The sequence below is a fragment of the Streptomyces sp. R35 genome (assembly GCF_041053035.1).
Taxonomy (GTDB): Bacteria; Actinomycetota; Actinomycetes; order Streptomycetales; family Streptomycetaceae; genus Streptomyces; species Streptomyces lutosisoli.
The window spans coordinates 7,530,722-7,586,749 of the sequence record NZ_CP163440.1 but is presented as its reverse complement, the minus strand read 5'-3'; the positions used below and the strand labels follow the sequence as shown (position 1 = coordinate 7,586,749).

At 69.8% G+C, this 56,028-nt stretch carries 52 protein-coding genes (2 of these 52 only partly in view); 27 read left to right on the top strand and 25 right to left on the bottom strand.

What is annotated here, in order from left to right; translation table 11 throughout:
• A protein-coding gene (locus AB5J50_RS34480; RefSeq protein WP_369262305.1) for a tetratricopeptide repeat protein crosses the window boundary here: on the bottom strand, nt 1-2,215 show its 5' portion. 182 nt of this gene lie to the left of the window's left edge; the window shows 2,215 of its 2,397 coding nt (coding positions 1-2,215); it begins with the start codon at nt 2,213-2,215; the stop codon falls past the left edge of the window.
• Between the two features lie 108 nt (nt 2,216-2,323).
• Nucleotides 2,324-2,863 carry a hypothetical protein gene (locus tag AB5J50_RS34475; protein ID WP_369262303.1) on the bottom strand — a complete coding sequence of 180 codons (540 nt, stop codon included), beginning with the start codon at nt 2,861-2,863 and terminating at the stop codon, nt 2,324-2,326.
• A 65-nt stretch (nt 2,864-2,928) separates the two neighbouring features.
• Here AB5J50_RS34475 and AB5J50_RS34470 point away from each other — a divergent pair, with 65 nt between their 5' ends.
• Both AB5J50_RS34470 and AB5J50_RS34465 read left to right on the top strand, forming a co-directional pair.
• Nucleotides 2,929-3,837 carry a 5'-methylthioadenosine/S-adenosylhomocysteine nucleosidase gene (locus AB5J50_RS34470; RefSeq protein ID WP_369262301.1) on the top strand — a complete coding sequence of 303 codons (909 nt, stop codon included), beginning with the start codon at nt 2,929-2,931 and terminating at the stop codon, nt 3,835-3,837.
• A 163-nt stretch (nt 3,838-4,000) separates the two neighbouring features.
• Nucleotides 4,001-5,911 (top strand): tetratricopeptide repeat protein, encoded by a 1,911-nt coding sequence (locus tag AB5J50_RS34465; RefSeq protein ID WP_369265592.1) that lies wholly within the window; start codon nt 4,001-4,003, stop codon nt 5,909-5,911.
• Nucleotides 5,912-5,920: 9 nt separating this feature from the next.
• Here AB5J50_RS34465 and AB5J50_RS34460 read toward each other — a convergent pair whose 3' ends face one another.
• Nucleotides 5,921-6,421, bottom strand: coding sequence for an ATP-binding protein (locus AB5J50_RS34460; protein ID WP_369262299.1), 501 nt, complete (start codon nt 6,419-6,421; stop codon nt 5,921-5,923).
• A 274-nt stretch (nt 6,422-6,695) separates the two neighbouring features.
• Here AB5J50_RS34460 and AB5J50_RS34455 point away from each other — a divergent pair, with 274 nt between their 5' ends.
• Both AB5J50_RS34455 and AB5J50_RS34450 read left to right on the top strand, forming a co-directional pair.
• Nucleotides 6,696-7,547 (top strand): helix-turn-helix domain-containing protein, encoded by an 852-nt coding sequence (locus AB5J50_RS34455; RefSeq protein ID WP_369262297.1) that lies wholly within the window; start codon nt 6,696-6,698, stop codon nt 7,545-7,547.
• Nucleotides 7,548-7,555: 8 nt separating this feature from the next.
• A complete protein-coding gene (locus tag AB5J50_RS34450) occupies nt 7,556-7,750 on the top strand; it encodes a hypothetical protein (RefSeq protein WP_369262295.1) in 195 nt (64 codons plus the stop codon).
• Between the two features lie 33 nt (nt 7,751-7,783).
• Here AB5J50_RS34450 and AB5J50_RS34445 read toward each other — a convergent pair whose 3' ends face one another.
• The gene (locus AB5J50_RS34445) at nt 7,784-8,113 is read right to left on the bottom strand and encodes a hypothetical protein (RefSeq protein WP_369262293.1); all 330 of its coding nucleotides are present in this window, start codon (nt 8,111-8,113) and stop codon (nt 7,784-7,786) included.
• Nucleotides 8,114-8,441: 328 nt separating this feature from the next.
• Here AB5J50_RS34445 and AB5J50_RS34440 point away from each other — a divergent pair, with 328 nt between their 5' ends.
• From AB5J50_RS34440 to AB5J50_RS34425, 4 genes are read left to right on the top strand one after another with little or no spacing between them, the layout of a single operon-like run.
• A complete protein-coding gene (locus tag AB5J50_RS34440) occupies nt 8,442-9,812 on the top strand; it encodes an extracellular solute-binding protein (RefSeq protein WP_369262291.1) in 1,371 nt (456 codons plus the stop codon).
• A 47-nt stretch (nt 9,813-9,859) separates the two neighbouring features.
• Nucleotides 9,860-10,753, top strand: a complete 894-nt coding sequence (locus AB5J50_RS34435) for a carbohydrate ABC transporter permease (RefSeq protein WP_369265591.1) — start codon at nt 9,860-9,862, stop codon at nt 10,751-10,753.
• A gap of 1 nt (nt 10,754) precedes the next feature.
• Nucleotides 10,755-11,609 carry a carbohydrate ABC transporter permease gene (locus AB5J50_RS34430; RefSeq protein WP_369262289.1) on the top strand — a complete coding sequence of 285 codons (855 nt, stop codon included), beginning with the start codon at nt 10,755-10,757 and terminating at the stop codon, nt 11,607-11,609.
• A 24-nt stretch (nt 11,610-11,633) separates the two neighbouring features.
• Complete coding sequence (locus AB5J50_RS34425; protein ID WP_369262287.1) at nt 11,634-12,089, top strand: MarR family winged helix-turn-helix transcriptional regulator; 456 nt, start codon at nt 11,634-11,636, stop codon at nt 12,087-12,089.
• A 177-nt stretch (nt 12,090-12,266) separates the two neighbouring features.
• On the opposite strand, the gene AB5J50_RS34420 is transcribed toward AB5J50_RS34425, so the two are convergent.
• On the bottom strand, nt 12,267-13,898 hold the full coding sequence (locus AB5J50_RS34420; protein ID WP_369262285.1) for an IS200/IS605 family accessory protein TnpB-related protein: 1,632 nt from the start codon (nt 13,896-13,898) through the stop codon (nt 12,267-12,269).
• 326 nt (nt 13,899-14,224) lie between these two features.
• Between AB5J50_RS34420 and AB5J50_RS34415 the strand changes: the two genes are divergently transcribed.
• Complete coding sequence (locus AB5J50_RS34415; protein ID WP_369262283.1) at nt 14,225-14,938, top strand: XRE family transcriptional regulator; 714 nt, start codon at nt 14,225-14,227, stop codon at nt 14,936-14,938.
• A gap of 53 nt (nt 14,939-14,991) precedes the next feature.
• Here the strand turns inward: AB5J50_RS34415 and AB5J50_RS34410 are convergent, their stop codons facing one another.
• On the bottom strand, nt 14,992-16,017 hold the full coding sequence (locus AB5J50_RS34410; protein WP_369262282.1) for an ATP-dependent 6-phosphofructokinase: 1,026 nt from the start codon (nt 16,015-16,017) through the stop codon (nt 14,992-14,994).
• Nucleotides 16,018-16,294: 277 nt separating this feature from the next.
• Here AB5J50_RS34410 and pta point away from each other — a divergent pair, with 277 nt between their 5' ends.
• The 3 genes from pta to pyk all read left to right on the top strand — a co-directional run bounded on the left by pta (nt 16,295) and on the right by pyk (nt 21,173).
• Nucleotides 16,295-18,385 (top strand): phosphate acetyltransferase, encoded by a 2,091-nt coding sequence (gene pta, locus AB5J50_RS34405; RefSeq protein WP_369262280.1) that lies wholly within the window; start codon nt 16,295-16,297, stop codon nt 18,383-18,385.
• A complete protein-coding gene (locus AB5J50_RS34400) occupies nt 18,382-19,647 on the top strand; it encodes an acetate kinase (protein ID WP_369262278.1) in 1,266 nt (421 codons plus the stop codon). The genes pta and AB5J50_RS34400 overlap by 4 nt, the downstream gene beginning before the upstream one ends.
• A gap of 95 nt (nt 19,648-19,742) precedes the next feature.
• Nucleotides 19,743-21,173: a pyruvate kinase gene (gene pyk / locus AB5J50_RS34395; RefSeq protein ID WP_369262276.1), complete on the top strand. Its 1,431-nt coding sequence runs from the start codon at nt 19,743-19,745 to the stop codon at nt 21,171-21,173.
• A 124-nt stretch (nt 21,174-21,297) separates the two neighbouring features.
• On the opposite strand, the gene AB5J50_RS34390 is transcribed toward pyk, so the two are convergent.
• The 4 genes from AB5J50_RS34390 to AB5J50_RS34375 form a co-directional block, all read right to left on the bottom strand.
• Entirely contained in the window at nt 21,298-22,608 is a 1,311-nt protein-coding gene (locus tag AB5J50_RS34390) for a hypothetical protein (RefSeq protein WP_369262274.1), read from the bottom strand.
• Nucleotides 22,598-23,233, bottom strand: coding sequence for a DUF6114 domain-containing protein (locus tag AB5J50_RS34385; RefSeq protein ID WP_369262272.1), 636 nt, complete (start codon nt 23,231-23,233; stop codon nt 22,598-22,600). Before AB5J50_RS34385 ends, AB5J50_RS34390 begins: the two co-directional genes overlap by 11 nt.
• A gap of 120 nt (nt 23,234-23,353) precedes the next feature.
• A complete protein-coding gene (locus AB5J50_RS34380; RefSeq protein ID WP_369262270.1) occupies nt 23,354-23,986 on the bottom strand; it encodes a DUF6230 family protein in 633 nt (210 codons plus the stop codon).
• Between the two features lie 621 nt (nt 23,987-24,607).
• Nucleotides 24,608-25,585: a tetratricopeptide repeat protein gene (locus AB5J50_RS34375; protein WP_369262268.1), complete on the bottom strand. Its 978-nt coding sequence runs from the start codon at nt 25,583-25,585 to the stop codon at nt 24,608-24,610.
• Nucleotides 25,586-25,918: 333 nt separating this feature from the next.
• On the opposite strand from AB5J50_RS34375, the gene AB5J50_RS34370 reads away from it, so the two are divergent.
• Complete coding sequence (locus AB5J50_RS34370) at nt 25,919-26,545, top strand: TetR/AcrR family transcriptional regulator (protein WP_369262266.1); 627 nt, start codon at nt 25,919-25,921, stop codon at nt 26,543-26,545.
• Nucleotides 26,546-26,764: 219 nt separating this feature from the next.
• Here AB5J50_RS34370 and AB5J50_RS34365 read toward each other — a convergent pair whose 3' ends face one another.
• From AB5J50_RS34365 to AB5J50_RS34350, 4 genes are all read right to left on the bottom strand, one after another.
• Nucleotides 26,765-28,465 (bottom strand): methylmalonyl-CoA mutase, encoded by a 1,701-nt coding sequence (locus tag AB5J50_RS34365; RefSeq protein WP_369262264.1) that lies wholly within the window; start codon nt 28,463-28,465, stop codon nt 26,765-26,767.
• A gap of 74 nt (nt 28,466-28,539) precedes the next feature.
• Nucleotides 28,540-28,878, bottom strand: coding sequence for a DUF3817 domain-containing protein (locus AB5J50_RS34360; RefSeq protein WP_369262262.1), 339 nt, complete (start codon nt 28,876-28,878; stop codon nt 28,540-28,542).
• A 91-nt stretch (nt 28,879-28,969) separates the two neighbouring features.
• Nucleotides 28,970-29,479: a MarR family transcriptional regulator gene (locus tag AB5J50_RS34355; RefSeq protein WP_327431806.1), complete on the bottom strand. Its 510-nt coding sequence runs from the start codon at nt 29,477-29,479 to the stop codon at nt 28,970-28,972.
• A gap of 10 nt (nt 29,480-29,489) precedes the next feature.
• Nucleotides 29,490-30,767 carry an MFS transporter gene (locus AB5J50_RS34350; RefSeq protein WP_369262259.1) on the bottom strand — a complete coding sequence of 426 codons (1,278 nt, stop codon included), beginning with the start codon at nt 30,765-30,767 and terminating at the stop codon, nt 29,490-29,492.
• Nucleotides 30,768-30,886: 119 nt separating this feature from the next.
• Between AB5J50_RS34350 and AB5J50_RS34345 the strand changes: the two genes are divergently transcribed.
• The gene (locus AB5J50_RS34345; RefSeq protein ID WP_369262257.1) at nt 30,887-31,870 is read left to right on the top strand and encodes a DUF5937 family protein; all 984 of its coding nucleotides are present in this window, start codon (nt 30,887-30,889) and stop codon (nt 31,868-31,870) included.
• Between the two features lie 278 nt (nt 31,871-32,148).
• Here the strand turns inward: AB5J50_RS34345 and AB5J50_RS34340 are convergent, their stop codons facing one another.
• The 5 genes from AB5J50_RS34340 to AB5J50_RS34320 all read right to left on the bottom strand — a co-directional run bounded on the left by AB5J50_RS34340 (nt 32,149) and on the right by AB5J50_RS34320 (nt 35,045).
• Entirely contained in the window at nt 32,149-32,778 is a 630-nt protein-coding gene (locus AB5J50_RS34340; RefSeq protein ID WP_369262255.1) for a TetR/AcrR family transcriptional regulator, read from the bottom strand.
• Entirely contained in the window at nt 32,775-33,455 is a 681-nt protein-coding gene (locus AB5J50_RS34335; RefSeq protein WP_369262253.1) for a DUF4166 domain-containing protein, read from the bottom strand. The genes AB5J50_RS34340 and AB5J50_RS34335 overlap by 4 nt, the downstream gene beginning before the upstream one ends.
• On the bottom strand, nt 33,452-34,204 hold the full coding sequence (locus tag AB5J50_RS34330) for a hypothetical protein (RefSeq protein WP_369262251.1): 753 nt from the start codon (nt 34,202-34,204) through the stop codon (nt 33,452-33,454). The genes AB5J50_RS34335 and AB5J50_RS34330 overlap by 4 nt, the downstream gene beginning before the upstream one ends.
• A 203-nt stretch (nt 34,205-34,407) precedes the next feature.
• Nucleotides 34,408-34,701 carry an MTH1187 family thiamine-binding protein gene (locus AB5J50_RS34325; protein WP_327431800.1) on the bottom strand — a complete coding sequence of 98 codons (294 nt, stop codon included), beginning with the start codon at nt 34,699-34,701 and terminating at the stop codon, nt 34,408-34,410.
• Nucleotides 34,698-35,045 (bottom strand): DUF3817 domain-containing protein, encoded by a 348-nt coding sequence (locus tag AB5J50_RS34320; protein ID WP_327431799.1) that lies wholly within the window; start codon nt 35,043-35,045, stop codon nt 34,698-34,700. Before AB5J50_RS34320 ends, AB5J50_RS34325 begins: the two co-directional genes overlap by 4 nt.
• Nucleotides 35,046-35,204: 159 nt before the next feature.
• Between AB5J50_RS34320 and AB5J50_RS34315 the strand changes: the two genes are divergently transcribed.
• The 4 genes from AB5J50_RS34315 (at nt 35,205) to AB5J50_RS34300 (ending at nt 37,855) form a co-directional block, all read left to right on the top strand.
• A complete protein-coding gene (locus AB5J50_RS34315) occupies nt 35,205-35,837 on the top strand; it encodes an AIM24 family protein (protein ID WP_327435213.1) in 633 nt (210 codons plus the stop codon).
• Between the two features lies 1 nt (nt 35,838).
• Complete coding sequence (locus AB5J50_RS34310; protein ID WP_330307361.1) at nt 35,839-36,489, top strand: AIM24 family protein; 651 nt, start codon at nt 35,839-35,841, stop codon at nt 36,487-36,489.
• On the top strand, nt 36,486-37,286 hold the full coding sequence (locus tag AB5J50_RS34305; protein ID WP_369262248.1) for an AIM24 family protein: 801 nt from the start codon (nt 36,486-36,488) through the stop codon (nt 37,284-37,286). Before AB5J50_RS34310 ends, AB5J50_RS34305 begins: the two co-directional genes overlap by 4 nt.
• Nucleotides 37,287-37,378: 92 nt before the next feature.
• Nucleotides 37,379-37,855, top strand: a complete 477-nt coding sequence (locus AB5J50_RS34300) for a MarR family transcriptional regulator (protein ID WP_327431796.1) — start codon at nt 37,379-37,381, stop codon at nt 37,853-37,855.
• Between the two features lie 146 nt (nt 37,856-38,001).
• Here the strand turns inward: AB5J50_RS34300 and AB5J50_RS34295 are convergent, their stop codons facing one another.
• The 3 genes from AB5J50_RS34295 to AB5J50_RS34285 all read right to left on the bottom strand — a co-directional run bounded on the left by AB5J50_RS34295 (nt 38,002) and on the right by AB5J50_RS34285 (nt 41,910).
• Entirely contained in the window at nt 38,002-39,252 is a 1,251-nt protein-coding gene (locus AB5J50_RS34295) for an MFS transporter (RefSeq protein ID WP_369262246.1), read from the bottom strand.
• Between the two features lie 406 nt (nt 39,253-39,658).
• Complete coding sequence (meaB, locus tag AB5J50_RS34290) at nt 39,659-40,615, bottom strand: methylmalonyl Co-A mutase-associated GTPase MeaB (protein WP_369262244.1); 957 nt, start codon at nt 40,613-40,615, stop codon at nt 39,659-39,661.
• Nucleotides 40,616-40,707: 92 nt separating this feature from the next.
• Complete coding sequence (locus AB5J50_RS34285) at nt 40,708-41,910, bottom strand: acetyl-CoA C-acetyltransferase (RefSeq protein ID WP_369262242.1); 1,203 nt, start codon at nt 41,908-41,910, stop codon at nt 40,708-40,710.
• 146 nt (nt 41,911-42,056) lie between these two features.
• Between AB5J50_RS34285 and mce the strand changes: the two genes are divergently transcribed.
• The 5 genes from mce to AB5J50_RS34260 all read left to right on the top strand — a co-directional run bounded on the left by mce (nt 42,057) and on the right by AB5J50_RS34260 (nt 49,646).
• Nucleotides 42,057-42,497, top strand: coding sequence for a methylmalonyl-CoA epimerase (mce, locus tag AB5J50_RS34280; protein ID WP_266762866.1), 441 nt, complete (start codon nt 42,057-42,059; stop codon nt 42,495-42,497).
• Nucleotides 42,498-42,740: 243 nt separating this feature from the next.
• Nucleotides 42,741-46,589, top strand: a complete 3,849-nt coding sequence (scy, locus tag AB5J50_RS34275; RefSeq protein ID WP_369262239.1) for a polarized growth protein Scy — start codon at nt 42,741-42,743, stop codon at nt 46,587-46,589.
• 183 nt (nt 46,590-46,772) lie between these two features.
• Nucleotides 46,773-47,708, top strand: a complete 936-nt coding sequence (locus tag AB5J50_RS34270; RefSeq protein ID WP_369262237.1) for a cellulose-binding protein — start codon at nt 46,773-46,775, stop codon at nt 47,706-47,708.
• 181 nt (nt 47,709-47,889) lie between these two features.
• Nucleotides 47,890-48,873 carry an ABC transporter ATP-binding protein gene (locus tag AB5J50_RS34265; RefSeq protein WP_369262235.1) on the top strand — a complete coding sequence of 328 codons (984 nt, stop codon included), beginning with the start codon at nt 47,890-47,892 and terminating at the stop codon, nt 48,871-48,873.
• Between the two features lie 2 nt (nt 48,874-48,875).
• On the top strand, nt 48,876-49,646 hold the full coding sequence (locus AB5J50_RS34260; protein WP_369262233.1) for an ABC transporter permease: 771 nt from the start codon (nt 48,876-48,878) through the stop codon (nt 49,644-49,646).
• Between the two features lie 27 nt (nt 49,647-49,673).
• On the opposite strand, the gene AB5J50_RS34255 is transcribed toward AB5J50_RS34260, so the two are convergent.
• Entirely contained in the window at nt 49,674-50,645 is a 972-nt protein-coding gene (locus AB5J50_RS34255; RefSeq protein WP_369262232.1) for a hypothetical protein, read from the bottom strand.
• A 118-nt stretch (nt 50,646-50,763) separates the two neighbouring features.
• On the opposite strand from AB5J50_RS34255, the gene AB5J50_RS34250 reads away from it, so the two are divergent.
• The 3 genes from AB5J50_RS34250 (at nt 50,764) to AB5J50_RS34240 (ending at nt 53,964) form a co-directional block, all read left to right on the top strand.
• Entirely contained in the window at nt 50,764-51,651 is an 888-nt protein-coding gene (locus AB5J50_RS34250) for a hypothetical protein (protein WP_369262230.1), read from the top strand.
• Nucleotides 51,652-51,853: 202 nt separating this feature from the next.
• On the top strand, nt 51,854-53,122 hold the full coding sequence (locus AB5J50_RS34245) for an ABC transporter ATP-binding protein (protein WP_327431788.1): 1,269 nt from the start codon (nt 51,854-51,856) through the stop codon (nt 53,120-53,122).
• The gene (locus tag AB5J50_RS34240; protein WP_369262228.1) at nt 53,119-53,964 is read left to right on the top strand and encodes an ABC transporter permease; all 846 of its coding nucleotides are present in this window, start codon (nt 53,119-53,121) and stop codon (nt 53,962-53,964) included. The genes AB5J50_RS34245 and AB5J50_RS34240 overlap by 4 nt, the downstream gene beginning before the upstream one ends.
• Nucleotides 53,965-53,979: 15 nt before the next feature.
• Here AB5J50_RS34240 and AB5J50_RS34235 read toward each other — a convergent pair whose 3' ends face one another.
• Complete coding sequence (locus tag AB5J50_RS34235) at nt 53,980-54,312, bottom strand: ATP/GTP-binding protein (protein ID WP_327431786.1); 333 nt, start codon at nt 54,310-54,312, stop codon at nt 53,980-53,982.
• A gap of 221 nt (nt 54,313-54,533) precedes the next feature.
• Between AB5J50_RS34235 and AB5J50_RS34230 the strand changes: the two genes are divergently transcribed.
• Nucleotides 54,534-55,562, top strand: coding sequence for an LLM class flavin-dependent oxidoreductase (locus tag AB5J50_RS34230; protein WP_369262225.1), 1,029 nt, complete (start codon nt 54,534-54,536; stop codon nt 55,560-55,562).
• Nucleotides 55,563-55,637: 75 nt separating this feature from the next.
• On the opposite strand, the gene AB5J50_RS34225 is transcribed toward AB5J50_RS34230, so the two are convergent.
• Nucleotides 55,638-56,028 carry the 3' portion of an SCO5389 family protein gene (locus tag AB5J50_RS34225; protein ID WP_165340641.1) on the bottom strand. Its footprint extends 2 nt past the window's final position, so the window shows 391 of its 393 coding nt (coding positions 3-393); only part of the start codon is in view: it crosses the right edge, with 1 base visible at nt 56,028; its stop codon occupies nt 55,638-55,640.

The window sequence follows — 56,028 nt, the reverse complement described above, 5'->3', positions numbered from 1 at the left end:
CGTTGTACCAGTCCTCAAACTCCTCGTAGGCCACCAGGGCCTTGCCGAACGCCTCGATAGCCTCCCCTGTCCGGCCCGCCTCCTGCAGGGCGGGGCCGACGTTGTTCCACGCGCTGGCCTCGCCGCGGCGGTCCTCGGCCGCATGATGCAGGTCGCGCGCGCGGGTGTGGGCCTCAATCGCCTCCCCCACCCGACCCACCTCCTGCAGGGCGGCGCCGAGGTTGTTCCACGCTGTGGCCTCCAGGTGGTGGTCCTCGACGGCATGGTACAGGTCCCGGGCGCGGGTATGGGCCTCAATCGCCCCCTCCGTGCGGCCCGCCTCCCGCAGGGCTATACCGAGGTTGTTCCACGCGATGGCCTCCCGATGGCGGTCCTCGGCCACCTGGTACAGGTCGCGGGCGCGGGTGTGGGCCTCAATCGCCTCCCCCACCCGACCCGCCGCCCGCAGAGCGTTGCCAAGGCTGCCCCACGCAACGGCCTCGCCGAGCCCGTCCCCGGCACGGTGAGCGGCCTGCTGGGCGACACGGGAGATCGTGATCTTGTCGTCGAAGTACCGCCGCCAGTTCAGGTACACCGCCAGGCACGCGGACAACCGCACCGCCACGTGCGCATACCGCTCCTCCCGCGCCCACTGCACCGCCGCCACCAGCCCCGCCCGCTCCCCGTCCAACCACGCCAAAGCCTGCCCCCGGTCCCCGAACCGCTCCGGCTCCGGCATCCCCGGCAGCCACCGCAACCGGTCATCAGCCGCGTCCGCACAGCGGTAGTAGTACCCCAGCAGCCGCTCCCGCGCCGCCTCCCCCTCCCCCCTCAACCTCACATCCCCCGCCACCACACCCGCCCCATACGCCCGCACCAAGTCATGCAACCGCCACCGTCCTCGCCCACTCCCCCGCTCGACGAGGTGGGCCCGGGCCAGTGCCTTCAGGTCTCGCGCCGGAGGGGCATCGGTCCCGTTCAGCGCGGCGACGACCTCGTCGCTCGCCTCCGGCCCCGGCGCGAGGGCGAGCAAACGCAGCAGACGGGCCTGGCCGGAGGGCAGGCGGCGGTAGGAGAGGTCGAAGGCGGCGCGGACGCTGCGGTCGCCGTCGTCGAGGTGGGCGAGACGGTCGTGGGACACGGCGAGTTCGTCGACGAGTTCCGTGACCGGCTTCTCCGGGTCCTCCGCCAGCAGCGCGGCCGCGATCTGCAAGGCCAACGGCAAGTGCCCGCAGAGGGCCGAGAGTCGCTCGGCCGCTGTGGCGTCATCCGTGACACGACTGTCGTCGGGGTCGGCGATCCGCAGGGCGAGGTCGAGGAGTTCGTACGCGGCCTTGGGTGTGAGCTGGTCCAAGGGGACAAGCCGGGCGCCCAGTTGGGGCAGTCGGTCCCGGGACGTGACCAGGACGCGGTGCCGGGCGTCACCCGGCAGCAGAGGGCGCACCTGGTCCGGCGACGACGCGTTGTCGGCCAGCACCAGCACCGCTCCGGCCTTCCTCGCACGCTCGGCGAGTACTGAGCGGTAGAGAGCCACGCGATCGTCCACCATGGCGGGGATGTGTTCCGGCGGGACCCCAAGGGCCCGCAGCAGGGACTGGAGGGCTTGGTCGGCGGTGACGGGGTCCTCGTCGTAGCCGTGCAGGTCCACGAAGAGCGTCCCGCCCGGGAACCAGCCCCTCTCGCAAGCCAGGTACGCGCTTTGGACGGCGAGCGCGGTCTTCCCGATGCCGCCGAGGCCGGACACGGCGGCGACGAGGACCGTCGTGCAGTCCGGCGACCGGGGTACGGCCGGGTCCAGTGCGCGCAGCAGCGCGGCCGTCTCGTCGTCCCGGCCGGTGAAGCCGCCGGGCCTGGGCGGAAGGGAGGCCATGGCCTCGGGCGCGGCGGCACCGGTCACCTGGACGTTGATCTGTAAGCCGATCACCTCGCGCAGGAACAACCCGCCCCGGAAGTCGGTGTGATCGCCGCGGTACCAGGTGCCGCTGCCCGGCGTGTGCCGCTCCATCGCCGCCACGACGGCACGTGCCACCGTCGGATCGGCGGCGAGCAGCTCCTCCACCTTGTCGCCCCAGGCCCGCACCGCGTCCCGCCGCGAGGGATGGCCCGCCGCTGCGGCGAGCGCCTGCGCGGACGTGCCCGCGCCTTGCGCCACCGCCACCGCCAGGTCCTCGACCGCCCGGCGCCCGGCCTCCCCGCCCGCGCCCTCGGCCAAGGCCGCCAGCAACGCCACGTTCATGTGCTCGTCCCGCCCGTCCCACCCGTACCGTCCGCACCGGTCCGTACTGCCGACCCGCTCGGGGCCGAGTAGTCCGTCAACGGTACGGCGTCAGCGGGGAGTTCGGACCTACCTCGCGTACACCACGACCTGCGCCCCGAGCCCCGCCACCGCCAACGCCTCCACCACCGACAGCCCGACGAGTAGTCCGCCGCCCTCCCCGCTCGCCCAGAACACCACCAGCGCGGCCAGCGGGACGGCACAGAACGCCGTCAGGTCCACCACGCACTGAATGACCTTCCTGGAACCGCGCCGCCCGTCGCCGCGGTGGGCGGTCTCCCAGCCGAAGGCGGCGAACCCACCTCCGGGATCGGCCAGGGCGGCCAGCTTCGGCCCCAGCTCGCCGCGTACGTACGCCCCGATCGCGGAGATCTTCTCGTCGTTGACGAGGTAGGTCCACCCGAGCACCACGCACACGGGCGGCAGAGCGAGCAGCATGGACGCCTGCCCGGCCTGGGCAGCGGCGGCGATGACGGCGGCCACGACCCCGAGCGTGACGTACAGCAGGTTGTCGCGAAACCCGATCCGCGCCTTCTGCTCGTCCTTGACGCTCTGGTACTCGGCGAGCAGCAACTGCCCGACGGTGACGCCCTGTTCCGGCTCCGGCACTGAGTCCCGCCTCCCCCGTCTCCAACACCCCGCTACTGGCGGTGACTTGGCAGTACCTTAAACACGTGACCGTGCCACAGCCCACCGCAGCCATCGCCGTCATCCTCACGGCGCTCCCGGTGGAGTACGACGCCGTACGCGCCCACCTGACGGATACCGAGGAGCTCGTCCACCCCGACGGGACCCGGGCGGAGCGGGGCAGACTCGACGGCACGTCCTGGAGTGTCGCGATCGCCGAGCTGGGCGAGGGTGCCCTGAACACCGCCGCGCTCACCACGCGGATCGTGGACTGGCTCGCCCCGGAGGCGCTGCTCTTCGTCGGGGTGGCCGGCGGGCTCAAGGACGACATCGAGATCGGTGACGTCGTGGTCGGTACGAAGGTGTACGCCATCCACGGCGGCAAACAGACCCCTGCGGGCTTCCAGGCGCGGCCCGAGGTCTGGCACGGCTCGCACCGGCTGGTACAGGCGGCCCGTTCGGCGCTGCGGGACATGCCGGACGTACGGGCGCACCGCAAGCCGATCGCGGTGGGTGACGTCGTCCTTGCCGACGACAAGTCGGCGCTCGCCGCGCACATCCGGCATCACTACAACGACGCCTGCGCCATCGAGATGGAGGGCTCCGGCGCGGCTCATGCCGCCTACCTGAAGGGCCAGTTGGACACCCTCGTGATCCGGGGCATCAGCGACCGCGCCAACCCCGAGAAGCACAAGGCCGACGCCTCCGGCTCCCAGGAACTGGCCGCCAAGCAGGCCGCGGCGGTGGCCGTCGCCGTGCTCCGCAAGCACCTGCCGCGCCGCGACTCCGCCGGCGTCCCCGAGCCCCGTGACCCCCAGGAGGGTCCCCAACGAGGCGGTGACGGCGGGGCCACCTACGGCGGCGACCACATCGACCTTCGCGGCGGCACCTTCCACGGTCCCGTCACCGGAAAGTCGGTCGAGCGACGACGGGACGACGACCACCCGCGAGGGTAAGGGCACCGTCCACGGCCCGGTGCCGGTCGCGACCAGCACGCTCCCGCCCCGGCCCCTCGGATTCACCGGCCGTTCCGCAGAGTTGGGCCGCCTGCTCCCCCATCTCGCACCCGCCGGGGTCGAGGAGACCGCGCTCCCCCTCCTCATCTTCGCCGTCACCGGCATGGGCGGCATCGGCAAGACGGCACTCGCGGTCGAGGCGGGCCACCAGGCGCGCACGCAGGGCTGGTTCCCCGGCGGGACGCTCTTCGTGGACCTGCGCGGCTACGACGACAACCCGGTCACAGCGGACCAGGCGGTCCTGGCCCTGCTCGACGCACTCGGCGTGCGAGGTCCGGATCTCCCGCCGACGACGGCACGCCAGTACGACTCCTACCGCGCCCTCCTCGCCGAGCGGCGGGACCGGATGCTACTGATCCTGGACAACGCCTCGGCCGCGTCCCAGTTCCTCCCCCTCCTGCCCGGCACGGACCACCACCGGGTACTGATCACCTCCCGGGACCGCCCGTACGCCCTCCCCGTACGCCTCATCGACCTCGAAGCCCTCACTCCGGACGAGTCCGCCGCCCTCGTGACGCGCGCCCTGCACGACGCCGACGAGCGCGACGACCGCCCGTCCCGCGAACCGGCCGCGCTCCGCGAACTGACCGGCCTGTGTGGCCACTTGCCCCTCGCCCTCCAGATCGCCGCCGCGATGCTCCGCCGGCGCCGCCACCGTGACATCGCCTCGCTGGTGAGCGAGATCGCGGAGACCGGGGACGCCACGACCGTCCTCGACAACGGCAGCCCGGGCACGGACCTGTACGGCCGCTCACTGGTCCTGCGGCCTGTGCTGGAGACCTCGTACCGCCGACTGCCGCCGGACCAGGCACGGTTGCTGCGGCTGCTTGCCCTCGCCCCCGGCGCGGAAACCGGAACGGAGGCCGTCGCGGCCCTGTCCGACCTCGACGAGCGGACCACCCTCTCCCTGCTGGACGGCCTCGCCGCGACGCACCTGGTCACACCGGTGCGCGATGGCGAGGGCTCGGGTTCCGCTGTGCGGTGGCGGTTGCATGACCTGGTGCGGGCGTACGGTGCGGGTGTGGTGGCGGGGAATGCGGGGTTGCGGGAGGAGGGCGAGGCGGCGCGGGAGCGGGTACTGGAGCACTACTGGAGGTGGGCACATGCGGCCGATGCCCGGCTGCGGTGGCTGCCGGGGATGCCGGAGCCGGCGCCGTTCGGGGACCGGCGGCAGGCGCTGGCGTGGCTGGACGGAGAGCGGACCGGGCTGGTGGCGGCGGCGCAGTGGGCACGGGAGGAGCGGCACACTAATGCGGCGGTCGGGCTGTCCACGTGTCTGGCGGAGTACCTGGACTGGCGGCGCTACTTCGACGACAAGATCACCATCTTCGGCATCGCCCAGCAGGCCGCCCACCGTGCCGGGGACGGGCTCGGCGAGGCCATGGCGTGGAACAACCTCAGCAACGCCCTGGACGAGGTGGGCTGGTCTGGGAAGGCGATCGAGGCCCTCACTCGTGCCCGCGACCTGTACCAAGCCGCCAAGGACCACCACGGCGAGGCCAACGCGTGGAACAACCTCGGCCTCGCCCTGCGGCAGGCAGACCGGGTGAGCGAGGCGATCGAGGCCCTCACTCGTGCCCGCGACCTGTACCAAGCCGCCAAGAACCGCCACGGCGAGGCCAACGCGTGGAACAACCTCGGCGTCACCCTGCGGCAGGCAGACCGGGTGAGCGAGGCGATCGAGGCCCTCACTCGTGCCCGCGACCTGTTCCAGGCCGTCAAGAACCGCCATGGCGAGGCTGACGCGTGGAACAACCTCGGCCTCGCCCTGCGGCAGGCAGACCGGGTGAGCGAGGCGATCAAGGCGTACGACGAGGCGCTGGAGGCCTACAAGGCGTTTGAGGACTGGTACAGGACAGGCCAGACCTTCGCAAACCTGGCCCGCCTCCACGAGGCCGTCCACCACCCGGCCAAGGCCCGCGCCCATTGGCACCGCTCCGCCGACGCCTACACCCGCGCCGACGCCCCCGACGAAGCTGCTCAAGCCCGCGCGCAGGCTGAGCCCCCGAAATAGAACCCGCCCTCACCCCACCCCCACATACCCCCGAGCCCCCCTCTCCGGCAGAACCGCCCACATCCGAGTCCCACCCCCAGGCTCCCGGGCCTCCCCGAACCCCCACTCCCCCTCACAAGCCCGCACCACGCACCCCAACACTCGCAGCGCCGCCCGCCGCCGAGCATCGCAGGCCGCAGCAAGGCGGGGATGGACGTGCCGGGCGTGCCCGTCGTAGAGGATCACGCGCACCGCACCGTCCCGGTACCGCAGCGACACGTACACCTCGGCGTCGGGCGTGAACCGGCTGGCGCACGCGGCCAGTTCGGCCACCACCTGCACCGTCGCATCCGTCATGTCGTCAAGCCCGTGCGTCTGGAGGACGACCCGGGTCGCCGCGCGGGCGACGCGTGAACTCGACGGTCCGGCAGGCAGCGTGAAGCTGTAGGCGAGCGTGTCGGGGGACGGCGGTGGTGTCTCCTTCACGTCGGCGGAGAGGGGGCAGGCCGAGACGGCAACGGCGATGGACATGAGCAACTCCCTAGGAATTACCGGGTTTTCGCTGACATGAACCGGCGGCTCGACCGGTGGCCTGTCTCCCTGGCACGAGCCCGCCCCTCCCAGGGAAGGAGGACGCGGGCAGGCTCGCGCGATGCGCTTCCGACTACGTCGGACCGTAAACGGCTCGTCACCGACTGTAGAGCAAGAGAGGAGTACGTGTACTACTCTCCGCCGAAGTCCGGGTGGACCGATCGCACACCACAACGGCAGACTGACCGCTGACACAGCCGGACGGGAGGGGCGCATGCCGCCGAGAAGTGCACCGACGGAGCGTCAGCGACGGCTCGGCGCCGAGTTGCGCAGGATGCGGGTCGAGGCCGGGATGACGACGGAGCACGCCGCCGGACTGCTGGGCGTCCCCCGTACCAACGTGCCCAACATGGAGTCGGGACGCTCCGGTATCAGCGCCGAACGCGTACGCACCCTCGCCGCCAACTACGGTTGCGCGGACCAGGGTCTGGTCGAGGCTCTCGCCGCCATGGCCGCCGGGCGTGAGAAGGGCTGGTGGGAAGCGTACCGGGGGCAACTCCGGGACGAGTTCCTGGATATCGCCGAGCTGGAGTGGCACGCCAGGCGGCTGCGGATCGCTGTCACCGTGCATCTGCCGGGCGTGCTCCAGACCGAGGAACACGCACGTGCCGTCTTCGAGGCCGTGATCCCTCGCCTCCCCGCATCCGACGTCGACGTGCGCGTGGCGCACCGGATCGACCGCCAGCAGGTACTCGACCGACCCACGCCCCCGGAGCTCGACGTCATCGTCCACGAGGCCGCTCTCCGTATGGAGTTCGGCGGACCGGCCGTGGCGCGACGTCAGTTGGAGCACCTGCTGCACATGTCCGAACGCGAAGCCGTGACCGTGCGCGTCATCCCGTTCAAGGTGGGCAGCTTCCCCGGCGCCGGACAGTCCGTCGTTTACGCCGAGTCCGCCGTCCCCCGTCTCGACACGGTGGAGCTCGACAGCACACACGGCCCGGAGTTCATCGACACGGAGGCGCAGCTCCTCAAGTACCGGGCCCAGCTCGATGCCGCACAGTCCGTCGCTCTCGCCCCGGAACCCTCGCGCGAATTCATCCGCACTCTCGCCGACAACCTGTAGGAGAACCCGTGCCGGCCAACATCATCTGGGAAGAGGCCTTCTGCGGCGAAGGCGCCAACTGCTTCCGCATAGGCACCGACCTCGAAGGCAACGCCTACATCGCCATCGCCGGGCAGGAAGACCACTACCTCACCGACACCCGCGAAGCCCTCCGCACCCTCATCCGCGACATCAAGGCAGGAAGGGCAGACCACCTCCTGTAACCCCGGAGGGACCCACGCGCCTCACGCGAGCGGCTAACCCCAGCGGCGAGCAACCGGCAGGCGAGTGATCACCGCAAAGATCACGAACGCCACCAGACTCCCGACGGCGAGACCCGGATAGTCGGCCCAGTCCGGATCAGCCGGAGCGGGGGTCCCGGCCCGTACGAGCCTGTCGGCACCCCACCCGGCCAGCAGCCCCACGCTGAAGGCCGGCCACCGGTACCGCACCCCGTCGGTCACGTCGTCGGTCAATGCGGACACCGTGCCCACAAAGATCAGCACCACCACCATGTCCCCCCAGCCGACGGCGGCGGCCCCCGCCGCGACGGCGACACAGGCAACCCAGACCCGTGCCAGCGGCATGATCGGCGCGGCGCCTCGCGAAGCCCCCCGCGGAAGCCAGAAGAACCGGCGCACACGCTCAGCAAATCCACGTGCCTTGTCGTCCGACGTCATGTCGCCGCCCCCTGCCGTGATGATGCACTCGACCGTGATGACGTACTACTCGACCCGTATGAGGTGGACTCGCGGCAGTGGTCGATGGTTGCGCGTGCCGCCTTCGCCCCAGACCGACCAAGTCCCGGCCAACTCCCGGTCGTTGCAAGGTCATTGACCTGACTAGACCACTCCTCTTACGTTCACCGGGCAGACAACTCGACTCGGCCACAACGACGTAGGCCAGTAGGAGGTCGTGCCCGTGCGCCCCACCGCCGCCCCACTTCTCCTCGCAACGCTGCTCACCGCCACCGCGCTCACCGCGTGCGGCTCGGGTTCCGGAAGTGATCCGGACACCGTGAAGATCTCGTTCAAGCAGTCGACGGACAACTCGATCAAGGTCATGGACACCTACCTGGCCGACATCAAGAAACAGTTCGAGAAGGCGAACCCCGGCAAGAAGGTCGAGCTGGTGCCGATCAAGGCCCCGGACTCCGAGTACTACGTCAAACTCCAGCAGATGCTGAGGTCGCCCAAGACGGCCCCCGACCTGGTCTACGAGGACACGTTCCTCATCAACTCGGACATCACCAGCGGGTATTTGAAGCCCCTCGACCCGTATCTCGACAAGTGGCAGGACTGGGGCCGGTTCATCGACACCGCCAAGGCGGCGGCCAAGGCCCAGGACGGGAAGACGTACGGCGTCCCGGACGGGACGGACACCCGGGGGCTCTGGTTCGACAAGGACATCTTCAAGAAGGCGGGCCTGCCCGGTGACTGGCAGCCGAAGACGTGGGACGACGTCCTCGCCGCCGCCCGCACCATCAAGGAGAAGGTGCCCGGCGTCACACCGCTGAACGTCTACACGGGCAAGCCCGCCGGCGAGGCCGCCACCATGCAGGGCTTCGAGATGCTGCTGTACGGGACGGGCGACGGGACCGCGGACCCCCTGTACGACACCGCCACCAAGAAGTGGATCGCCGGGAGCCAGGGCTTCAAGGACGCCCTCACCTTCGTGGAGACCGTCTACAAGGAGAAGCTCGGCCTCGACGTCGCCGACGCCCTCGACCCCAACATCCAGACGAGGATCCGCGGTGAGCTGCTGCCCAAGGGCAAGCTCGGCATCGACCTCGACGGCAGCTGGCTCCCGCAGGACTGGCTGAAGGGCGCGGGGCACGAATGGCCCGAGTGGTCGCAGAAGCTGGGCCTCGCCTATATGCCCACCCAGCACGGCCAGGCCCCCGGCAAGGTGAGCATGTCCGGCGGCTGGACCTGGTCGATCCCGGCCAAGGCCCACAACCCCGACCTGGCTTTCAAGTTCATCGAGACGATGCAGACCAAGGCCAACGCCCAGAAGTGGTACGTCGCCAACTCGGGCATCGCGGTCCGCGAGGACGTCGCCGCCGACCCCGCGTACGTGAAGGCGCAGCCCGGCATCAAGTTCTTCACGGATCTGGTCGCGAGCACGCACTACCGGCCCGCGTACCCGGCGTATCCGAAGGTCTCGACCGCCATCCAGGAGGCCATGGAGGGCGTGACGACGGGCGACAGCTCGGTCGGCAAGGCGGCGAGCGGCTACGACGAGGAGCTGAAGACGGCCACCGACAACCAAGTGATCAAGAAGTGAGCGTCGGCACACGGACGGCGTCCTCCCCGGTTCCCCCGGTCCGCCCGGTGGGCACGAAGATCGCCCCGCCCCGCCGGGGAGGCCTCCTGCGCTCCCTCACCCGCGCGCTTCCCCTCGCCCCGGCCGTCGTCCTGCTGCTCCTCTTCCTCGCGGGCCCGATCGCCTACTGCGCGTACATCGCCTTCACCGACCTCCAGTTGACGGGCCAGGCCCACTCGTCCTTCGTCGGCCTCGACAACTTCCGCGCGGCGTTCAGGGACGACGCGTTCCGCAACGCCGTCTGGCTGACCCTCGTCTTCACGGTGCTGTCCTCGCTGGTCGGCCAGAACACGCTGGGCCTGGCGCTGGCCTCGCTGATGCAGCGCGCGTCGAAGCCGGTCCGCACGCTGGTCGGCGGGATCGTGATCACGGCGTGGGTCCTGCCGGAGGTGGTCGCGGGCTTTCTGCTGTACGCCTTCTTCCGCCGCGAGGGGACACTGAACGCCATCCTGGACTGGCTCCATCTCCCTTCCCAGAACTGGATGTTCACGCTGCCGATCCTGGCGGTGTCGTTCGCGAACGTCTGGCGGGGTACGGCGTTCTCGATGCTGGTCTACTCGGCGGCCCTGAACGAGATCCCGAAGGAGATCACGGAGGCGGCGGAGGTCGACGGCGCGGGCGGCTGGCGGCGCCTGTGGCACATCACGCTGCCGATGATCAGGCGTTCCATCGGCACGAATCTGATGCTCAACACGCTGCAGACGCTGTCCGTCTTCGGCCTGATCTGGGTGATGACGCGCGGCGGCCCGGGAAATCGCAGCCAGACCCTCCCCCTGTTCATGTACGAACAGGCCTTCCAGAAAAGCATGATCGGCTACGGAACGGCGGTGGCACTGCTCCTCCTGGTGGTCGGCTCGCTGTTCTCGGTGGTCTATATGCGACTGCTGCGAACGGAGGTGTGAGATGGCCCTGTCGACTCGGGGTACGCCGTTCAGGACCCGCCGTACGGGGCGACGTCTGGCGGCGGATGCCGGACTCCTGGTCCTGGCGGCCGCGTTCGCGCTGCCGCTCGCCTGGGTGGTTCTGTCGGCCCTGGACGCGCACGCCGGCCTGACGGTGAAGGTGCCGGACGGTGTCACCCTCGCCAACTTCGACGCCGTACTGAAGCCGGACATCACCTTCACCCCGATGCTCAACAGCCTGATCCTGTGCGGGGGCGGAACGCTGCTGACGGTGGTGTGCGCGGCACTGGCGGCGTATCCCCTGTCCCGATTCCGCTCGCGCCTGAACCGCCCTTTCCTCCTGACGATCCTCTTCGCGACGAGCCTGCCGATCACGGCGATCATGGTGCCGGTGTACGCGCTGTTCGTGCGGGTCAACCTGATCGACACCATGCAGGGCACGATCTTCTTCTTCGCGGCCTCTCAACTTCCCTTCGCCATCTGGCTGATGAAAAACTTCATGGACGGTGTGCCGAAGGAACTGGAGGAGGCGGCCTGGACGGACGGGGCGTCGTCCTTCCAGTCACTGGTACGGATCGTGCTGCCGCTGATGGGACCGGGCGTGGCCGTGGTGACGGTCTTCTCCTTCGTGATGATGTGGGGGAACTTCTTCGTCCCGTTCATGCTGCTGCTGACACCGGACCAGATGCCGGCGTCCGTGAGCATCAATGAGTTCTTCGGGAATCGGGGGATGGTGGTGTACGGGCAACTGGCAGCGTTCTCGGTGATCTACTCGACGCCGGTACTGCTGCTGTACGTGCTGATCGCCCGGCGGTTGGGGGGCGGGTTCGCGCTGGGCGGCGCGGTCAAGGGGTGACTACTGCGAAAAAGGGGGACCTGTATGGACAAGCCCACGCACCTGATCGAGTTCGAGACGATGGTGCTCGGGCGGCATCTCAGCCTGACCACCCCGCGGCCCCGGCGCGGCGGCGGTCTCCTGGACCGCAGCGCGTACACCCTGCTCAGCCGGCTGAGCGTGGAAGGCCCGATGTCCATCGGCGGGCTCAGCGAGGCCTTCGGCCTGGACACGTCCACGCTCAACCGCCAGACCACGGCCATGCTCCGTACCGGCCTGGTCGAACGCATCCCGGACCCCGACGGCGGCATCGCCCGCAGGTTCCGCGTCACGAGTGAGGGCGAGCGCAGCCTTGCGGCGGCGCGGGCCGAGAACGTCGGCGGCCTGGAGAAGGTGATGGCGGGCTGGGAGCCGGAGGAGGTCTCCGTGTTGGCCGCGTATCTCAAGCGGTTCAACATGGATGTGGAGCGCCTGGACGGCCGCCCGTGGCCGAGAACTTGACGCTACGACCGGCTCTGACCGCGACGCCACTCGACCCCGCTCGACGCCACTCAACGCCCTGCCGCTCACCACTCACCACTCATTCACTTCTCACCCGCCTGAGAAGGAACTCATGATCCACGCCTTGGTGTGACCATGCCGCTTAACGCTTTTACCCGCATGAGCCACAGACCGTTCCTAGAGACTGAGCGGGAGTGAGTCCTGTTGCCAGAACTCATGCTCAGCCGAACGCCCCGAGCGGTGTTGGGCGTTCTGGTTGCCCGCGTTCGCTCCGCATCCGGCGCGCACGGATCGTGTCCGTGGTCCGGGAATGCGGGGGCGGGTTCCCTCACGCCCAAGGACGCCCGGTCGGGCCTGGACGGTCCGATGCCCTGCACGATCACTCCGGTCGTGTGGGGGCGGTGCCATCCGTCGCCGGATCGGATGTCCCTGGGCGCGCCTTCCGATCGCCACGGCGGCAGCGTCGTGGCGAGTGGTCTTCCTGGTGTTGCTGGTGAGGGGTTTCTGCCAGTGCTGGGCGCCCCATCGGGAGGTGTAGGCCGGGTCCACCGCGATGATCGCGATGCCGGTCTGGTCGGCCATCGAGGTCAGCCGGGCGCGGAGCCTGCCGGTGGGCATGCCGGAGATCAACTGCCGGAACCCCTTCCTCCGGCCGTGTTTCTCGCGGGTCTTCTCCGCGCCGAAGTCCAGATCCTCCACCGCGATGGCCTTCACCCCGCAGGATCTGGCCCAGTGCAGCAGCCGGGTCAGGGCGTGGCGGACCTGGGCGTCACGGTGGGGCGCGGTGCCCGTGAGGTCGTAGAAGAACCGGTGCGGGTGGCCGGTCGGGTTGCCGTGGACATCCAGGCGCCAGGCGGCGAGGTGGTCGGCGTTCATGTCGACGCCGACCACACCGTGCGCGAGGGCGGCGGCCATCGGGATGGTCTTCGCAACCGGGATCTGCCAGGAGGCGGTCAGGTACCAGCGGTCGCGGCCGGTGTCGTAGTGGATGCGGTAGGCGACCGCCCGGTTCGCCGCCACCCGGTCCGCCCACTCCTGCCCGCGGTGCAAGAAGCGCACCTGCGTGGCGAGGACGTACCGGCCGTGCGGGGCGTTGGCCAGATCGGCGAGCGGCGCCGGGAGCTTGATGCTGACCTCGCCGTCCGGGCTGATGCGGATGGTCTCGTTGCCGTACCGCTTGCCGGACTCGCCGTCGGCCTGCAGGAACCAGCGCTCGGCTTCCCACCGTCGGCGCCACCCGTCCTCGGTGAGCTGCGCGGCGGGCAGCTGATGCCGGGTGCGGGCCAGGCACTTGCCGCCGCGTACGACGTGCACGGTCCCGGCCTCCCGGTCGGCCCGCGCCCGCTCCAGCCGGTCCTCCAGGACGTGCAGGCGGCGGGTCTTGGCGTGCCACTCCCGCTTGCTGCGGTAGCCGCCGGGCGCCTGCTTCGAGCCCTTCTGGCCGACCGGCAGCGACAGCCGGTGCACGATCGCACGGATCCCCGCCTCAAGAGACTGGATGTGGGCGAGCTGGCCACGCCGCGCGAGCGCCCACTGGTCGTGCGTGGCCTTGGTGAGCGAACCGGCCCACCGGGACGACGACACAGGCGTCAAACCCCGCTTACGGGCCGCCCACGTCTCCGCGGAATGCCCCAGCCCATCCGCGCACCGCACCTTCAGATCCCGTGAGGCGAGCGACCCGAGGTGCCCGCCGACCAGCGCGAGAACCTTCTCATCCGCGGACGTGAGCTGCTTGAGACGGGTCCGGACCGCCACCCCCGAGGGACCGGGCACGACAAACGACCCCGCAAGCTCCCGCAACCCACCCACCCCACACCCCCCGCACAGCCCCTCGAAAACCCGCTCATCACACCCAACGAGCCCCACCCGGAAAGGTCACACATTCGGCAGACGAACTCCGATTCCCCTCCCGGGACGACAGCACCCAGTCACCGGCCGGGAACCCCAGCACTCACTCGCACACACCAAAACACACTCGCACTCAGTCAACCCCCAGCAGTTCCCAACCCCGCTTTTAGACCAGCCCCCACCCACCCGCAGCCAAAGAACCGACCCGCGGCCGGAACCGTATGTTCCTACAATCTGTAATTGTGGCCGAACAGACCGTAGTCACCGCTGCCCCGGACCCATACTTTGTGCGCGTGCAGCGACCGCAAGCCCATCAGCCCACCCCGCCCTTCAACGCCCCCGCCGCCCGCAGACTTCGCGCGGCGCTCGGAATGGGGCCCGAGCACGTCGCATACGGAATGAGAGCCTCGTACGGGCTGCCGTACGTCACACCCGACCTCGTCGCCGCCTGGGAACGCGGCATCACCGCCCCGAGCGGCCCGGAACTCACAGCCCTCGCCGGCGTCCTGTGGTGCTCCCCTGGCGAACTCATCGGCGCCCCCCGCACCCTGCGCGAGCACCGCGTCGCCCGCGGCCTCGCCCCGGAGGACGTCGCACGCACCGTAGGCCTCGAACTCCTCGCGTACCAGCGGATGGAGGAGTCCGATGAGTGGCGTGGCAACGAACGGCAGTCGGCCGCGCTCGCCGACGTCCTCGACCTCTCGCTGCCCGACTTCATCACGGTGACGGGGCGCGACGACAAGCTCGCGGAGCTGCTGCGCAGCGCGATGACGACGCGCTGGCAGGCGTATGTGCGGCCGGTCGTCAAGATGGTGCCCCTGGACCGGCACCTCCTGGAGGACGTCCTGGGGGAGATGCACACGCACTACCAGGGACAGATGGCCGCCACCCTGAGCTGGGGCGGCGGCTCGGCCGCCGCCGACTCCAGCGAGTCCGGCCGGGACTTCCTCGACCGGATCGTCGATCACTTTTGGTCAATGGTCCAAAGAAGCACGTACTAGTACGCACTGGAAAACGTACGAGTACGCACCAGATACGCACTAGTAGTCGCCTGCTAGAACACCGACTCCGCCTCGTCCATCCGATCCTTCGGCACCGTCTTCAGCTCAGTGACCGCCTCGTGCAGCGGCACCATCATGACGTCCGTGCCCCGCAGCGCCGTCATCTTGCCGAACTCACCGCGGTGCGCGGCCTCGACGGCGTGCCAGCCGAAGCGGGTGGCGAGTACGCGGTCGTACGCCGTCGGCGTGCCGCCGCGCTGGATGTGGCCGAGGATGACCGGCTTGGCCTCCTTGCCGAGGCGGCGCTCCAGCTCGTACGCGAGGGCGGCGCCGATGCCCTGGAAGCGCTCGTGGCCGAACTGGTCGATCTCGCCGTGGCCGTAGTCCATGGTGCCCTGGGCGGGGTGGGCGCCCTCGGCGACGCAGATGACCGCGAACTTCTTGCCGCGGGCGAAGCGCTCCTCGACCATCTTGACCAGGTCGGCCGGGTCGAAGGCTCGCTCGGGCAGGCAGATGCCGTGGGCGCCGGCGGCCATGCCTGACTCCAGGGCGATCCAGCCGGCGTGCCGGCCCATGACCTCGACGACCATCACGCGCTGGTGGGATTCGGCCGTCGTCTTGAGGCGGTCCATGGCCTCCGTGGCCACGCCCACCGCGGTGTCGAAGCCGAAGGTGCGGTCCGTCGAGGAGATGTCGTTGTCGATCGTCTTGGGGACGCCGACGACCGGCAGGCCCGCGTCCGACAGCATGCGCGCTGCGGTCAGCGTGCCCTCGCCGCCGATCGGGATGAGCACGTCGATGCCGAATTCGCGGGCCATGTCCTGCGCGTTGTCGCAGGCCTCGCGGAGCCGGTCGCGCTGGAGGCGGGAGGAGCCGAGAATGGTGCCGCCGCGGGCGAGGATGCCGCTGACCGCGTCCAGGTCGAGGGTGCGGTAGTGGCCTTCGAGCAGGCCGGCGTAGCCGTCCTCGAAGCCGACGACCTCGTCCCCGAAGTTGGTGACCGCTCGGTGCACGACCGATCGGATCACTGCGTTCAGGCCTGGGCAGTCGCCGCCTGCGGTGAGAACTCCGATGCGCATCGTGCTGTGTCTCCTGCTCGCTGTTGGTACCGGTGAGCCAATCCGATTGTTTCACGGCCCAGAGGGCACCGCCGCTCCCACCCACTCCACCAGGGCGTTCTCCCTGGCGGGCGCCTTAGCTACCCGCAGAGGTATTGTCAAGAGGGTTCTGCTCACGTCAGCGGGCCATTTTTCGCGCCCCGAATCACCACCTCGCGACGAAGACGAACGCGAAGCAGACCGCCGCAGCCAAGCAGACCGCCGCAGGCAAAGACGAGACGAAACGGATGGAGCACGCGTGACGCGCAGCGTGTATGTGACCGGGATCGACCGCGGCGACGGCCGCCAGGTCGTCGAGCTGGGGGTCATGGAGCTCCTGACCCGCCAGGTCGACCGGGTGGGGGTGTTCCGTCCGCTCGTGCACGACGGCCCGGACCGCCTCTTCGAGCTGCTGCGCTCCCGCTACCGGCTGGCGCAGGACCCGTCGACGGTGTACGGCATGGACTACCACGAGGCGTCCGCGCTCCAGGCCGAGCAGGGCGCGGACGAGCTGGTCTCCTCGCTGGTGAACCGCTTCCACGCGGTCGCGCGGGACTACGACGTCGTCCTCGTCCTCGGCACCGACTACGCCGACACCCAGTTCCCCGACGAGCTGGCGCTCAACGCCCGGCTGGCGAACGAGTTCGGCGCCTCGGTCATCCCGGTCGTCGGCGGCCGGGGCCAGACCGCCGAGTCGGTACGCGCCGAGACGCGCAACGCCTACCGCGCCTACGACGGTCTCGGCTGCGACGTTCTCGCCATGATCGTGAACCGGGTGGCCGCCGACGACCGCGCGGGGATACTCGAGCGGCTGGACAGCCGTCTTCCCGTGCCCTGTTACGTCCTCCCGGACGAGCCCGCGCTCTCCGCGCCCACCGTCGCGCAGATCACCCAGGCCCTCGGCGGCAAGGTGCTCCTCGGCGACGACGCGGGGCTGGCCCGTGACGCGCTGGACTTCGTCTTCGGTGGCGCGATGCTGCCGAACTTCCTGAACGCGCTGACCCCCGGGTGTCTCGTGGTCACCCCGGGCGACCGTGCCGACCTCGTCGTCGGCTCGCTCGCCGCACACAGCGCCGGCACTCCCCCGATCGCCGGTGTGCTGCTCACCCTGAACGAGCGGCCCAGCGACGAGATCCTCACCCTCGCGGCCCGGCTCGCGCCGGGCACCCCCGTCGTCTCCGTGGCCGGGAACTCGTTCCCGACCGCGACCGAGCTCTTCGGCCTGGAGGGGAAGCTGAACGCGGCCACGCCCCGCAAGGCGGAGACGGCGCTCGGCCTGTTCGAGCGGTATGTGGACACCAGTGACCTGCTGAAGCGGGTGTCCGCGCCGAGCAGCGACCGGGTCACGCCGATGATGTTCGAGCACAAGCTCCTGGAGCAGGCCCGCTCCGACAAGCGCCGTGTCGTCCTCCCCGAGGGCACCGAGGAGCGCGTCCTGCACGCCGCCGAGGTGCTGCTGCGCCGGGGGGTCTGCGAGCTGACGCTGCTCGGCCCGGTCGACCAGATCCGCAAGAAGGCCGCCGACCTGGGCATCGACCTCGGCGCCACCCAGCTCATCGACCCGCAGACCTCTCCGCTGCGGGATTCCTTCGCCGAGAAGTATTCCAAGCTGCGCGCCCACAAGGGCGTCACCGTGGAGCTGGCGCACGACGTCGTCGCCGACGTGAACTACTTCGGCACGCTGATGGTGCAGGAGGGCCTCGCCGACGGCATGGTGTCGGGTTCGGTGCACTCCACGGCCGCCACCATCCGGCCCGCCTTCGAGATCATCAAGACCCGGCCTGACTCGAAGATCGTCTCGTCCGTCTTCTTCATGTGCCTCGCCGACAAGGTCCTCGTCTACGGCGACTGCGCCGTGAACCCGGACCCGAACGCCGAGCAGCTCTGCGACATCGCCATCCAGTCGGCGACCACGGCCGAGCAGTTCGGCGTCGAACCGCGGATCGCGATGCTGTCGTACTCGACGGGTACGTCCGGTTCCGGCGCCGATGTCGACAAGGTGCGCGAGGCGACCGAGCTGGTGCGGCTGCGCCGCGGCGATCTGCGGATCGAGGGGCCGATCCAGTACGACGCCGCCGTCGAGCCGTCGGTCGCGGCGACCAAGCTGCCGGACTCGGAGGTCGCCGGGCAGGCGTCCGTGCTGATCTTCCCGGACCTCAACACCGGCAACAACACCTACAAGGCCGTGCAGCGCTCGGCCGGCGCGATCGCGGTCGGTCCGGTCCTTCAGGGTCTGCGCAAGCCCGTCAACGACCTGTCCCGGGGCGCGCTCGTCCAGGACATCGTCAACACCGTCGCCATCACGGCGATCCAGGCCCAGACCTCCGACCAGAAGGCTTTCCAGCTGTGACCGCCCATCCGTCTCCCGCCACCGCCCTACCCGACGAGGTTCGCTCGGCCCCCCTTGCCACCCGCGTCCTCGTCCTCAACTCCGGCTCGTCGTCGGTGAAGTACCAGCTGCTCGACATGCGTGACGGCAGCCGGCTGGCCGCGGGACTCGTCGAGCGGATCGGCGAGGAGACCTCCCGGCTGAAGCACACCCCGCTGACCGGCGGGGAGTCCCGCGAGCAGATCGCCCCCATCGCCGACCACGAGGCCGCCCTCAAGGCCGTCGCCGCGGAGCTGGCCAAGGACGGGCTCGGTCTGGACTCTCCCGAGCTGGCGGCGATCGGCCACCGGGTCGTGCACGGCGGGAAGACCTTCACCGACCCGACCGTCATCGACGACTCCGTGCTCGCCGAGATCGAGCGGCTGATCCCGGTGGCGCCGCTGCACAACCCGGCGAACCTCACGGGCATCCGTACCGCCATGGCGCTGCGCCCCGACCTCCCACAGGTCGCCGTCTTCGACACGGCCTTCCACACGACGATGCCGGAGTCGGCGGCGCGCTACGCGATCGACGTGAAGACCGCCGACGAGCACCGCATCCGCCGGTACGGCTTCCACGGCACCTCGCACGCCTATGTGTCCCGGGCGACCGCGGAGCTCCTGGGCAAGGCGCCACAGGACGTGAACGTCATCGTGCTGCACCTGGGCAACGGGGCTTCGGCGTCGGCCGTGCGCGGCGGCCGGTGCGTGGACACCTCCATGGGGCTCACACCGCTGGAGGGGCTCGTGATGGGGACCCGCTCCGGTGACATGGATCCCGCGGTCATCTTCCATTTGATGCGTGTTGGCGGGATGTCCACAGACGAGATCGACACTTTGCTCAACAAGAAGAGCGGCCTGATCGGTCTGTGCGGCGACAACGACATGCGCGAGATCCGCCGTCGTGTCGACGAGGGTGACGAGCGGGCGCGTCTCGCCTTCGACATCTACATCCACCGCCTGAAGAAGTACATCGGCGCCTACTACGCGGTCCTCGGCCGGGTGGACGCCATCGCCTTCACCGCCGGAGTGGGCGAGAACGCCGCCCCGGTGCGCGAGGCCGCGATCGCCGGCCTGGAGGAACTGGGTCTCGCGGTCGACAGCGACCTGAACGCCGTACGCGGTGACGAGCCGCGGCTCATCTCGCCGCGGGACGCGCGGGTCGCGGTCGCCGTGGTGCCGACGGACGAGGAACTGGAGATCGCCACACAGACGTATGCGCTGGTCGGAGAGAGCAATGCCTGAGTTCGCGGAGAGCAACGCCTGAGCACCTACCCGCCCATTTGTATCTTCCACCAGACGGAATATTCCGTAGCGAAACAAACCGATAGGATCGCCCCATGCGCCGTTCGAAAATCGTCTGTACTCTCGGCCCCGCGGTCGACTCCCACGAGAAGCTCGTCGCGCTGATCGAAGCCGGCATGAATGTGGCCCGCTTCAACTTCAGCCACGGCACGCACGAAGAGCACCAGGGGCGGTACGACCGCGTCCGGGCCGCCTCGGCCGAGACCGGCAAGGCCATCGGTGTGCTCGCCGACCTCCAGGGCCCGAAGATCCGCCTGGAGACCTTCGCCGAGGGTCCCGTCGAGCTGGAGCGTGGTGACGAGTTCACCATCACCGTCGAGGACGTGCCCGGTGACAAGCACATCTGCGGCACGACCTACAAGGGTCTGCCCGGCGATGTCTCCAAGGGCGACCCGATCCTCATCAACGACGGCAACGTCGAGCTGAAGGTCGTCGAGGTCGACGGTACGCAGGTCAAGACGGTCGTCATCGAGGGCGGTGTGATCTCCGACCACAAGGGCATCAACCTGCCCGGCGCGGCCGTGAACGTGCCGGCGCTGTCGGAGAAGGACGTCGAGGACCTGCGCTTCGCCCTGAAGATGGGCTGCGACATGGTCGCCCTGTCCTTCGTGCGCGACGCCAACGACGTGAACGACGTCCACAAGGTGATGGACGAGGAGGGCCGCCGGGTCCCCGTCATCGCCAAGGTGGAGAAGCCGCAGGCGGTCGAGCACATGGAGGGCGTCGTCGCGGCGTTCGACGCGGTGATGGTGGCCCGTGGCGACCTGGCCGTGGAGTACCCGCTGGAGAAGGTCCCGATGGTGCAGAAGCGCCTCGTGGAGCTGTGCCGCCGCAACGCCAAGCCGGTGATCGTCGCGACCCAGATGATGGAGTCGATGATCACCAACTCCCGCCCGACGCGCGCCGAGGCCTCCGACGTCGCCAACGCGATCCTGGACGGCGCCGACGCGGTCATGCTGTCGGCCGAGTCGAGCGTGGGCGCGTACCCGATCGAGACCGTGAAGACGATGTCGAAGATCGTCGTCGCGGCCGAGGAGGAGCTCCTCTCCAAGGGTCTGCAGCCGCTGGTTCCCGGCAAGAAGCCGCGCACGCAGGGCGGTTCGGTCGCCCGCGCCGCCTGCGAGATCGCCGACTTCCTCGGCGGCAAGGGACTGGTGGCCTTCACCAAGTCCGGTGACACCGCCCGCCGGCTGTCCCGCTACCGCGCGCTCCAGCCGATCCTGGCCTTCACCACGGACGAGGGCACCCGCAACCAGCTGACGCTCAGCTGGGGCGTCGAGTCCCACGTCGTGCCGTTCGTGAACAGCACCGACGAGATGGTCGATCTGGTCGACCGCGAGCTGCAGAAGCTCAAGGTGTTCAACGACGGCGACGTCGTCGTGATGACCGCCGGTTCGCCCCCCGGCGTCCCCGGCACCACCAACATGGTCCGGGTGCACCACCTGGGCGAGGGCGACCACGCCTGACCTCCGGTCCCCGTACGCCACTGAGGGCGCCCCCTGCAAACAGGGGGCGCCCTCTGGGGGTCCCCCCCAGGCCCTTAAGGCACTGGGGGAGTATTTGCGGCTCCCGGACGGGTCTGGGGGGCGCTCAGTCCTGGTAGGAGTGCAGCCCGGGGATGGTCAGCGTGCCGCCGAACTGACCGGCCTGGACGACCTTCACCTTGGTGAAGTAGATCAGCGGGATGTTCAGCGGCGGCGGGTTGTCCGGGCTGAACGTGATCGGGATCAGACCGAACAGGTTGCCGGAGATGCTCTCCGTGTACATGATCGTGTCGCCGTCGCGGATGGTGGACGTCGAGCCGCTGGCCGCCTGCACGTGGTAGGTCTTGCCGGACTGCTTGTCGTTCACCGTCTGGTGCAGATCGCCGATGTCGGTGCCGCCGGAGATGACGTACTTCAGGACCTTCTTGGTCGATCCGTTGGCCGTCTTCACCTTCACGATGCCCTGGTAGTCGGCGCCCTTGAGCAGCAGCGAGCTGGCGTTCAGGTACCAGGGGTCGTCGGGCAGGGTCACCGGGTTGTCGACGCCGCCCTCGTCGTCGGTCGCGACCGGGCAGTCCGACGCGTCCGTCGTGGAGCTCGCGGAGGGGCTCGGGGACGCGGTGGCCGCGTCGGCCGCCTTCGTCACCGTGTCCGTGGTGTCCGAGGCCGCCTTGGACGCCGTGTCGGTGGTGTCCTTCACGGTGTCGTTGACCGTCTCGGTGACCTTGTCGGTCGTGTCCTTGACGGTGTCGGAGGCGCTGGAGGACGTGTCCTCGCTCGCACTCGCACTCGCACTCGCGCTCGCCGTGGCGGACGGCGTGGGGCTGGAGCTCGTCGAGGAGTCGTCGCCGCCCGTGAGGATGCCGGTGATCGTGTCGCCGATGGTGTCCAGCACGTTGCTGCTGCTCTCGGACGCCGAGGGGGTCGCCGTGGACGTACCGCTGTCCGACGACTTGCTCGACGTGCTCGCGGAGGACGAGGACGCCGACGGTGTGGGCTCGGCCGTGTCGTCGGAACCTGAATCCGACGAAGAGGACGTGCCCGAGGACGCCGAGGGTGTCGGCGTGGCCTTGTCGGCGGACTCGCTCGCGCTCGGCGAGGCGGAGTCGGAAACAGAGGCGGAGGCGGAGGGCGACGCCGAGTTCGACGCGTCCGTGCCGTCCACGGCCTCGACGCACGCCTGGTACTCGTCGGCCGTCAGACTCTTGGACGTGGGGTGGTCCTCGGCGTTGGCGAGGGTCGGGGTGAGCCCCATCCCCATGAGGACCGCGGTGGGCATCGCGGCCAGTGCGATCGCCTTGCCGGCCGGCATGTGGAACCTGGTGAACAGCGGCTTCCTCGGGGCCGCGTGGCGCGGCCCGGTTCTCACACGGGACTCGTCCACATCAGTCCCATGGATCGCCTCGTCAGCCGGCACTGTGCCTCCCGTTCGCCCCGTTCGCCGGGCTCGTTCCTGACAGGTCGTTCGGCTCGTCCACGCCGTTCACGGCCTCGGGCTGGGCGGCCTCGGGGGCCGGGCTGTCCGGGGTGTTCGCGATGTCCGGAGTGTTCGGGGTGTTCAGGGCGTTCGGGGCGTCCAGCGACTTCGAGCTGTCGCCCGCGGTCTTGTATCCCGACCCGGACGGATCCGTGTCGGGCTCGCCCGGCATCCAGGAGACCGCCATCGCGCCGCCGATCATGGCGAGCAGGAAGCCCATCAGGAAGCCACCGAGGTTGGACACCGGAATGGACACCAGCGCGAGGAGGATCGCCGCCACACCCGCGAAGGTCCGTACGTGCTTCTGGAACCAGAGACTGATGCCCAGCACGCCCAGCAGCACGCCGATGATCAGGGAGCCCGCGCCGGCGGTGGTGGCCATGGCCAGCGTCAGATGGCCGACCTGGAGGTGCGCGTACGGAAAGTAGGCAATGGGGAAACCGCCGAGCAGGATGAACAGGCCGGCCCAGAACGGACGGCTGCCCCTCCAGGTACGGAAGTTCCGCCGGAACACGGTGAGGTAGTGCTCGTTCTGGCCGGGCGCGGCAGGAGTCTCGGCGCTCATGGAAAACAGCTCCCTGGAACGGCTTTGCTGTGAGAAGTACGCGTAGGAGAAGGACGCGTACGGCGGGAAGGAGCGGGGCGGGCGAGGCAGCCTAGGCTCCCCCGCCCGCCCCTGGAGTGCCTAGTAGCACTCCTTGACGCCCTTGGACACTGACATCTTCAGGCCGCTGAGCTTGAACGTGCCGGCGGTGGTCGCCCACGCCGTCTGCTTGACATCGGTCAGCGTGGCCGAGTCGGCCTGCTGGGCGAAGCCGTAGGGGTTGGCCGTGTCTCCCTTGGAGATGCCCGGACCCTTGGTCGCGCTGCCCGCCGCAACACCGATGTCGATGCCGTGGAAGACCGCGTTGGCCTCCAGGTCCTCGACATCGACGTAGAGGTTCTCGGCCTCGACCGGCGTACCGTTGCCGCCCGCCTTCAGCGTCAGGCTGACAGAGCCGAGCAGCGGGATGTTCGGGGTGACAACCGACTGGCACATGTTGGTCAGCGACGCGGTCTTGAAACCCGAGACAGCGACGGGGTGAGCCGTCTTGCTGCCGTCGAGGTTGTAACCCGAGTCAATGGCTCCGTACTGGACGAAGCCCGTACCGTCGAGCCGGTCCGCCGTCACCTTGAACGACTGACCGGAAACGCTGAACGACGCGGCCAGAGCGCCCTGCGCGAGGGCGACACCTATCGCTGCCGTGGCGGCCACGCTGGGCACCATCACGACCGCGAACCGCTTCCATCTGGTCCCGCCACGCACCTGGGACTCCATATTTCCTCCTTCTCGGACGTACATCTCCTGGCCCTGACTGCCCCATGTCGGCGGCTCAGCCGGGCAGGGATGGGAGAAGTGCTACGTCCTCGGGAAGGAGAGCGCCCGTCCTCGGAGGTGCGAACAGCACCCGATTCACTGGCGATCACCCCCGAGCGACAACCACTGGTCGCGCCTGACACACATCACGCACAACCTGCTGGACAGGCTCTGCCGATGGGCAAAGACCCCCCTGTCCAAGAGCCGACGACACTACCGCCGGCCCTACTCGGTGGGGACCCACAAAACCCCTTGACCCGATTGGCTGTCGGAGTAGGGGGAATGGACCGAGCGTCGCCGATCGTGGTGCATTCTCGCCGCCCGCACAAGGGGGTTCGTTACTCGCTAGTAACGGGGGGATAACCGAACAACGACCCGCCGGTATCGGTCGGCGACGCAGGGTGGCATGACCCCGGGGGGTAAAACGGTTGATCTCTGGATGGAATCCGACAGATCAATGCCCCGGACTTACTCCAAGTAACAGCGGCCGCGTTTACCAAGTTTTGGTAAAGCGCGGCCACATGTCGCTCTGGCGGCCAATCTTTCACCTGGGCATCACAAGCCCCGACGTTTAAGAACAGGTCAGAACAGCGCCCTGGCCAGCGCCCGGCGCGCCGCGGTCACCCGCGGATCATCGGCCCCGACCACCTCGAACAGTTCGAGCAGCCGCAGCCGTACGGCATCACGGTCGTCGCCCGCCGTACGCCCCACCGCGTCGATGAGCCGTCCGAACGCGTCTTCGACATGCCCGCCCACGAGGTCCAGGTCGGCCGCGGCGATCTGCGCCTGTACGTCACCGGGCTTCTCGGCGGCGTCCTTGCGCACCTGCTGCGGATCGGCGCTCTGCACACGCTGGAGCAACTCGGCCTGGGCGAGGCCCAGTTTGGCCTCCGTATTGCCCGGGTCGTCGCTCAGTACGTTCTTGTACGCCTGGACGGCACCGCCCAAGTCACCCGCGTCCAGGGCCTGCACGGCGGCTTCGAGGAGCGCGTCGTACGGTCCCGCCGGCATCTCGGGCGCCTCCGGGGCGCTGCCGGGCTCGGCATCGGCGTCGACAGTCAGGCCGGTGAGGCCGAAGCGCTGTTCGGCGACCTGCACGAGCTGGTCGAGGGTCCCCCGGATCTGGGCCTCGCCGGCCGCTCCCTGGAAGAGCGGCAGCGCCTGTCCGGCGACGACGGCGAACACCGCCGGAATCCCCTGGACCCCGAACTGCTGCATCAGCATCTGGTTGGCGTCGACGTCGATCTTGGCGAGGACGAAGCGTCCGTTGTACTCGACGGCCAGCCGTTCGAGCACCGGGCTCAGCTGCTTGCAGGGCTCACACCACTCGGCCCAGAAGTCGATGACGACCGGGACCTCGGTGGAGCGCTGCAGGACCTCGTGCTCGAAACCCGCCTCGTCGACGTCGATGACGAGGCTGGCGGGGGATACGGCCCCGCCTCCGCCGCCCTGCCTGGCCGCTTCGGCGCGCGCCTGCTCCGCCTTCGCCTTGGCCTCCTGGGCCGCCTTCACCGCGGCGAGGTCGACGACTCCGCTCATGGACATGTTCCGTGGCTGCATGAGTACATCCTCCCCCTTCCGCGCGCACGTGTGAAAAGCGTGGTGAAAGCCAGGCCTGTTACGTCTTGATCGGTCTCGCTGGGCGCCGGGTCCCCACCCGGCGCCAGTGGTTGTCGCTGCGGCTGTCGCTCGCGCACATTCCTGTGCGCCAGCTTTCGCTACGACCCGTAGCGTAACTGTCTCCGGGCACCGCTGACGCCCCTTCCCCGGTGATCTCCCTCACGGCTTCACAGAACCGCCGGTCATCGTCACGCAATGCCCGCCGAATGACCTCTGAACGGCCTCCCCACAGCCTCCCCATGACCCCCGCCGTCGCCGGATATGGTCACTGACATGCAGAGCCGCACTTCCGCCCCCCGTACGGGGCGCCCGCGCAGTGCCGCCGCGGACGCCGCGATCCTGGAGGCGACGCGCGCGGCACTGGTCGAACTGGGCTGGTCCAAGCTGACGTTGGGAGACGTGGCGACCCGCGCCGGGGTCGCCAAGACGACCCTCTACCGCCGCTGGGCGGGCAAGAACGAACTCGTGGTCGACGCGGTGGCCGTGCTCTTCGACGAGCTGGAGCTTCCCGACCGGGGCAGTCTGGCCGCCGACATCGAGGGCGTGGTGCTGCAGTTCGCGGCGATTCTGGGCCGTCCGGAGGCGAAGACGGCGCTGATGGCGGTGGTGGCGGAGTCCACCCGCGACGAACCTCTCCGCGAACGCATCCGTACGTCGATCGTCGACCGCCAGAAACGCCTCGTTGTGGAGGGCCGCGCCCGCGCCACCGCCCGCGGCGAACTCCCCTCGGAGTCCGACCCGGCCGCCGCCGCCCGCACCGCCGACCTCATCTTCGACATGGTCGCCGGTGCCGTGGTTCATCGCACCCTCGTCAGCGCGGAGCCGGCGGACGAGGAGTGGGTCCGCAGCCTCACCCGAGTACTACTCCTGGGCCTGACAGGCACAACAAGCCACGCCTGACCGCGTTCCTTCGCCCCGTCCCATCCCTGGGGGCTGCGCCCCCAGACCCCCTAAAAGACTGCGCAGTTCCCCGCGTCCCTTTTAGGGGCGCGGGGAACTGCGCAATCTTTTGGACCAGCCCCCACCCACCCGCAGCCGAAGAACACGCCTACGGGGTCTGGGGCGGAGCCCCAGGAGCGGGATGGGACGAGTAGGGGCGGCGGGGGCGAGGAAAGGCGCTCAGAAGCCCGCCGGCTCCGTGTAGATGCCCCACTCGTCCCGCAGGACGTCACAGATCTCACCCAGCGTCGCCTCGGCCCGCACCGCGTCCAGCATGGGCCCAATCATGTTCGACCCGTCCCGCGCGGCAGCGAGCATCGCCTCGAGAGCCCCCCGCACAGCCCTCTCGTCCCGCCCCGCCTTACGACCCCCCAGCACCCGCACCTGCTCCCGCTCCACCTCATGACTGACCCGAAGAATCTCCAGATCCCCGGTCACGGACCCATGGTGGACATTGACACCCACCACCCGCTTGTCGCCCTTCTCGAGCGCCCGCTGGTACTGGAACGCCGACTCCGCGATCTCCCCGGTGAACCACCCGTCCTCGATCCCCCGAAGAATCCCGGAAGTGACCGGCCCGATCGGGTGCCGCCCGTCGGGATGCGCCCGCAGCCCCCGCTCCTTGATCTGCTCGAAGATCTTCTCCGCGTCGGCCTCGATCCGGTCGGTGAGCTGCTCCACGTACCAGGAACCACCCAGCGGGTCGGCCACGTTGGCGACGCCGGTCTCCTCCATCAGCACCTGCTGCGTACGCAGGGCGATCTCCGCGGCCTGCTCGGACGGCAGCGCGAGCGTCTCGTCCAGCGCGTTGGTGTGGAGGGAGTTCGTGCCGCCCAGCACCGCCGCGAGCGCCTCCACCGCCGTACGGACGACGTTGTTGTAGGGCTGCTGGGCGGTCAGTGAGACACCGGCCGTCTGCGTGTGGAAGCGGAGCCACTGCGCCTTCTCGGACCGGGCGCCGTACACGTCCCGCATCCAGCGGGCCCAGATCCGCCGCGCCGCCCGGAACTTGGCGATCTCCTCGAAGAAGTCGAGGTGCGCGTCGAAGAAGAAGGAGAGACCGGGCGCGAAGACGTCCACGTCGAGTCCGCGCGACAGCCCGAGCTCCACGTACCCGAAACCGTCCGCCAGCGTGTACGCCAGCTCCTGCGCGGCCGTGGAGCCCGCCTCCCGGATGTGGTACCCGGAGACGGACAGCGGCTTGTACGCGGGGATCTTCTCGGCGCAGTGCTCCATCAGGTCACCGATGAGGCGAAGGTGCGGCTCGGGCTGGAAGAGCCACTCCTTCTGCGCGATGTACTCCTTGAAAATGTCGGTCTGGAGCGTGCCGTTCAGCACGGCGGGGTCGACGCCCTGCCGCTCGGCCGCGACCAGGTACATGCAGAAGACGGGAACGGCCGGACCACTGATGGTCATCGAGGTCGTGACGTCGCCCAGCGGGATGTCCTTGAACAGGACCTCCATGTCGGCCGCCGAGTCGATCGCGACCCCGCAGTGCCCGACCTCGCCGAGCGAGCGCGGGTCGTCGGAGTCGCGCCCCATGAGCGTGGGCATGTCGAAGGCCACGGAGAGGCCACCGCCGCCGTTGGCGAGGATCATCTTGTAGCGCTCGTTGGTCTGCTCGGCGTTACCGAACCCGGCGAACTGCCGGATGGTCCACGTACGCCCTCGGTAGCCGGTCGGATAGAGGCCGCGGGTGAAGGGGTACTCGCCCGGCCAGCCGATCCGCTCGAAGCCCTCGTACTCGTCCCCGGGCCGCGGCCCGTACACGGGCTCCACGGGGTCACCGGAGAGCGTGGTGAAGTCGGCCTCGCGCTTGCGCGAAGCGTCATAGCGGGCCTGCCAGCGTCGGCGGCCCTCCTCGATGGCGTCAGCGTCCATACCCCCGAATTTACTAGGACGTCCTAGTAAATGTCGATGGCAAACCGCCGTACGTTGCCGTACGGCGGTGAGTGTTACGCCTTCGCGACCGCGGGAGAGCCGTCCGTGACCCTGGACTCCAGCTCGCGGGAGATCTTGCGCTCCACGAAGAAGGCGGCCGTGGGGATCGTCCCGGCCAGCAGCACCCACAGCTGCTTGCCGACCGGCCACTTCGCCTTGGAACCCAGGTCGAAGGCGAAGATCAGGTACACGACGTACAGCCAGCCGTGCGCGATGGCGACGACGCGGGTGAAGTCCACGGCACCGTCCATGTCGAGCAGGTACTTGGCGATCACGCCGAGGGTCAGCAGGACCAGCAGCACACCGGTGACGTAGGCCATCACGCGGTAGCGGGTCAGCACGCTCTTCTTCATGCGTACGAGCGTAACGGCCCCTTTTGCACGATCTTCGGCCGCCCCCACTCGCCCTCGAAGCGAGACTCCGCCCGCCCTGGAAGTGGGGGCTCTACTCGTCCTCGAAGTCCCGCGCTGCGACCCGCAGCGGCCGCAGCATCGCGAAGATCTCAGCGCACTCCTCGGCGTCGTACGCACCGAGCCCGAAGTCCATCGCCATCAGGTCACGGGTGGCCGCGTCGCAGACCTCGCGGCCCTTCTCGGTGATGGAGGCGAGCGTGCCGCGCCCGTCGTTGGGGTTGGGCCGCTTGTCGACGAGCCCGGACGTCACCAGCCGGTCCACGGTGTTCGTGACGGACGTCGGGTGCACCATGAGCCGCTCCCCGATCTTGGACATCGGCAGCTCGCCCGCCTTGGAGAAGGTGAGCAGCACCAGTGCCTCGTACCGCGCGAAGGTCAGTCCGTACGGCTTGACGACCGCGTCCACCTCGGCGAGCAGGATCTGGTGCGCGCGCATGATCGAGGTGATCGCGGCCATGGACGGCACGGATCCCCAGCGCTGCTTCCAGTGTTCGTCGGCGCGGGCGATGGGATCGAAGGCAAGACTGAGCGGCTTCGGCACGCCAAAGACCTTACCGGCCGGTCACATCGTGGTCAGCCCCGTCTCGCGTTTCGGTCGCCGACCCCTGCGGGGCCGGGGCTCCGGCCCCTTCCGTACGCCGCGCCTCCACCGCCAGGAGCAGACAGCAGACGGTGCCGAGCACCCCCGCGCCCGCGACCGTCGCCCGCACCCCGGCGAACTCCGCCACGGCCCCCGACAGCGCCATTCCCGCCCCCTGCACGGTCATCAGCCCGGCGGTGTTCAAGGTCATGGCCCGCCCGCGCACCTCCTCGGGCACCGCCGCCACGAACCACTGGTCCAGCCCGAGCGAGTACGCCGATCCGGCGCCCGCGAGCAGCAGCAGTACCAGCGACCCGGCGAGCCCGGGCCGCAGCGCGTACCCGGCGTACGGCAGCAACGTGACGCAGACGAGCGGCAGGGCGAGCCGGGTACGGGTCGCGGGCCGCAGCCTCGACCCCGCGTACAGCTCACCCGCGATCGCGCCGACCGGCAGCGCGCACATCAGCAGGCCGAGCCCGGCCGATCCGGTGCCGAGCCCATCGGCGTACGGCGCGGCCAGGGCCTCCGGCGCGACGGCGAACATCGGCGGCACCCAGAACAGCAGGAGCAGCACGCGCACGCGCCGGTCGGCGAGGATCCGCCGGGTGCCGCGGAGCGAGTCCCGCACCAGCGCCTGGCCTCGATGGGCCCGCGCGGGCCGCCGCCGGGTACCGAACCGCAGCAGCGCGGCGGAGGCCAGGAAGGTGCACACGGTGATGAACAGCGCACCACGCGGCGGTACGACTCCGAGCAGCACACCGCCGAGCCCGAACCCGGCGAGCAGCGCGCCCTGCGCGACGATCCGCAGCAGGGAGCGGCCCAGCACGAACAGCTCTCCGTCGCCGAGGACATCGGTGAGCGTCGCCGTCCGCGCCCCCTGGAACAACGGGGCGACCATGGCGAGCGCGCAGCGCATGGACAGCAGCACCGCGATGTGCGCGCCCGGCACCACCATCACGCCCACGCACCCCGCGCACACCAGGTCGCACACCACCAGGACCCGACGGACCGGGAAGCGGTCCACCAGGCCGGCGAGGAGGGTCCCTCCGATGAGATAGGGAAGGAAGCCGAGCGCGAACGTCAGGGCGCTCATCAGCGGAGAGCCCGTCAGGTCGTAGACGAGGACGGACAGGGCGATCTCACTGACCACGAGCCCGAGGACCGAGAACGCGTGCGCGACGAAGACGGCACGGAACTCGCGTACGGCGAAGAGGGGGCGGTAACCGGTGGTTTCGGGGGCTTGTGGCATGTGCAGCAGGGTGCACGCGCGCTCGCCCGCCCCCGTAGAGTTTCGGCGACAGCCGAATCTTTGCTCTCCGAGCGTCTACGGGCGTCGTCGGGCGTCGTCGGTCATTCCAGGGGGTGGGTGTGCCGTCGCTTCTGCACTTCGGGGAGGACGACCTCCTCAACTGCCGCTTCGCGGTGTCGCCCCTGTGGGAGACGCAGGAGGCGGTACGCACGCTCAACCGCCCCGCGCGGCACGGCTACCAGGCGCACTGGCTGCGCCGTATCCGCACGGCGGCCGCCGGACTCGACCTCGCGCCCCTGTGGCTCCTGATGCCGCAGACCGGCTACTCCCCCGACTGGCTCGGCCCGCCCCCGATCGGTCCGGCGGCCACCTTCGAGGAGGAGATCGCCGCGGTCCGCGCGGCCGACCCGGAGGCGGCCCGCGAGGAAACCGCGAGGTCGCTCGCGGACACCCCGGGCGCCCTCGAATCGTCCCGGGGCCGGGCCCTGCTGAAGGACCCGATACGCATGGTCCAAGGGCTGGCCGACCTGATGGAGACCGCCTGGCACACGCTCCTCGAACCGGACTGGCCGCGGCTGCGTGCCCTGCTGGAGGCGGATGTCGCCTTCCACTCCCGGCGGCTCGCGGAGGTCGGTCTGGGCGGACTGCTGCCGGAGATCGACCGGCGGTTCGGATGGCAGTCCCACACGCTGACCATCGAGTGGAAGGGCCGGCACGAACGGGAGCTCGCGGGGCAGGGCCTGGTCCTGATGCCGAGCGTCTTCATCTGGCCGGACGTGGTCAGCTCCTTCGATCCGCCCTGGCAGCCGACCCTCGCCTATCCGGCCCGTGGCATCGGCGGCCTCTGGGCCGAGCCTTCGCACCACACGTCCGACGCCCTCGTACGACTCCTCGGCCGCGGCCGGGCCACCGTCCTCACAGCCCTGGACGAACCCGCCACCACGACAGCCCTCGCGCACCGTCTCGGTCTCGCACCGTCCTCGGTCTCGGCCCACCTCACGGCCCTGCGTGACACGGGCCTGCTCATCTCACGCCGCTACGGACACCAGGTCCTGTACGAGCGCACACCACTGGGGATAGCACTGGCGTCGGGGGACGCCTGACGACGTTCTTCGCCCCCGCCGCCCCTACCCGTCCCATCCCCCAGGGGCTCCGCCCCTTCGACCCCGGGGGTGGGTTCCTTGGCTGCGGGTGAGTGGGGGCTGGTCGCGCAGTTCCCCGCGCCCCTGAAGGCGCGGGGCTGCGCCCCGCGATCCCCCGGCCAGCCCCGAGTGCTTTTTAGGGGCGCGGGGAACTGCGCAATCTTTTAGGGGCGTCTGGGGGCGCAGCCCCCAGGGATGGGACGGGTAGGGGCGGCGGGGGCGAAGAACCCCACGTGCGTTCAGCGGGTGGTGCGGCGCAGGTGGTGGCGGATGGCTCGCTGGGCGACCGGGCCGAGGGAATCGAGGGCCGTGATGAGGACGGTGAGTTGTTCGAGGGACGCGAGGGCGGAGGCGGCCCCGGCCGGGTCGACGCCCTCGTAGAGCTGGATACCGACGAAGGACGCCGCGACCGCACGGGCGAGCCCCACCGGATCGGCGAATTCACCGAGGGGCGTCGCCGGCAGGACCCGGGTGAGTACCTTCTCGATCTCCGCGATCCAGAGGTCGAGTCCGGCCGCCGTGGCAGGCGCGATACGCGGATGCGTCTGCGTCCCGGCAAGGAGTTGCCCCAGCACGGCGACATACCCCTCCGCCCGCTCGGCCTCATGCATCTCCCGCCCGAAGGAGAGAAGTTCGGCAAGGCTCCCGATCTCAGCGAGACGCTCACGGTAGCGAGCGACCCGCCGCTCGGCCCCGTACCGGCACGCCGCCGACAGCAACTCGTCCACGGACCCGAAGTGGTAGAACACCAGCGCCTGATTGACCCCGGCCGTCGCCGCGATCGAACGGGCCGAGGTCTTCGCGATCCCCTGCTCGACGAGCGTCCGCAGCGCCCCCTCAAGCAGCTTCTCCCTGGTCGCCTCGCTCACGCCCGCGCCTCCTCACGCACCGGCCGCAGACCGGCGCGCACACCGCGCGTACGGATGTCGGTGTACGTCGCCCGGAAGGAACCCGAGTAGCCGAAGAGCGGCCCGAAGCGGCGGTTCACTACGCGGACTTGGATGCGGAAGCGTCCGGTGGCGTCGTCGAAGGACTCCCGCACCTCGGCCTCGCCGCCGACGAGTTCGGGCACCCGGACATCCACGGGGCCCTCACGGAAACGGTGTTCGCCGGACCGGATCAGCAGGGAGCCGTCGGGTTCGGCGCGGAAGAACAGGTCGCTGGCGAGGTGCTGGTGCGTGCCGAGGTAATCGAGGACGCGGTCGCCCTTGGGGCTCAGCACCATCTGGGCGTCGAAGCGGCGCGAGCGGCCGGGCAGGTCGAAGGTGCGCACGAACGTCACCGTCTCCCGCCCGAAGCCGTCGGCGTACGGCACGTTCTCGATGGTGAAGGGCACGTGCCGGCCCGTACGCGGGACCAGGATGTTGCGCGTGGTGCCCAGCGCCAGGAACGGCTTCACGAAGCCGCGCCCGTGCCAGATCCGGTCCATGACACCGCGCCCGGTGCACGCCTCGCCGCTCGACAGGCCGACGGAGAAGCGGCGTTGCAGCTCGGGGTGGAGACGTTCGAAGTCCGCGCCCATCACCGTACGGAAGATCGAGGTCATCGCTGGAGCTCCAGGGTGGCGAGGAGGCGGGGGGCGCGGGCGTGGGCATGCGGTGTGCGCAGACAGCGGCGGGCCGCCGGGGTGCCCCGCAGCGGCGGTACGAAGAGGGCGGACAGCGCGGCCAGTACGGCGAGCACGGGGGTCGCGAACAGGGCGAGCGGCGCCAGCGGGCCCGCCGCGTCCACGAGCGCCCCGCACACCAGCCCCGAGCAGGCGGCCAGGAGCACGAGGGCGCGGACCGTCGTTTCGGCGAGCCAGTTGCGCAGCGCCCGCTCCGGCGTGATGCCCCGTTCCAGCCACAGCCTCAGCCGGTCGAAGGACCAGGCGGTGGCCCAGCCCATGAAGGGACGGAAGAGCAGCCGGTCGGCCACCGCTCCGGGGCGGCCCCAGCGCGGGCGGTAGTCGTACCCGGTGAGGAAGCGCACTCCGTCGCCGCCCGGGACGTACCGCCAATAGCCGCTGCCCTCGGCGAGCAGCGAGAGCGGATGCGGTGAGGCGAAGCGCAGCGCGGAGGTGCGGGTGCCGTCCGGACGTTCCTTCTCGCCGGCCGAGACACCGGTGCCCGCGACGGTCAGGAACGGCAGCACGCGCGTGGCATAGCGAAAGCGCTGCGGCTCGCCCTCCGCGCGCGGGAGGTAGTCGATCTCGGTGAAGCGAAGGTCCCAGCGCCGGTGTTGGGCGGGATCCTGCGTCCGCGCCCACAACTCGCCGAGATCGACGCGTATATGCGCCTCTACGTAGAGCCCCATCCCCGAACCCCCACTTCAGCAACGCTTTTTGAGCGACTGCTCAATCGATCGGAACAGGAGACTAGCGAGGTTTGAGCGATCGCTCAAATGTCGCGGCACGAAAAACCCCGGCCCTGGGGACCGGGGTTTCGAGGTTCCACTGCCTGCGGAGACTTTCGAGTCTCCGTCGCGGAGATTGCGGAGATCGCGGAGATCGCGGAGACTCAGGCCGACAGGTGCCGCTCCACCGTCTCCACCTTGGAGGTCAGACCGTCCGTCACGCCGGGACGGATGTCGGCCTTCAGGACGACCGAGACGCGCGGCGCGCGCTCCTCGACGACGGCGACGGCGCGCTTGACGACGTCCATCACCTCGTCCCACTCGCCCTCGATCGAGGTGAACATCGCGTCGGTGCGGTTCGGCAGACCCGACTCGCGGACGACTCGGACGGCGTCGGCGACGTACTCCCCCACGTCCTCGCCGACGCCCAGCGGCGTCACGGAGAAAGCGACGATCATGACGTCTTCACCACGCCCTCGCGGCGGGCGCGGGACGCGATGACCGCGTCCTCGGCCTCGCGCTTGAGCTTGCGCTCGGCGAAGAAGCCGCCGGTGGGCAGGACGGAGAGGACGAAGTAGAGGAGGCCGGTGCCGGTGCTCCACTTGGTGCGGTTCCAGGCGTCCAGCCAGAAGATCACGTACAGGATGAAGAGGACACCGTGGATCGCGCCCATGACGGGCACCGCGTTGAATTCCGTGGTCCGCTTCAGCACCGAGCAGACGAGCAGCAGCAGGAAGGAAACGGCTTCGGGGGCCGAGACCAGACGCAGGCGGCGGAGGGCGGAGGCTGTCTTCAGGTCCACGGGTCACCTTCGGTGGGAGAGACGTCCACAGTTTGTGAACGCACGCACAAGCATCGCCCATTGTGGCAAACGATCCCCCTAAGGGTGCGATCAGGGTGCCTGTCCACCCACGGGCTCTGTTCCGCGGAGCGGCCCGGCGGCTACCTTCACCAGGTGGCGATGTTTCGACTTCAAGGCAGCAAGGTGCTGGCCGTCGACATGACCGGGGACGCCGTGAAGGCGAAGAACGGCTCGATGGTCGCGTACGACGGTCAGATGGCCTTCAAGAAGCTGAGCGGCGGTGGCGAGGGGGTACGGGGGATGGTGACCCGGCGCCTCACCGGTGAGCAGATGACGGTGATGGAGGTGAAGGGGCACGGGACCTGCTGGTTCGCGGACCGGGCCTCCGAGATAAACCTCGTCAGTCTCCAGGGGGACAAGCTCTACGTGGAGTCGAGCAATCTGCTCGCGACGGACGCGGGCCTGCGCACGGGCACGTCCTTCACGGGGCTGCGGGGCGCCTCGCAGGGCAACGGGCTGTTCACCACCACCGTCGAGGGGCACGGGCAGGCGGCGATCACGTCCGACGGCCCTGCGGTGGTGCTGCGGGTCAGCTCCCAGTACCCGCTGACGGTCGACCCGGGCGCGTACATCGCGCACCAGGGCAATGTGCGCCAGTCCTTCCAGTCCGGTGTGACGTTCCGCACGCTGCTGGGTGAGGGCGGCGGCGAGGCCTTCCAGATCCGCTTCGAGGGCGACGGCCTGGTCTACGTACAGCCCAGTGAGCGCAACACGATCGCGGGGGACGTGTGACATGCCCTTTCGCGAAGTGAACTCGAAGATGGTCGAGGCCACGGTGCTGCCGGGCCAGCGGCTGTTCAGCCAGCGCGGCGCGATGCTCGCCTACAAGGGCGAGGTCTCCTTCACGCCCAACGTCCAGGGCGGCCAGGGCGGTGTGATGTCGATGATCGGCCGCCGCCTGGCGAACGAGGCGACCCCGCTGATGACCGTCGAGGGCTCCGGCACGGTGCTCTTCGGGCACGGCGGCCATCACGTCCAGGTGATCAATCTCACCGGCGACACCTTGTACGTCGAGGCGGACCGGCTGCTCGCCTTCGACGGCACCCTCCAGCAGGGCACGATGTTCCTGGGCTCGCAGGGCGGCGTCATGGGCATGGTGCGCGGCCAGGTGACCGGTCAGGGGCTCTTCACGACCACCCTGAAGGGGCAGGGCGCGGTCGCGGTCATGGCGCACGGGGGTGTTTTCGAGGTCCCGATCACCCCGCAGCGCCCGGTCCACGTCGACCCGCAGGCGTACGTCGCGCACCACGGCGACGTACGGAACAAGCTGTCCACGGCGCTGGGCTGGCGCGACATGGTGGGCCGCGGTTCGGGCGAGGCGTTCCAGCTGGAGCTGAGCGGCAGTGGTGCGGTGTACGTCCAGGCCTCGGAGGAGAAGCTGTGAGCGCTTACGGGACTCCGGGCGGCCCGGTCATCCACGACCCGATGACGCTGCCGGTCGACGACAACGTCAACAACTACACCTTCTGCGTGGAGCTCAAGGGGAGCCAGTGGTTCCTGCAGAAGGGCAAGATGATCGCCTACTACGGGTCGATGCAATTCAACGGCATCGGACACGGCCGGCTCGACCGGCTCGTCCGTACGTCGTTCCATTCGCCTCTGCACGCGAGCGACTGGGTCGTGGCGGAGGGCTCGGGCAAGATGCTCCTCGCCGACCGGGCCTTCGATGTGAATTCCTACGATCTGGACAACGGCAATCTGACCATTCGCTCGGGCAACTTGCTCGCTTTTCAGCCAAGTCTTGCCCTCAAGCAGTCGATCGTGCCGGGGTTTCTGACCCTGATCGGAACCGGGAAGTTCGTAGCCGCATCTAACGGTCCGGTGGTGTTCATGGAACCCCCGATCCGGGTGGACCCACAGGCCCTGGTCGGCTGGGCCGACTGCCCCTCCCCCTGCCATCACTACGACCACGGGTACATGACAGGTGTAATGGGCGGTCTACGTGCGATGACGGGCCTCGGCGGGGCCTCTGGAGAGGAGCACCAGTTCGAGTTCGTAGGGGCCGGCACGGTGCTGCTCCAGTCCACCGAAACCCTCATGGCAGACCAGGCCATGGGGGCGGTCCCACGCGAGCCCGGAGTGCCGGGCGCGGGCGGGGTGCCTGGTCACCAGGGGCAGCAAGCCGGCGCACCGCGCCTTCCCGGACAGCTGGGGGACCTCCAGCGTCGCTTCGGGCTGTGAGCGGTAGTCTGCGGAGTGTGACATCGAACGCGTGCGCACAGTCACACCACCCTCACTAGTTCGCCTTTCAACATTTTAGGTAGACTTCATTTATGGAGACCGAGACGGCCACGCGCTGGCTGACCGATGCGGAGCAGTGCGCCTGGCGCACCCACCTGGAGGTCAACAGGCTGTTGGCCTACCAGCTCGAAAGGGACCTGCAGCCGTTCGGGCTGACCATGAACGACTACGAGATCCTGGTGAACCTCTCCGAGTCGGAGGGCGTACGGATGCGGATGAGTGACCTCGCGTCCGCCACCCTCCAGTCCAAGAGCCGCCTCTCGCACCAGATCACCCGCATGGAAAACGCGGATCTGGTGCGCCGCGAGAACTGCGAGTCCGACCGGCGGGGGCTGTATGCCGTGCTCACGGAGCACGGCATGGAGACGATGAAGAAGGTCGCGCCGCATCATGTGGGGTCTGTGCGGAGGCACTTCATCGATCTGCTGTCGCCGGAGGCGTTGGAGGAGCTGCACAAGTCGTTGCGGCCGATCGCTGAGCATCTGCGGGGGCAACGAGGTAAGCCGTAGCCGGTTCGGTGACCGGTGACTGCGGGCCGTCCGTTACCTGCGGGCTGTTCGTGGCTGGTCGCGCCCACGCGGCGGAGCCGCATATGTCGCCGCCCCGCGCCCCTTTCGGGGCGCGGGGAGCCGGAGTTCGAACAGTGCCCCTTCGATCAGACTCGGGAAGGCTCCTCAGCGTCCTTGGGGGTTCCCCGCGGAACCGCCGCCGCGCCTGTGCCCCGAATGGCAATCAGCGCCGCCGACACGGCCGCCGCCCCCGAGATCGCGAAGCACAGGCCCAGGGACACGTGGCCGACCAGGAAGCCCACCCCGGCGGCGCCGCCCGAACTTCCGGCGTTCACCGCGGTGTTTACCCAGGCGCCCGCCTGGGTACGGAAGCCGGGCGGGGCCGCCTCGTCGGCGATCAGGTAGGACGTCGTCAGGGCCGGGGCGACGAAGAAGCCCGCGCAGGCCACCGCGACCGTCAGGGTGCCGAGGCCGGGAGCAAGTCCCGCGGCGAACAGGGCGAGGCCCAGGCCGCCGGCCAGCAGCGGCAGCCGGACCCGTGTGGACGTACGCCAGTTGACGGCGCCGTTGAGCAGGCCGCCCAGCGCGCTGCCCACCGACAGTGCGGCGAGCACCCAGGCCACGACGTCGTCCCCGTGATGGCGCTGCTGCGCGAAGGCCATGACCAGCAGGTCGATGGCTCCCAGGGACAGACCGACACCCGCCGCCACGACGACGGACTGCACGAGCGCGCGCCCGCCCCGCAGCCGACGCCGGGAGCGTTCGGCGGACTTCGCCGCGGCCGGGCGTACGCCGGCGACGATCGGTGACAGCACGAACGCGAGGGTTCCGGCCCACACCAGCAGGGCACTGAGCACGACCCCGGCGGCCGGCGGCGCGAACTGCACCACCACGCCCACCAGCAACGGCCCCGAGACGAAGAGGATCTCCTCCGCGACACCGTCGAGGCTGTACGCCCGCTGCAAGAGCGGCTTGTCCTCGATGACCTCACTCCATACGGCACGCATCGTGGGGCCGAGGGGCGGCGTGCAGGCGCCGGCCGCGACGGCCAGCGCGCCGATGGCCGTCACCGGGGCTCCCGGGCGCCAGGCTGCCGCCGCGAAGGCTGCGAGCAGGGTCGCGTAGAGCGAGGCCATCGGGATGAGGGCACGGCGCGGACCGTACCGGTCGATCAGGGCCGCCCGCGCGGGCGACAGGGCCACGCTCATCGCGCCGAACAGCGCCATGACCGTGCCGGCCACGGCGTACGACCCGGTCGCGCGGGTCACCGTGAGCATCATGGCCAGCGAGACGATGCCGTAGGACAGTCTGCCGATGAGGGCGGTGGTGAAGGTGCGGCGGGTGTGGGCCATGCGGAAGAGCGCGGCGTACGAGGGCCGCGAAGGTGACGCAGACATGTGAAGGTTCCTCAACAGCGAGGCGGAAAAGGGGACGACTGGGTGCCGCGACGACACAGCCGATTCGCTGTGCATCCGTCGCGGGCCTGGTCGGCCCCTACGCCAAGTGAAGGAACATGCGCCCCAACTTACCAGCGCCCAATGAAAGTTGCCCAGCGACTTCCTTCGCCCCCGCCGCCCCTACCCGTCCCATCCCTGGGGGCTGCGCCCCCAGACCCCCCTAAAAGATTGCGCAGTTCCCCGCGCCCCTGAAAAACGGGGGGGCGGGCGGGGTTTTTTCAGGGGCGGGGGGAACTGCGCGAGCAACCCCCACCCACCCGCACCCGACACACAACCCCCGGGGTCGAAGGGGCAGAGCCCCTGGGGATGGGACGGGTAGGGGCGGCGGGGGCGAAAGACCCTTGGGTCAGCCCTCTGTCAGGCCCTCCACCAGGGAGTCCGCGGCGCGGTACGGATCCATCTCGCCCGCCACGATCCGCTCTGCCAGCGCACTGAGCCGCCGATCCCCATGCAGGTCACCGATCCGCTGCCGCAGCGCGGTAACCGCGATCGTCTCGACCTCCTGGGACGCCCGGGCAAGACGCCGCTCGGTGAGCACCCCGTGCTCCTCCATCCACGCCCGGTGCTTCTCCAGCGCCTCGACCACCTCGTCGATACCCTCGCCCCGCGCGGCAACCGTCTTGACGATCGGCGGCCGCCAGTCGCCAGGGCCACGGGATTCGCCGAGGCCGAGCATGTGGTTCAGCTCACGGGCGGTCGCGTCGGCCCCGTCCCGGTCCGCCTTGTTGACGACGTACACGTCGCCGATCTCCAGGATTCCGGCCTTGGCCGCCTGGATGCCGTCGCCCATGCCGGGGGCGAGGAGGACGACGGACGTGTCCGCCTGGGAGGCGATCTCGACCTCGGACTGGCCGACACCGACCGTCTCCACCAGGACGACATCACAGCCGGCCGCGTCCAGGACCCGGATCGCCTGGGGAGCCGCCCACGCGAGGCCGCCCAGGTGCCCCCGGGTGGCCATCGAGCGGATGTACACCCCAGGATCCGACGCGTGCTCGGACATCCGCACGCGGTCGCCGAGCAGGGCGCCCCCGGAGAACGGCGAGGACGGGTCGACGGCCAGCACCGCGACCCGCTTGCCCTGCCGCCGATACGCCGTCACCAGCGCCGACGTCGAGGTCGACTTGCCGACGCCCGGGGACCCGGTGAGCCCGACCACATACGCGTTGCCGGCCAGCGGTGCCAGCGCCGCCATGACCTCACGGAGCTGCGGTGCCGCGCCCTCCACCAGGGAGATCAGCCGGGCCACGGCCCGCGGCCGTCCTTCCCTGGCCTGGGCCACCAGCGAGGAGACGTCCTGCATCACAGCTCCGTTCACGAGGTCACGAGGTCACGAGGGGTCATGAAGGGTCTTGAAGGGACATGGGAGGTCACCCGTGATCGGTGGTGACGTTCTCAGGCCTTCGGTACCCGCACGATCAGCGCGTCACCCTGCCCGCCGCCACCGCACAGTGCGGCCGCGCCCACGCCGCCGCCGCGCCGCTTGAGTTCGAGGGCGAGGTGCAGCACGAGACGGGCGCCCGACATACCGATCGGGTGACCCAGGGCAATGGCGCCGCCGTTGACGTTCACCTTTTCCGTGGACACCCCGAGGTCCTTCATTGACTGGACCGCGACAGCCGCGAAGGCCTCGTTGATCTCGATGAGGTCGAGGTCCGAGACGTCCATGCCTTCCTTCTTGAGCGCGTGGAGGATCGCGTTGGACGGCTGCGACTGGAGGGAGTTGTCCGGCCCGGCCACGTTCCCGTGCGCGCCGATCTCGGCGATCCACTCCAGGCCCAGCTCCAGCGCCTTGGCCTTGCTCATCACGACCACGGCGGCGGCACCGTCCGAGATCTGCGACGACGTACCGGCCGTGATCGTGCCGTCGCGGGTGAAGGCGGGGCGCAGCTTGCCGAGCGACTCGGCCGTGGTCTCGCCGCGGATGCCCTCGTCCTTGCTGAAGACGACGGGCTCGCCCTTGCGCTGCGGAATCTCGATGGGAGTGATCTCCGCCTCGAAGATGCCGTTCTTCTGGGCGGCGGCCGCACGCTGGTGGGACAGGGCCGCGATCTCGTCCTGCTCGGGCCGCTGGATCCCCAGCCGGCTGTTGTGCTTCTCCGTCGACTCGCCCATGGCGATGTTCTCGAAGGCGTCCGTCAGACCGTCGTACGCCATGGCGTCGAGCATCTCGATCGCCCCGTACTTGTAGCCCTCACGGGACTTGGGGAGCAGGTGCGGCGCGTTCGTCATCGACTCCTGGCCGCCCGCGACCACGACGTCGAACTCGCCCGCGCGGATCAGCTGGTCCGCGAGCGCGATGGCGTCCAGGCCCGACAGACACACCTTGTTGATGGTGAGTGCCGGGACGCTCATCGGGATGCCGGCCTTGACCGCGGCCTGGCGTGCCGGGATCTGCCCTGCCCCGGCCTGGAGCACCTGGCCCATGATCACGTACTGCACCTGGTCGCCACCGATGCCCGCACGGTCGAGGGCGGCCTTGATCGCGAAGCCGCCGAGGTCGGCTCCGGAGAAGGACTTCAGCGAACCCAGCAACCGCCCCATGGGCGTTCGGGCGCCCGCGACGATCACCGAGGTACTGCTGTTCGTTCCAGACATGAGGTGCGATCCCCTTACCGGCTGCACAGCCGAGGAGTGAACGAGGGTTTACTTGAATGTACTGAGCGGTAGGCCACCCGTCATCCGGCGTGGAGTGTGATCGCGCGCACGTTGCGTAACCACCTCCGGAGCGCTGCACTAACACCATGCTGACGCGAATCGACCACATCGGGATCGCCTGTTTCGACCTCGACAAGACTGTCGAGTTCTACCGTGCGACGTACGGCTTCGAGGTCTTCCACTCCGAGGTCAACGAGGAGCAGGGCGTTCGAGAGGCCATGCTCAAGATCAACGAGACGTCCGACGGCGGTGCCTCCTACCTCCAACTGCTCGAACCCACCCGCGAGGACTCCGCGGTCGGGAAGTGGCTGGCCAAGAACGGTGAGGGGGTGCACCACATCGCCTTCGGCACGGCGGATGTCGACGGCGACGCCGCGGACATCAGGAACAAGGGTGTCCGGGTGCTCTACGACGAGCCCCGGATCGGGTCCATGGGGTCCCGGATCACCTTCCTTCATCCAAAGGATTGCCATGGTGTCCTGACAGAACTGGTCACTTCGGCGGCTGTTGAGTCACCTGAGCACTGACCTCCGTATATCTGGGCCGGTAGGGTTGGGGGCGGCCGTCGCCTTTACGCGGGGACGGCCGAGGTCCTGCCGCCTTCCAGCGAGCAGGACCGAGGGCCGGGGTCCAGGTTTCGGGGGACGAGCGTCGGGGCAGCAGCCCATGCTCCGCCGTTGATCTGACACCATTCCCCGGGGGCCCCGTTCGGCGGATGGACGGAGCTCGTTTGGAGTGACTTGCGACCAGGGGACGGATGGGACCGCGCAGTGCGGGGCTACGAACGCCAGGAGCGAGAGCCGGCGGCTGACGTCGACCACCTCTCTCGGTTCGAGGCCGAGATGGAGCGGCTGAAGACCGAGCGGGAGAAGGCCGTCCAGCACGCCGAGGACCTCGGCTATCAGGTCGAGGTGCTGCGCGCCAAGCTGCATGAGGCGCGGCGCAGTCTGGCGACCCGTCCTGCCTATGACGGCGGCGACATCGGTTACCAGGCCGAGCAGCTGTTGCGTAATGCGCAGATCCAGGCCGACCAGCTGCGCGCGGACGCCGAGCGCGAGCTGAGCCAGGCCCGTGCGCAGACGCAGCGGATCCTTCAGGAGCACGCCGAGCAGGCGGCCCGGCTCCAGGCGGAGCTGCACCAGGAGGCGGTCTCCCGGCGCCAGCAGCTCGACCAGGAGCTGGCGGAGCGCCGGCAGACCGTCGAGTCGCACGTCAACGAGAACGTGGCGTGGGCGGAGCAGCTGCGCGCCCGCAGCGAGTCGCAGGCCCGCCGGCTGCTGGAGGAGTCGCGCGCCGAGGCCGACCAGTCACTGGCCGCCGCCCGCACGGAGGCCGAGCGGGTCGCCGCCGAGGCCCGTCAGCGGCTCACCGCCGACGCCGAGTCGGCCCGCGCGGAGGCCGAGGCACTGCTGCGCCGCGCCCGCACCGACGCCGAGCGGCTGCTGAACGCCGCGTCCACGCAGGCCCAGGAGGCCACCGACCACGCCGAGCAGCTGCGCAGCTCCACGGCGACCGAGTCGGACACCGCCCGCCGCCAGGCCACCGAGCTGAGCCGGGCCGCCGAGCAGCGCATGACCGAGGCCGAAGGGGCGCTGCGCGAGGCGCGGTCCACGGCGGACAAGGTCGTCGCGGAGGCGAAGGAGGCCGCGGCCAAGGCCCTGGCGAGCGCGGAGTCGGTGAACGAGCAGCGCACGCGTACGGCGAAGGAGCAGGTCGCCCGGCTGGTCACCGAGGCCAGTCAGGAGGCCGAGACCACCAAGGCCGAGGCCGAGCAGCTCGTCGCGGACGCCCGCGCCAAGGCCGAGAAGATCGTCGCGGAGGCCGAGGAGAACGCCCGCAGCCTCACCGCCGAGGAGACCGCCTCCCAGCTCGCCAAGGCGGCCCGTACCGCCGAGGACGTGCTGAACAAGGCGTCCGAGGAAGCGAAGAACACCACCAAGGCCGCCACCGAGGAGGCCGAGCGGATCCGCACCGAGGCGGAGGCCGAGGCGGACCGGCTGCGCGCCGAGGCGCACGACATCGCCGAGCAGCTCAAGGGCACGGCGAAGGACGACACCAAGGAGTACCGGGCCAAGACGGTCGAGCTGCAGGAGGAGGCGCGCCGCCTGCGCGGCGAGGCCGAGCAGCTGCGCGCCGACGCGGTCGCGGAGGGCGAGCGCATCCGCGCCGAGGCCCGGCGCGAAGCCGTCCAGCAGATCGAGGAGGCGGCCAAGACCGCCGAGGAGCTGCTCGCCAAGGCGAAGGCGGACGCGGACGAGCTGCGCACGGCGGCCACGGCGGACAGCGAGAAGGTCCGTACCGAGGCCATCGAGCGCGCGACGACGCTGCGCCGGCAGGCCGAGGAGACCCTGGAGCGCACCCGCGCCGAGGCCGAGCGGCATCGCGCGGAGGCCGTCGAGCAGTCCGAGGCGATCAGTGCGGAGGCCGAGCGGGCCGCCGAGCAGCTGCGCGAGGACACCGAGCGCGCCATAGCGGCCCGCCAGGCCGAGGCCGCCGAAGAACTGACCCGGCGGCACACGGAGGCGGAGGAGCGCCTCGTCGCCGCCGAGGAGGCACTGACCGACGCGCGTGCGGAGGCCGAGCGCATCCGGCGCGAGGCCGCCGCGGAGACGGATCGGCTGCGTTCGGAGGCCGCCGAGCGGATCCGTGCGCTCCAGGCGCAGGCCGAGGCCGAGGCCGAGCGGCTGCGCAACGAAGCCGCGGCGGACGCGTCCGCGTCCCGGGCCGAGGGCGAGAACATCGCCGTACGGCTGCGTTCGGAGGCGGCGGCGGAGGCCGAGCGGCTGAAGTCGGAGGCCCAGGACAGCGCCGACCGGGTTCGGGCGGAGGCGCAGGCCGCGGCCGAACGCCTGGCGACCGAGGGCGCCGAGACGCTGGCCGCCGCCCAGGAGGAGGCCGCCCGGCGCCGCCGCGAGGCCGAGGAACTTCTCGGCTCCGCACGCCAGGAGGCCGACCAGGAGCGCGAGCGGGCCCGCGAGCAGAGCGAGGAGCTGCTGGCTTCCGCGCGCAACCGGGTCGAGGAGGCCCAGGCCGAGGCCGTACGCGTGGTCGAGGAGGCCGACCGGCGCGCGACCGAGATGGTCTCCAACGCCGAGCAGACCGCACAGCAGGTGCGCGACTCCGTGGCGGGGCTGCACGAGCAGGCTCAGGACGAGATCACCGGTCTCCGCAGCGCCGCCGAGCATGTGGCGGACCGTACGCGGACCGAGGCGCAGGAGGAGGCGGACCGGGTCCGCGCCGACGCCTACGCGGAGCGGGAGCGGGCGTCCGAGGACGCGGCGCGCATCCGGCGGGAGGCGGCCGAGGAGACGGACGCCGCCAAGTCGCTGGCGGAGCGCACGGTTTCGGAGGCGATCGCCGAGTCCGAGCGGCTGCGCTCGGACGCCGCCGCGCACGCCCAGCGGGTCCGTACCGACGCGTCGGACGCCATCGCGAACGCCGAGCAGGACGCCTCGCGCACCCGTGCGGACGCCCGGGAGGACGCGAACCGGATCCGTTCGGACGCGGCCACGCAGGCGGACACCCTCATCACCGAGGCGACGGCGGAGGCCGAGCGGCTCGCCCATGACACCACCACCGAGGCCGAGCGCGTACGGGCCGAATCCGTGGCCAAGGCCGAGCAGCTCATCTCGGACGCGACGGGCGACGCGGAGCGGCTGCGTGCCGAGGCGGCCGAGACGGTCGGCTCCGCGCAGCAGCACGCCGAGCGGATGCGCAGCGAGGCGGAGCGCGTCAAGGCCGAGGCGGCGGCGGAGGCCGAGCGGCTCACGTCGTCGGCGCGCGAGGAGGCCGAGCACACGCTGGACGAGGCGCGCCAGGAGGCCAACAAGCGGCGTTCCGAGGCGGCCGAGCAGGTCGACACGCTCATCTCGGAGACCGCGTCCGAGGCCGACAAGCTGCTCACCGAGGCGCAGCAGAGCGCGCAGAAGACGACGGCCGAGGCCGAGTCGCAGGCCGACACGATGGTCGGCGCGGCCCGCAACGAGGCCGAGCGGGTCGTCTCCGAGGCGACCGTGGAGGGCAACTCCCTCGTGGAGCGGGCCCGTACGGACGCGGACGAGCTGCTGGTCGGCGCGCGCCGGGACGCGACGGCGATCAGGGAGCGCGCGGAGGAACTGCGCGACCGCATCACCACGGAGATCGAGGAGCTGCACGAGCGGGCCCGCCGCGAGTCGGCCGAGACGATGAAGAACGCGGGCGACCGGTGCGACGCGCTCATCAAGGCGGCCGAGGACCAGCTCGCCGAGGCCGAGGCGAAGGCGAAGGACCTGATCTCGGAGGCCAGTTCCGAGGCGAGCAAGGTGCGTATCGCCGCCGTCAGGAAGGCCGAGGGTCTCCTCAAGGAGGCCGAGCAGAAGAAGAGCTCGCTCGTCACCGAGGCCGAGCAGATCAGGTCCGAGGCGATCCGCGAGGCGAAGGCGGCGGTCGAGGAGGGCAAGCGGGACCTGGAGGTCCTGGTGCGCCGCCGCGAGGACATCAACGCGGAGATCTCCCGTGTCCAGGACGTCCTGGAGGCGTTGGAGTCCTTTGAGGCCCCGTCCGGAAACAAGGACGGTGGAGTCAAGGCGGGCGCTGCCGTCGGCGCGACACGTTCGAGTGGCAAGTCATCAGAGGGCTAGCCAGAAGCACAGATTCCATGCTTAGCAGGGACCTTTGGCACAGCTTCTGGCAAGCCCTCCGACAGCTAGCCACCCAAAAGGAGTGTCATTCTCCAGATCAAACACGTATCCGCTCGATGACACACCGCTTTGGCCCCTAGGATTCCCCCTATCACCTCACCGGTCTCATTCGACAGGAACCCCATGAGCGACACTTCCCCCTACGGCTTCGAGCTTGTGCGGCGTGGGTACGACCGCGCTCAGGTGGACGAACGCATTTCGAAGCTCGTCTCCGACCGTGACAGCGCTCTGGCCCGTATCACTGCTCTCGAAAAGCGCATCGAGGAGCTCCACCTCGAAACGCAGAACGCCCAGGCCCAGGTAAGCGACGCCGAGCCGTCGTACGCGGGTCTCGGCGCGCGCGTCGAGAAGATCCTCCGCCTCGCCGAGGAGGAGGCGAAGGACCTGCGCGAGGAGGCCCGTCGCGCTTCCGAGCAGCACCGTGAGCTCGCCGAGTCGGCGGCCCAGCAGGTGCGCAACGACGCAGAATCGTTCGCTGCGGACCGCAAGTCCAAGGCGGAGGACGAGGGCGTCCGGATCGTCGAGAAGGCCAAGAGCGACGCCTCGCAGCTGCGCCAGGAGGCGCAGAAGGACGCGCAGCAGAAGCGCGAGGAGGCCGACGCCCTCTTCGAGGAGACCCGCGCCAAGGCCGCGCAGGCCGCCGCCGACTTCGAGACGAACCTCGCCAAGCGCCGCGAGCAGTCGGAGCGCGACCTCGCGTCCCGTCAGGCCAAGGCCGAGAAGCGTCTCGCGGAGATCGAGCACCGCGCGGAGCAGCTCCGCCTGGAGGCCGAGAAGCTGCGCACGGACGCCGAGCGCCGCGCCCGCCAGACGGTGGAGACGGCTCAGCGCCAGGCCGAGGACATCGTGGCCGACGCGAACGCCAAGGCCGACCGCATCCGCTCGGAATCCGAGCGCGAGCTCGCGGCCCTCACCAACCGCCGCGACTCGATCAACGCCCAGCTCACGAACGTCCGCGAGATGCTCGCGACGCTCACGGGCGCCGCGGTGGCCGCCGCCAGCACGCCGGCCGAGGACGAGCCGATCTCGCGTGGGGTTCCGGCGCAGCAGTCCCGGTAGTTCCTGGTAGTTCCTGCTCAAGGCTCCGGCCCGCACCCCCTCCTCGGGGTGCGGGCCGTTGTCGTAGGCACGGGGTGGGGCGCGCCCAGCCACGACGGCGCGGCAGACGAACACGGCGAACACGCGGCACCCCCTCCCCGCTCAAGTAGCGCGGCCCATAGGTCCGACTTAGCGTGGCCGCATGATCGAGCTCGAGGGGCTGACCAAGCGGTACGGCGAGAAGGTGGCGGTCAACAACCTCACCTTCACCGTCAGACCGGGCATCGTCACGGGCTTCCTCGGCCCCAACGGCGCGGGAAAGTCCACGACGATGCGGATGATGCTCGGCCTCGACCGCCCCACCGCGGGCGACGTACGGATCGACGGCAAGCACTACGACCACCTCAGGGACCCGCTGAAGTACATCGGCGCCCTCCTCGACGCCAAGGCCATGCACGGCGGACGCAGCGCCTTCAACCATCTCCTCTGCCTCGCACAGAGCAACGGCATCCCGAAGGCGCGGGTGCACGAGGTCCTGGACACCGTCGGTCTGACCCCGGTCGCAAGGAAGAAGGCCAAGGGCTTCTCGCTCGGCATGGGCCAGCGGCTCGGTATCGCGGGCGCGCTGCTGGGCGACCCGCGGATCCTGATGTTCGACGAGCCGGTCAACGGGCTCGACCCCGAGGGCATCCACTGGATCCGCAACCTGATGAAGTCCCTCGCGGCGCAAGGGCGCACGGTGTTCGTCTCGTCCCACCTCATGAGCGAGATGGCGCTGACCGCCGACCACCTCGTCGTCATCGGTCAGGGCAGGCTCCTCGCCGACACCTCCATGGCCGACTTCATCGAGCAGAACTCGCGCAGTTACGTCCGTGTCCGCTCCCCCCAGCGCGAGCGGCTCCTCGACGTGCTGCACGGCGCGGGCGTCACGGTCGTCGAGACGGGCAGCGGTCTGCTCGAAGTCGACGCCGGCAAGCCGGAGCACATCGGTGAGCTGGCCGCGCAGCACCAGATCGTGCTGCACGAGTTGAGTCCCCAGCAGGCCTCCCTGGAGGAGGCGTTCATGCAGCTGACCGCGGAGTCGGTGGAGTACCACGCGCACGCGGACACACCGCATCCGCAGACGTCGCAACCGCAGCCCCCGCCGCCGGCCCCGCACTGGGGCGACGGCTGGAAGAGGGATTGACCATGGCGGCCACCCAGGTCCTCAAGTCCGAGTGGACCAAGATCCGCTCCGTCTCGTCCACCGTGTGGACGCTCAGTCTCGCCGCGGTGGTCACCATCGCTCTCGGCATCCTCATCTCGCTGCTGTCCAGGAACGAGTGGGACAAGCTGAGCGCGGGGGACAAGCTCTCCTTCGACCCGACGTTCATCAGCTTCGCGGGGATGAGCCTCGGCCAGCTCGCGATGATCGTGTTCGGGGTGCTCGTCGTGGGCAACGAGTACAGCACCGGCATGATCCGCACCTCGCTCGCCGCGGTCCCCCAGCGCGGCACGTTCCTCTTCAGCAAGATCGCGGTGGCGGCCAGCCTCGCCCTCGTCGTCGGCATGATCACCAGCTTCATCGCCTTCTCCCTGGGCCAGGCCATGCTCGGCACGCACAAGGCGTCGATCGGTGACCCCGGTGTGCTGCGCGCGGTGATCGGCGGCGGGCTCTATATGACGCTGATCGCCGTCTTCTCGATGGGTGTCGCGGCGATGCTGCGCAGTCCGATGCTCTCGCTCGGCATCCTGATGCCGTTCTTCTTCCTGATCTCCAACATTCTGGGCGCCGTCTCCGCGACCAAGAAGATCGGCCGCTATCTGCCCGACCAGGCCGGCAGCAAGATCATGCGGGTCGTGACCCCGGTCAACGACGACACTCCGTACGGTCCCTGGGGCGGCCTCGCGATCATGGTGCTGTGGGTGGCGCTGGCGCTCCTCGGGGGTTACGCGCTGCTCAAGAAGCGGGACGCCTGAGCCCGCTCAAGACAGGCGTGTGACCGCTCAGGAAGCGGGAGGCGCGGAGTCCTCCGGCGGGGCGTCGGGCTGGAGTTCGTCGAACTCCCTCCACCCCTTCCACCTGCTCACATGAACGTCGAGATCCGGTTCCACGGACACGAACTTGCCCAGTTCCAGATCCGAGTCGTCCAGCCTGAACCAGCGCTCGTCACTGAGCTGCGCTCCGGTCCCCACCGCCTTGGCGGTGAAGCGCACCATGATGCGTACGCCCTGAAGTCCCCGCAGGTCCTTGCCTTGGAGCGAGCTGAGCGGAAGCTCGGGCACCTCGGAGCCGACGGGTATCCACACGGTGAACGGGGCCGCGCGCTCCACGACGGACCACACACGCTCGTCGCACAACCCGCCGTCCTCGCCGAGAATCTTCAGCCGCTGCTTGTACATCACCAGCGTGTCGGCGTGCGGCGACTTCTCCAGGAAGCGCAGATGGGCCTCCGCACGCGCCTCCATCATGACCAGGTTCAGTACGTGGTTGTAGAAGCGTACGGCGATCACCGCTTTGTCACTGCCCTGGTGATCGCGCGCGTAGTTCGGCGAGTCCGACATCGCGGCGAGCGCGATGCTGGCCTTCCTGCGCCAGACGACCGGCCGGACCGTGAACACCTTGATGAGCGCGATTCCCAGAAGGGTCGCCGGGACCAGTGCGCCGGTCAACGACGCGACGGTCGACAGTACTTCCTGCGCGGTGTTCGCGCCCTCGACGGACAGGCTGTCCGTGCCCACGCAGGCGCGCAGCACCTCCAGGGTCACATCCAGCAGCTGACGGGACCACAGGCGCTCCCCCAGGGGCCGGGAGGAGTCCTCCGCCAGCACAAAACCCACCGCGAGCAGCACGGAGAACACCAGAAGAACCGCCAGGGCGAGCAGCAGCAGGGCGGACAGTGTGCGATCCGCTATCCACCAGCGAACAGACTTACGGAATCTGGGATGCGGCCGGTGGCCGCGCCTCGGTAAACGCATCGGTGTCCCCCACCCAGCCCTGCGGCGCCCGATGACAGGTGTCGCGGGTATACGCCGTTGTGGGAGGCTCAGACTGTCGTCCGCCCGACTCCCGGCCAGCTCACAGAAGGGCTTCTCCATGACCGACCGCAGCATCGAAGCACTCGGTTACACCGACGTCCCGGCGCTGCAGCCGCTGACATACCCGGGCCGCGTCATCGACGAACCTGTCCTGCTCTCCGGCAAGGAACTGCTGGCGCTGGGCGTGCAACCGCGGCGCCTTGGCGCCTGGACCGTGCGGAGCAGCGTCGCGTCCGGGGAAGAGACCCTGGACGCGGCTCTGGAGCGGCTCGGCCAGGCATCGGTCGGCGACCGCTACCCGGTCGTCTCGGTGGGGTCGAACGCCGCACCGGGCCAGGTGAGCCACAAGTTCGACCGCATCGGAGTCCCCGACGAGATGCCGATGATCCCGGTGCGGGTGCGCGGCATCAAGGTGGGGCTCTCCGCCCACATCAGCCCGGCGGGATACGTCGCCGCCGCGCCGTACATGGACCCCGCGGCCGAAACCCCGCTGGTCGTGACCTGGCTGGACGCGGCCCAGCTGAAGGTCGTGGACGACACGGAGTTCCCTGGATACCGCCGGGCGCTGCTGCCGGGCGACGTGTTCCCGATGACCATGCCGTCCGGGGAACGACTGGGCGCCGCGTACATCTACTTCAGCGCCTATGGAGTCCTGGCCGACCCGAACGGCTCCCCCCGCGCTGGCGGCGGGGACCAGGCCACCCTGCTCAGGGAACTGCTCGCCGACTCCACCGCGCTGCGCGAACTGCTCGGCCCGGACCCCGAGACCTGGGTCCGCCGGGCGGGCTCCGCCGAGGCGACGCGGCACCGGGGCACTCGTATCTTCCGAGAGGAGGGCTGGCTCACCGAGCAGCCGGAGTTCCTGCCCTACGAGTCCGACGACTCGGAACTGAAGCTGTACGACGACCTTCCTCCGCGGGACGATTCGCTGCCGAACCGGCCCTGAGGGTTCCGTTTCCGGCCTGACCAGGCGCGACGGGTACCTGACAAAGGTGGGTATGCGGGTAAGAGTCCTTACTCGATCTCTCCCCCATGTGACCTGCACAGTTTTACTTTCTCTTGAGTGGAACCGTCAGCGCCCCGATATCCTCCTAACCCTTACGGGGGCGTGCGCCCCGACGTCCTGAACCTTTCGATGGGTGCGGAGCATGATCGAGGCAGTCGGCCTGACGAAGCGCTACGGCGCCAAGACGGCCGTGTACAACCTTTCCTTCCAGGTGCGGCCGGGCGCCGTCACCGGCTTCCTCGGGCCCAACGGCTCGGGCAAGTCGACGACGATGCGCATGATCCTCGGCCTGGACAACCCCACCTCGGGGCAGGTGACGATCGGCGGCTTCCCGTATCGCAAGCTGCCGAACGCGCCCCGCCAGGTCGGCGCGCTCCTCGACGCCAAGGCCGTGCACGGTGGCCGGCACGCCCGCAACCACCTGCTGTGCCTGGCCCAGCTGTCGGGCATCCCGGCCCGCCGGGTGGACGAGGTGCTCGGCGTCGTCGGGCTCCAGGACGTGGCCAAGAAGCGCTCCAAGGGCTTCTCGCTCGGCATGGGCCAGCGCCTCGGCATCGCCGCCGCGCTCCTCGGCGACCCCCAGGTGCTGCTCTTCGACGAGCCGGTCAACGGCCTCGACCCCGAGGGCATCCTCTGGGTCCGGAATCTCATGAAGTCCCTCGCGGCGGAGGGCCGTACGGTCTTCGTCTCCTCGCACCTGATGAGCGAGATGGCGCTGACCGCCGACCATCTGATCGTGATCGGCCGCGGCCAGCTGCTCGCCGACATGACCATCAAGGACTTCATCTCGCACAACTCGGCCGACTTCGCCCGGGTCCGCACCCCGGACACCGAGCCGCAGCAGCGCGAGAAGCTCACGGCCGCGCTGACCGAGGCGGGCGGCCAGGTGCTGCCCGAGCAGGACGGCGCCCTGCGCGTGACGGGTCTGCCGCTCCCCCGCATCAGCGACCTCGCGCACTCCGCCGACGTACGCCTGTGGGAGCTGTCGCCGCACCAGGCCTCGCTGGAGGAGGCGTACATGCGGATGACGCAGGGCGCCGTCGACTACCGCTCGACCATCGACCAGAAGGCCGGGCTCCAGCAGGAGCTGCCGCCGGGTGCCATGCCGCCGCCGCAGATGCCGGTGGCGGGCCAGGGCCAGCCGGGCTGGTACGCACCGCCGCCGCCCCAGCAGGGCGGGCAGCCGTTCGCGATGCCGCAGGGACAGCCGGGCCCGTACGGCGCCCCCGCCGCCCCCGGTGCGGGCCAGCCGGGCCTCTACGGCGCTCCGGCCGCCCCCGTGGCTCCGGGTGCCGCGGACGTCAATCCGTACGCCCAGGCCGCGCCCCAGGCCCCCGCACAGCCGCCCGCGGCACCCGCCGCCGCGCCTGCCGCCGCCCCCGACCTGACCAAGCCCGAGGACGCCCGATGAGCACGCCCCAGCCCCCTATGCCGCAGCAGGCCGTCGCTGCCCCCAACTGGCAGGCGGCGCCCGGCACTTCGTACACCTCGCCGATCCCGGTCACCCCTACCCACCTCGGTCACGCGCTCAACTCCGAGTGGACGAAGATCAAGTCGGTGCGCTCCACGATGTGGACGCTCGGCACCTTCCTGCTCCTGGTGGTCGGCATCGGCTTCCTGGTCGCCGCGCAGACCACGAACGAAGACTTCACCGACGTCCCGTACACGATCCCGGCCTTCTTCGGGCTGATGCTCGGCCAGATCTGCCTGATCACGCTGGGCGTCCTGGTCGTCTCGTCCGAGTACGGCACGGGCATGATCCGTACGACGTTCACGGCCTCGCCGCAGCGGCACCGGGTGCTCACCGCGAAGCTGATCATCTTCTTCGCGGTGGCGTTCGTCGTGTCGGCGTTCGCGATCGGCTTCGTCGGCCTGATCACCTCGGGGATGCACAGCAGCTCCTCGAACGTGTCCTGGGGCGGCACGGTGATCATGGGCTCGCTGTACGTCTCGCTGCTCGGCGTCCTCGCGCTCGCGGTGGGCTCGATGCTGCGTCACTCGGCGGGCGCGATCACCACGATGCTCGGTGTGGTGCTGGTGCCCGCGATCATGCCCGCGTTCCTGATGATGTCCGACAGCATGCGCACGATCGGCGAGAAGATGCAGGAGTACAACGCTCCGAACGCCCTCGCCAGGATCTTCCGGCTGGACACCGAGAGCGGCCACGGCGGCGCGCAGCTCGGTCTGCTCGCCGGGGTGACGGCGGCGGCGATCGTCGGCGCGTTCGTGCTGCTGGAGCGCCGGGACGTCTGACCCCGGGGAACTGCCCTAGAACCTGGGCGCGTTACGGGACCGCTGCACCCGAGAGGTGCGGCGGTCCTTCGCGTTCCAGCAGGCCTTGTGCCAGTGGCGCCGCTCGTCGACGCCCGAGTGCTCCGGCCAGGCCACCACGTGCGGGACACCGGAGGGGATCATCTGGTCGCAGCCGGGGCACCGGTAGGTCTTGCCCTCGGCGCTCGCGCCCGCCACATGGCGCACGCTCCACTCCTCGCCCTGCCAGCTCTCGGTGGACTGCCAGCCGCCATATCGGCCGGACCGCTCCTCGTCCGCACTACTGCCGGACGCATCGGCGGCCTTCGGGCGGTTGCGACGCGGGGACACAGGACACCTCACGGAGCTATACAGGGAGCAGGGGCCATCTCCAGCCTACGCGGCGCGCACCGGGGTACGCGTACTCCACCAACCCGTACAGATCCCCCACCGTGCGGCCCATTTCGCAGACAATCCGCAAATCTCTCCGCCAGCCCGTGACTTCGGCACGTGTCATGCGGTTATGCCGGGTGGGGGAGCTCCGCGTCGGAGCCGAGGAAGCAGGAAGTGCGATGCACGTAGGAAGTTTTGTACTGGCGGCCCAGTTCCCGGGACAGGGCCAGGGGGAGGCCCTGCACCGGGCGGTGCGGTCCGCCGAGGTCGCCGAGGAGGCGGGGCTCGACTCGGTTTGGCTGGGCGAGCACCACTTCGTGCCGTACGGCACCTGCCCGTCGGCCATCACCCTCGCCGCGTTCCTGCTCGGCCGCACCAGCCGGATCCGGGTCGGCACAGCGGTCAGCGTGCTGCCCACGGTCCACCCCGTGGCACTCGGCGAGCAGGCCGCGCTGCTGCATCTGACGTCCGGCGGACGGTTCTCACTGGGCGTCGGACGCGGCGGCCCCTGGGTCGACCTGGAGGTTTTCGGTTCAGGACTGGAGGCGTACGAGAAGGGGTTCCCGGAGTCACTCGATCTCCTGGTGCGCTGGCTGCGCGAGCCGTCGGTGCGGGGCACCTCGGAGCGGTTCAGCTTCCGTGAAGTCCCCGTCGTCCCCCGGCCGTCGGAGGCGCTGAGCGGCGCTCCGGGGCCCGAGGTCGTCGTCGCCTGCACCTCACCGGCGAGCATGCGGCTCGCGGCCGAGCGCGGGCTGCCGATGCTCCTGGGGATGCACATCGGGGACGAGGAGAAGGCCGAAATGGTCGCGCTGTGGCGGCAGTACGCGCGCGCGGCCGGGCGCCCGGCGGACGAGATCTTCGCGGCGGCCCATGTGTCCGCCGGCGTCTGCCAGATCGCCGACCGTCGCACCGACGCCGCCGAGACGCTCCTCAAGGCGATGCCGGGCTGGCTGAAGCAGGGGCTGGACGCCCATGTGACGGTCGACGGCCGCACCCGCTCGATGCGGGACCCCCTGGCGTACACCGAACTGCTCTGCGGGCTGCACCCGGTGGGCACCCCCCGGCTGTGCGCCGACCGACTCGCGGCGACTTCGGAGCGGACCGGCATCTCACGCTTCGCCCTGCTCGTCGAGGGCTCGGGAGATCTGGCGGCGACGGAGGAGAACGTACGGCGTCTCGGCGCCGAGGTGCTGCCGCACCTCAGGTGACGCGCGGGGAGCTTGCCGCCCCAGTACAAATGCACCTCCCGCGTACGGAGCGGCAAGCAGTGCTGCGTCACCGCGTCAGCAGTCCCGGAACTCCGGCGACTGGTTCAGCAGCTGACTGCGGACCGAGGTGAAGCGTGCCAGTGTGTCGTCCACTGAGGCGTCCAGCGGGAACACCGCCACCCGGTGGCAGTTCTGGAAGGCCAGCCGCACTCCGAAGTGCCGCTGCAGCGCGCCGCGTATCGCGTCACTCGCCAGCGCACGCAGCAGCTGGCCACGTGCCTGCTCGTCCGGCGGAGGCGTCTGGTTGTCGGCGAAGTTGCCGCCGTCCACCTTCAGCTGGGCCACCAGGGAGCTGATCATCTCCCATGCGTAGGGCAGGGAGGTCCGGACGCAGTCGACGAATTCAGCTTCGTCGACCTCGCCTCGCTCGGCCTGTTCGAGTAGGGCCGGTGAGACGTCGAGCGAC

Excerpts from the sequence above, each read along its gene's own strand:
- AB5J50_RS34465 (WP_369265592.1), top strand. The coding sequence starts at position 4,001 with ATGGGCGGCATCGGCAAGACGGCACTCGCGGTCGAGGCGGGCCACCAG.
- AB5J50_RS34460 (WP_369262299.1), bottom strand. The coding sequence starts at position 6,421 with ATGTCCATCGCCGTTGCCGTCTCGGCCTGCCCCCTCTCCGCCGACGTG.
- AB5J50_RS34455 (WP_369262297.1), top strand. The coding sequence starts at position 6,696 with ATGCCGCCGAGAAGTGCACCGACGGAGCGTCAGCGACGGCTCGGCGCC.
- AB5J50_RS34445 (WP_369262293.1), bottom strand. The coding sequence starts at position 8,113 with ATGCCGCTGGCACGGGTCTGGGTTGCCTGTGTCGCCGTCGCGGCGGGG.
- AB5J50_RS34430 (WP_369262289.1), top strand. The coding sequence starts at position 10,755 with ATGGCCCTGTCGACTCGGGGTACGCCGTTCAGGACCCGCCGTACGGGG.
- AB5J50_RS34425 (WP_369262287.1), top strand. The coding sequence starts at position 11,634 with ATGGACAAGCCCACGCACCTGATCGAGTTCGAGACGATGGTGCTCGGG.
- AB5J50_RS34410 (WP_369262282.1), bottom strand. The coding sequence starts at position 16,017 with ATGCGCATCGGAGTTCTCACCGCAGGCGGCGACTGCCCAGGCCTGAAC.
- pyk (WP_369262276.1), top strand. The coding sequence starts at position 19,743 with ATGCGCCGTTCGAAAATCGTCTGTACTCTCGGCCCCGCGGTCGACTCC.
- AB5J50_RS34385 (WP_369262272.1), bottom strand. The coding sequence starts at position 23,233 with ATGAGCGCCGAGACTCCTGCCGCGCCCGGCCAGAACGAGCACTACCTC.
- AB5J50_RS34380 (WP_369262270.1), bottom strand. The coding sequence starts at position 23,986 with ATGGAGTCCCAGGTGCGTGGCGGGACCAGATGGAAGCGGTTCGCGGTC.
- AB5J50_RS34375 (WP_369262268.1), bottom strand. The coding sequence starts at position 25,585 with ATGCAGCCACGGAACATGTCCATGAGCGGAGTCGTCGACCTCGCCGCG.
- AB5J50_RS34370 (WP_369262266.1), top strand. The coding sequence starts at position 25,919 with ATGCAGAGCCGCACTTCCGCCCCCCGTACGGGGCGCCCGCGCAGTGCC.
- AB5J50_RS34365 (WP_369262264.1), bottom strand. The coding sequence starts at position 28,465 with ATGGACGCTGACGCCATCGAGGAGGGCCGCCGACGCTGGCAGGCCCGC.
- AB5J50_RS34360 (WP_369262262.1), bottom strand. The coding sequence starts at position 28,878 with ATGAAGAAGAGCGTGCTGACCCGCTACCGCGTGATGGCCTACGTCACC.
- AB5J50_RS34350 (WP_369262259.1), bottom strand. The coding sequence starts at position 30,767 with ATGCCACAAGCCCCCGAAACCACCGGTTACCGCCCCCTCTTCGCCGTA.
- AB5J50_RS34335 (WP_369262253.1), bottom strand. The coding sequence starts at position 33,455 with ATGACCTCGATCTTCCGTACGGTGATGGGCGCGGACTTCGAACGTCTC.
- AB5J50_RS34330 (WP_369262251.1), bottom strand. The coding sequence starts at position 34,204 with ATGGGGCTCTACGTAGAGGCGCATATACGCGTCGATCTCGGCGAGTTG.
- AB5J50_RS34325 (WP_327431800.1), bottom strand. The coding sequence starts at position 34,701 with ATGATCGTCGCTTTCTCCGTGACGCCGCTGGGCGTCGGCGAGGACGTG.
- AB5J50_RS34315 (WP_327435213.1), top strand. The coding sequence starts at position 35,205 with ATGTTTCGACTTCAAGGCAGCAAGGTGCTGGCCGTCGACATGACCGGG.
- AB5J50_RS34310 (WP_330307361.1), top strand. The coding sequence starts at position 35,839 with ATGCCCTTTCGCGAAGTGAACTCGAAGATGGTCGAGGCCACGGTGCTG.
- AB5J50_RS34300 (WP_327431796.1), top strand. The coding sequence starts at position 37,379 with ATGGAGACCGAGACGGCCACGCGCTGGCTGACCGATGCGGAGCAGTGC.
- AB5J50_RS34295 (WP_369262246.1), bottom strand. The coding sequence starts at position 39,252 with ATGTCTGCGTCACCTTCGCGGCCCTCGTACGCCGCGCTCTTCCGCATG.
- meaB (WP_369262244.1), bottom strand. The coding sequence starts at position 40,615 with ATGCAGGACGTCTCCTCGCTGGTGGCCCAGGCCAGGGAAGGACGGCCG.
- AB5J50_RS34285 (WP_369262242.1), bottom strand. The coding sequence starts at position 41,910 with ATGTCTGGAACGAACAGCAGTACCTCGGTGATCGTCGCGGGCGCCCGA.
- mce (WP_266762866.1), top strand. The coding sequence starts at position 42,057 with ATGCTGACGCGAATCGACCACATCGGGATCGCCTGTTTCGACCTCGAC.
- AB5J50_RS34270 (WP_369262237.1), top strand. The coding sequence starts at position 46,773 with ATGAGCGACACTTCCCCCTACGGCTTCGAGCTTGTGCGGCGTGGGTAC.
- AB5J50_RS34265 (WP_369262235.1), top strand. The coding sequence starts at position 47,890 with ATGATCGAGCTCGAGGGGCTGACCAAGCGGTACGGCGAGAAGGTGGCG.
- AB5J50_RS34260 (WP_369262233.1), top strand. The coding sequence starts at position 48,876 with ATGGCGGCCACCCAGGTCCTCAAGTCCGAGTGGACCAAGATCCGCTCC.
- AB5J50_RS34255 (WP_369262232.1), bottom strand. The coding sequence starts at position 50,645 with ATGCGTTTACCGAGGCGCGGCCACCGGCCGCATCCCAGATTCCGTAAG.
- AB5J50_RS34250 (WP_369262230.1), top strand. The coding sequence starts at position 50,764 with ATGACCGACCGCAGCATCGAAGCACTCGGTTACACCGACGTCCCGGCG.
- AB5J50_RS34245 (WP_327431788.1), top strand. The coding sequence starts at position 51,854 with ATGATCGAGGCAGTCGGCCTGACGAAGCGCTACGGCGCCAAGACGGCC.
- AB5J50_RS34240 (WP_369262228.1), top strand. The coding sequence starts at position 53,119 with ATGAGCACGCCCCAGCCCCCTATGCCGCAGCAGGCCGTCGCTGCCCCC.
- AB5J50_RS34230 (WP_369262225.1), top strand. The coding sequence starts at position 54,534 with ATGCACGTAGGAAGTTTTGTACTGGCGGCCCAGTTCCCGGGACAGGGC.